At 53.6% G+C, this 57,671-nt stretch carries 50 protein-coding genes, 4 tRNA genes, 1 rRNA gene and 2 pseudogenes (1 of these 57 running past the window's edge); 13 read left to right on the forward strand and 44 right to left on the reverse strand.

The annotated features are described in order from the left end of the window. Positions 1 to 47 precede the first annotated feature (47 nt). The 5 genes from OGV38_RS17190 to pepQ all read right to left on the reverse strand — a co-directional run bounded on the left by OGV38_RS17190 (position 48) and on the right by pepQ (position 5,933). Positions 48 to 1,589: ribosomal RNA gene (locus OGV38_RS17190) — 16S ribosomal RNA — on the reverse strand. A gap of 351 nt (positions 1,590 to 1,940) precedes the next feature. Beyond that, a complete protein-coding gene (gene hemG / locus OGV38_RS17195) occupies positions 1,941 to 2,486 on the reverse strand; it encodes a menaquinone-dependent protoporphyrinogen IX dehydrogenase (protein WP_016155152.1) in 546 nt (181 codons plus the stop codon). 11 nt (positions 2,487 to 2,497) lie between these two features. Continuing rightward, complete coding sequence (gene trkH / locus OGV38_RS17200) at positions 2,498 to 3,949, reverse strand: Trk system potassium transporter TrkH (RefSeq protein WP_286474174.1); 1,452 nt, start codon at positions 3,947 to 3,949, stop codon at positions 2,498 to 2,500. 38 nt (positions 3,950 to 3,987) lie between these two features. Continuing rightward, a complete protein-coding gene (locus OGV38_RS17205; RefSeq protein WP_047499555.1) occupies positions 3,988 to 4,602 on the reverse strand; it encodes an IMPACT family protein in 615 nt (204 codons plus the stop codon). Further along, on the reverse strand, positions 4,602 to 5,933 hold the full coding sequence (gene pepQ / locus OGV38_RS17210; RefSeq protein ID WP_016155150.1) for a Xaa-Pro dipeptidase: 1,332 nt from the start codon (positions 5,931 to 5,933) through the stop codon (positions 4,602 to 4,604). Before pepQ ends, OGV38_RS17205 begins: the two co-directional genes overlap by 1 nt. A gap of 189 nt (positions 5,934 to 6,122) precedes the next feature. Between pepQ and fadB the strand changes: the two genes are divergently transcribed. Continuing rightward, complete coding sequence (fadB, locus tag OGV38_RS17215; protein WP_286474177.1) at positions 6,123 to 8,312, forward strand: fatty acid oxidation complex subunit alpha FadB; 2,190 nt, start codon at positions 6,123 to 6,125, stop codon at positions 8,310 to 8,312. A gap of 9 nt (positions 8,313 to 8,321) precedes the next feature. After that, entirely contained in the window at positions 8,322 to 9,485 is a 1,164-nt protein-coding gene (gene fadA, locus OGV38_RS17220) for an acetyl-CoA C-acyltransferase FadA (protein WP_016155148.1), read from the forward strand. Positions 9,486 to 9,698: 213 nt separating this feature from the next. Here fadA and OGV38_RS17225 read toward each other — a convergent pair whose 3' ends face one another. The 4 genes from OGV38_RS17225 to ubiD form a co-directional block, all read right to left on the reverse strand. Continuing rightward, positions 9,699 to 10,679 (reverse strand): LacI family DNA-binding transcriptional regulator, encoded by a 981-nt coding sequence (locus OGV38_RS17225; protein WP_016155147.1) that lies wholly within the window; start codon positions 10,677 to 10,679, stop codon positions 9,699 to 9,701. A 7-nt stretch (positions 10,680 to 10,686) separates the two neighbouring features. Beyond that, positions 10,687 to 11,601 (reverse strand): ROK family protein, encoded by a 915-nt coding sequence (locus OGV38_RS17230; protein ID WP_019078422.1) that lies wholly within the window; start codon positions 11,599 to 11,601, stop codon positions 10,687 to 10,689. Positions 11,602 to 11,834: 233 nt separating this feature from the next. Continuing rightward, positions 11,835 to 12,536: an NAD(P)H-flavin reductase gene (gene fre, locus OGV38_RS17235; protein ID WP_003828903.1), complete on the reverse strand. Its 702-nt coding sequence runs from the start codon at positions 12,534 to 12,536 to the stop codon at positions 11,835 to 11,837. Positions 12,537 to 12,576: 40 nt separating this feature from the next. Further along, entirely contained in the window at positions 12,577 to 14,070 is a 1,494-nt protein-coding gene (gene ubiD / locus OGV38_RS17240) for a 4-hydroxy-3-polyprenylbenzoate decarboxylase (protein WP_016155145.1), read from the reverse strand. Between the two features lie 204 nt (positions 14,071 to 14,274). On the opposite strand from ubiD, the gene rfaH reads away from it, so the two are divergent. Beyond that, positions 14,275 to 14,763: a transcription/translation regulatory transformer protein RfaH gene (gene rfaH, locus OGV38_RS17245; RefSeq protein WP_047358740.1), complete on the forward strand. Its 489-nt coding sequence runs from the start codon at positions 14,275 to 14,277 to the stop codon at positions 14,761 to 14,763. 5 nt (positions 14,764 to 14,768) lie between these two features. Here rfaH and tatD read toward each other — a convergent pair whose 3' ends face one another. From tatD to udp, 9 genes are all read right to left on the reverse strand, one after another. Beyond that, entirely contained in the window at positions 14,769 to 15,551 is a 783-nt protein-coding gene (tatD, locus tag OGV38_RS17250; protein ID WP_049269820.1) for a 3'-5' ssDNA/RNA exonuclease TatD, read from the reverse strand. 41 nt (positions 15,552 to 15,592) lie between these two features. Beyond that, a complete protein-coding gene (gene tatC, locus OGV38_RS17255; protein WP_016155142.1) occupies positions 15,593 to 16,384 on the reverse strand; it encodes a Sec-independent protein translocase subunit TatC in 792 nt (263 codons plus the stop codon). A gap of 2 nt (positions 16,385 to 16,386) precedes the next feature. Beyond that, entirely contained in the window at positions 16,387 to 16,935 is a 549-nt protein-coding gene (tatB, locus tag OGV38_RS17260) for a Sec-independent protein translocase protein TatB (protein WP_016155141.1), read from the reverse strand. 3 nt (positions 16,936 to 16,938) lie between these two features. Next, positions 16,939 to 17,193 carry a Sec-independent protein translocase subunit TatA gene (gene tatA, locus OGV38_RS17265; protein ID WP_003017888.1) on the reverse strand — a complete coding sequence of 85 codons (255 nt, stop codon included), beginning with the start codon at positions 17,191 to 17,193 and terminating at the stop codon, positions 16,939 to 16,941. A 78-nt stretch (positions 17,194 to 17,271) separates the two neighbouring features. Beyond that, positions 17,272 to 18,912, reverse strand: a complete 1,641-nt coding sequence (ubiB, locus tag OGV38_RS17270) for a ubiquinone biosynthesis regulatory protein kinase UbiB (protein ID WP_016155140.1) — start codon at positions 18,910 to 18,912, stop codon at positions 17,272 to 17,274. Beyond that, positions 18,909 to 19,514 carry a ubiquinone biosynthesis protein UbiJ gene (ubiJ, locus tag OGV38_RS17275; protein WP_286474180.1) on the reverse strand — a complete coding sequence of 202 codons (606 nt, stop codon included), beginning with the start codon at positions 19,512 to 19,514 and terminating at the stop codon, positions 18,909 to 18,911. Before ubiJ ends, ubiB begins: the two co-directional genes overlap by 4 nt. A gap of 13 nt (positions 19,515 to 19,527) precedes the next feature. After that, positions 19,528 to 20,283, reverse strand: a complete 756-nt coding sequence (gene ubiE, locus OGV38_RS17280; protein ID WP_003017897.1) for a bifunctional demethylmenaquinone methyltransferase/2-methoxy-6-polyprenyl-1,4-benzoquinol methylase UbiE — start codon at positions 20,281 to 20,283, stop codon at positions 19,528 to 19,530. 94 nt (positions 20,284 to 20,377) lie between these two features. Continuing rightward, a complete protein-coding gene (gene rmuC, locus OGV38_RS17285) occupies positions 20,378 to 21,808 on the reverse strand; it encodes a DNA recombination protein RmuC (protein ID WP_019078423.1) in 1,431 nt (476 codons plus the stop codon). A gap of 140 nt (positions 21,809 to 21,948) precedes the next feature. After that, positions 21,949 to 22,710: a uridine phosphorylase gene (gene udp, locus OGV38_RS17290; RefSeq protein ID WP_006686084.1), complete on the reverse strand. Its 762-nt coding sequence runs from the start codon at positions 22,708 to 22,710 to the stop codon at positions 21,949 to 21,951. A gap of 265 nt (positions 22,711 to 22,975) precedes the next feature. Between udp and OGV38_RS17295 the strand changes: the two genes are divergently transcribed. After that, positions 22,976 to 23,782, forward strand: coding sequence for a dienelactone hydrolase family protein (locus OGV38_RS17295; RefSeq protein WP_016155137.1), 807 nt, complete (start codon positions 22,976 to 22,978; stop codon positions 23,780 to 23,782). A gap of 102 nt (positions 23,783 to 23,884) precedes the next feature. Here the strand turns inward: OGV38_RS17295 and metE are convergent, their stop codons facing one another. Further along, positions 23,885 to 26,146, reverse strand: coding sequence for a 5-methyltetrahydropteroyltriglutamate--homocysteine S-methyltransferase (gene metE / locus OGV38_RS17300; protein WP_202194976.1), 2,262 nt, complete (start codon positions 26,144 to 26,146; stop codon positions 23,885 to 23,887). Between the two features lie 234 nt (positions 26,147 to 26,380). Here metE and metR point away from each other — a divergent pair, with 234 nt between their 5' ends. Beyond that, complete coding sequence (gene metR, locus OGV38_RS17305; protein WP_003017908.1) at positions 26,381 to 27,334, forward strand: HTH-type transcriptional regulator MetR; 954 nt, start codon at positions 26,381 to 26,383, stop codon at positions 27,332 to 27,334. On the opposite strand, the gene OGV38_RS17310 is transcribed toward metR, so the two are convergent. The 3 genes and pseudogenes from OGV38_RS17310 to pldB all read right to left on the reverse strand — a co-directional run bounded on the left by OGV38_RS17310 (position 27,222) and on the right by pldB (position 30,035). Continuing rightward, on the reverse strand, positions 27,222 to 28,121 hold the full coding sequence (locus OGV38_RS17310; protein ID WP_019078426.1) for a carboxylate/amino acid/amine transporter: 900 nt from the start codon (positions 28,119 to 28,121) through the stop codon (positions 27,222 to 27,224). The two genes, metR and OGV38_RS17310, sit on opposite strands and share 113 nt — an antisense overlap. Before the next feature lie 80 nt (positions 28,122 to 28,201). Continuing rightward, positions 28,202 to 29,002: a sugar/pyridoxal phosphate phosphatase YigL gene (gene yigL / locus OGV38_RS17315; RefSeq protein WP_008787091.1), complete on the reverse strand. Its 801-nt coding sequence runs from the start codon at positions 29,000 to 29,002 to the stop codon at positions 28,202 to 28,204. A 15-nt stretch (positions 29,003 to 29,017) separates the two neighbouring features. Continuing rightward, positions 29,018 to 30,035: pseudogene (gene pldB / locus OGV38_RS17320) on the reverse strand (lysophospholipase L2). Between the two features lie 110 nt (positions 30,036 to 30,145). Between pldB and rhtB the strand changes: the two are divergent. Continuing rightward, positions 30,146 to 30,766 (forward strand): homoserine/homoserine lactone efflux protein, encoded by a 621-nt coding sequence (gene rhtB, locus OGV38_RS17325; protein ID WP_286474188.1) that lies wholly within the window; start codon positions 30,146 to 30,148, stop codon positions 30,764 to 30,766. A 44-nt stretch (positions 30,767 to 30,810) separates the two neighbouring features. Here the strand turns inward: rhtB and rhtC are convergent, their stop codons facing one another. The 3 genes from rhtC to pldA form a co-directional block, all read right to left on the reverse strand. Continuing rightward, positions 30,811 to 31,431 (reverse strand): threonine export protein RhtC, encoded by a 621-nt coding sequence (gene rhtC, locus OGV38_RS17330; RefSeq protein ID WP_016155134.1) that lies wholly within the window; start codon positions 31,429 to 31,431, stop codon positions 30,811 to 30,813. Positions 31,432 to 31,495: 64 nt separating this feature from the next. Further along, positions 31,496 to 33,325: an ATP-dependent DNA helicase RecQ gene (gene recQ, locus OGV38_RS17335; protein WP_019078429.1), complete on the reverse strand. Its 1,830-nt coding sequence runs from the start codon at positions 33,323 to 33,325 to the stop codon at positions 31,496 to 31,498. Between the two features lie 88 nt (positions 33,326 to 33,413). Further along, positions 33,414 to 34,283 carry a phospholipase A gene (gene pldA / locus OGV38_RS17340; protein ID WP_016157849.1) on the reverse strand — a complete coding sequence of 290 codons (870 nt, stop codon included), beginning with the start codon at positions 34,281 to 34,283 and terminating at the stop codon, positions 33,414 to 33,416. Between the two features lie 165 nt (positions 34,284 to 34,448). On the opposite strand from pldA, the gene yigI reads away from it, so the two are divergent. Together yigI and rarD are read left to right on the forward strand one after the other, a co-directional pair. Further along, positions 34,449 to 34,916, forward strand: a complete 468-nt coding sequence (gene yigI, locus OGV38_RS17345) for an acyl-CoA thioesterase YigI (RefSeq protein WP_003017917.1) — start codon at positions 34,449 to 34,451, stop codon at positions 34,914 to 34,916. A gap of 51 nt (positions 34,917 to 34,967) precedes the next feature. Then, positions 34,968 to 35,861: an EamA family transporter RarD gene (gene rarD, locus OGV38_RS17350; protein WP_286474191.1), complete on the forward strand. Its 894-nt coding sequence runs from the start codon at positions 34,968 to 34,970 to the stop codon at positions 35,859 to 35,861. 41 nt (positions 35,862 to 35,902) lie between these two features. Here the strand turns inward: rarD and corA are convergent, their stop codons facing one another. From corA to lptM, 8 genes are all read right to left on the reverse strand, one after another. Then, entirely contained in the window at positions 35,903 to 36,853 is a 951-nt protein-coding gene (corA, locus tag OGV38_RS17355) for a magnesium/cobalt transporter CorA (RefSeq protein ID WP_003017920.1), read from the reverse strand. 154 nt (positions 36,854 to 37,007) lie between these two features. After that, positions 37,008 to 37,064 (reverse strand): YsgD/CorL family protein, encoded by a 57-nt coding sequence (gene ysgD / locus OGV38_RS17360; protein ID WP_212723238.1) that lies wholly within the window; start codon positions 37,062 to 37,064, stop codon positions 37,008 to 37,010. A 265-nt stretch (positions 37,065 to 37,329) separates the two neighbouring features. Beyond that, entirely contained in the window at positions 37,330 to 39,492 is a 2,163-nt protein-coding gene (gene uvrD / locus OGV38_RS17365) for a DNA helicase II (protein ID WP_016155130.1), read from the reverse strand. 88 nt (positions 39,493 to 39,580) lie between these two features. Then, a complete protein-coding gene (gene yigB / locus OGV38_RS17370; protein ID WP_016155129.1) occupies positions 39,581 to 40,297 on the reverse strand; it encodes a 5-amino-6-(5-phospho-D-ribitylamino)uracil phosphatase YigB in 717 nt (238 codons plus the stop codon). Next, positions 40,297 to 41,199, reverse strand: coding sequence for a tyrosine recombinase XerC (gene xerC / locus OGV38_RS17375; RefSeq protein WP_049040600.1), 903 nt, complete (start codon positions 41,197 to 41,199; stop codon positions 40,297 to 40,299). The genes yigB and xerC overlap by 1 nt, the downstream gene beginning before the upstream one ends. Continuing rightward, positions 41,196 to 41,903, reverse strand: coding sequence for a DUF484 domain-containing protein (locus tag OGV38_RS17380; RefSeq protein WP_286474193.1), 708 nt, complete (start codon positions 41,901 to 41,903; stop codon positions 41,196 to 41,198). The genes xerC and OGV38_RS17380 overlap by 4 nt, the downstream gene beginning before the upstream one ends. Next, positions 41,900 to 42,724: a diaminopimelate epimerase gene (dapF, locus tag OGV38_RS17385; protein WP_016155126.1), complete on the reverse strand. Its 825-nt coding sequence runs from the start codon at positions 42,722 to 42,724 to the stop codon at positions 41,900 to 41,902. The genes OGV38_RS17380 and dapF overlap by 4 nt, the downstream gene beginning before the upstream one ends. Before the next feature lie 48 nt (positions 42,725 to 42,772). Beyond that, on the reverse strand, positions 42,773 to 42,976 hold the full coding sequence (lptM, locus tag OGV38_RS17390; RefSeq protein ID WP_003017937.1) for an LPS translocon maturation chaperone LptM: 204 nt from the start codon (positions 42,974 to 42,976) through the stop codon (positions 42,773 to 42,775). Positions 42,977 to 43,114: 138 nt separating this feature from the next. On the opposite strand from lptM, the gene cyaY reads away from it, so the two are divergent. Then, positions 43,115 to 43,435, forward strand: coding sequence for an iron donor protein CyaY (gene cyaY, locus OGV38_RS17395; protein WP_286474195.1), 321 nt, complete (start codon positions 43,115 to 43,117; stop codon positions 43,433 to 43,435). Positions 43,436 to 43,475: 40 nt separating this feature from the next. On the opposite strand, the gene cyaA is transcribed toward cyaY, so the two are convergent. Next, complete coding sequence (gene cyaA, locus OGV38_RS17400) at positions 43,476 to 46,022, reverse strand: class I adenylate cyclase (protein WP_286474356.1); 2,547 nt, start codon at positions 46,020 to 46,022, stop codon at positions 43,476 to 43,478. Positions 46,023 to 46,417: 395 nt separating this feature from the next. Here cyaA and hemC point away from each other — a divergent pair, with 395 nt between their 5' ends. Genes hemC through hemY form a run of 4 tightly spaced genes read left to right on the forward strand, consistent with a single transcriptional unit; the run spans position 46,418 to position 50,495 of the window. Then, a complete protein-coding gene (gene hemC, locus OGV38_RS17405; protein ID WP_016157846.1) occupies positions 46,418 to 47,359 on the forward strand; it encodes a hydroxymethylbilane synthase in 942 nt (313 codons plus the stop codon). Further along, the gene (gene hemD / locus OGV38_RS17410) at positions 47,356 to 48,096 is read left to right on the forward strand and encodes a uroporphyrinogen-III synthase (RefSeq protein ID WP_016155122.1); all 741 of its coding nucleotides are present in this window, start codon (positions 47,356 to 47,358) and stop codon (positions 48,094 to 48,096) included. The genes hemC and hemD overlap by 4 nt, the downstream gene beginning before the upstream one ends. Positions 48,097 to 48,117: 21 nt before the next feature. After that, a complete protein-coding gene (gene hemX / locus OGV38_RS17415; protein ID WP_049040597.1) occupies positions 48,118 to 49,293 on the forward strand; it encodes a uroporphyrinogen-III C-methyltransferase in 1,176 nt (391 codons plus the stop codon). 2 nt (positions 49,294 to 49,295) lie between these two features. After that, positions 49,296 to 50,495, forward strand: a complete 1,200-nt coding sequence (gene hemY / locus OGV38_RS17420) for a protoheme IX biogenesis protein HemY (RefSeq protein WP_016155120.1) — start codon at positions 49,296 to 49,298, stop codon at positions 50,493 to 50,495. Positions 50,496 to 50,954: 459 nt separating this feature from the next. On the opposite strand, the gene OGV38_RS17425 is transcribed toward hemY, so the two are convergent. From OGV38_RS17425 to rffA, 10 genes and pseudogenes are all read right to left on the reverse strand, one after another. Next, positions 50,955 to 51,031: transfer RNA gene (locus tag OGV38_RS17425), tRNA-Pro, on the reverse strand. Positions 51,032 to 51,072: 41 nt separating this feature from the next. Further along, positions 51,073 to 51,158, reverse strand: a tRNA-Leu gene (locus tag OGV38_RS17430). Between the two features lie 20 nt (positions 51,159 to 51,178). Continuing rightward, positions 51,179 to 51,254: transfer RNA gene (locus OGV38_RS17435), tRNA-His, on the reverse strand. A gap of 56 nt (positions 51,255 to 51,310) precedes the next feature. Continuing rightward, positions 51,311 to 51,387: transfer RNA gene (locus OGV38_RS17440), tRNA-Arg, on the reverse strand. Between the two features lie 102 nt (positions 51,388 to 51,489). Beyond that, positions 51,490 to 52,875 (reverse strand): annotated as a pseudogene (gene thrP, locus OGV38_RS17445) (bifunctional threonine/serine APC transporter ThrP). Positions 52,876 to 53,153: 278 nt separating this feature from the next. Continuing rightward, complete coding sequence (wecG, locus tag OGV38_RS17450; RefSeq protein ID WP_019078441.1) at positions 53,154 to 53,894, reverse strand: lipopolysaccharide N-acetylmannosaminouronosyltransferase; 741 nt, start codon at positions 53,892 to 53,894, stop codon at positions 53,154 to 53,156. Beyond that, positions 53,894 to 55,249, reverse strand: a complete 1,356-nt coding sequence (gene wzyE, locus OGV38_RS17455; RefSeq protein ID WP_047358751.1) for an ECA oligosaccharide polymerase — start codon at positions 55,247 to 55,249, stop codon at positions 53,894 to 53,896. The genes wecG and wzyE overlap by 1 nt, the downstream gene beginning before the upstream one ends. Beyond that, positions 55,246 to 56,325, reverse strand: coding sequence for a TDP-N-acetylfucosamine:lipid II N-acetylfucosaminyltransferase (locus OGV38_RS17460; protein ID WP_185655121.1), 1,080 nt, complete (start codon positions 56,323 to 56,325; stop codon positions 55,246 to 55,248). Before OGV38_RS17460 ends, wzyE begins: the two co-directional genes overlap by 4 nt. After that, positions 56,322 to 57,572, reverse strand: coding sequence for a lipid III flippase WzxE (gene wzxE, locus OGV38_RS17465; RefSeq protein WP_103284406.1), 1,251 nt, complete (start codon positions 57,570 to 57,572; stop codon positions 56,322 to 56,324). Before wzxE ends, OGV38_RS17460 begins: the two co-directional genes overlap by 4 nt. Position 57,573: 1 nt before the next feature. Then, on the reverse strand, positions 57,574 to 57,671 hold the final stretch of the coding sequence (gene rffA, locus OGV38_RS17470) for a dTDP-4-amino-4,6-dideoxygalactose transaminase (RefSeq protein ID WP_016155114.1). The gene runs 1,033 nt beyond the window's last position; the window shows 98 of its 1,131 coding nt (coding positions 1,034–1,131); the start codon falls outside the window, past its right edge — the gene reads right to left on this strand; the stop codon is at positions 57,574 to 57,576.

Consider the following 57,671-nt stretch of genomic DNA (forward strand, 5'->3'; position numbering starts at 1 on the left):
TTCATCAGACAATCTGTGTGAGCACTACAAAGAACGTTTCTTTAAGGTAAGGAGGTGATCCAACCGCAGGTTCCCCTACGGTTACCTTGTTACGACTTCACCCCAGTCATGAATCACAAAGTGGTAAGCGCCCTCCCGAAGGTTAAGCTACCTACTTCTTTTGCAACCCACTCCCATGGTGTGACGGGCGGTGTGTACAAGGCCCGGGAACGTATTCACCGTGGCATTCTGATCCACGATTACTAGCGATTCCGACTTCATGGAGTCGAGTTGCAGACTCCAATCCGGACTACGACATACTTTATGAGGTCCGCTTGCTCTCGCGAGGTCGCTTCTCTTTGTATATGCCATTGTAGCACGTGTGTAGCCCTACTCGTAAGGGCCATGATGACTTGACGTCATCCCCACCTTCCTCCAGTTTATCACTGGCAGTCTCCTTTGAGTTCCCGACCGAATCGCTGGCAACAAAGGATAAGGGTTGCGCTCGTTGCGGGACTTAACCCAACATTTCACAACACGAGCTGACGACAGCCATGCAGCACCTGTCTCAGAGTTCCCGAAGGCACGTTCGCATCTCTGCAAACTTCTCTGGATGTCAAGAGTAGGTAAGGTTCTTCGCGTTGCATCGAATTAAACCACATGCTCCACCGCTTGTGCGGGCCCCCGTCAATTCATTTGAGTTTTAACCTTGCGGCCGTACTCCCCAGGCGGTCGACTTAACGCGTTAGCTCCGGAAGCCACGCCTCAAGGGCACAACCTCCAAGTCGACATCGTTTACGGCGTGGACTACCAGGGTATCTAATCCTGTTTGCTCCCCACGCTTTCGCACCTGAGCGTCAGTCTTTGTCCAGGGGGCCGCCTTCGCCACCGGTATTCCTCCAGATCTCTACGCATTTCACCGCTACACCTGGAATTCTACCCCCCTCTACAAGACTCTAGCCTGCCAGTTTCGGATGCAGTTCCCAGGTTGAGCCCGGGGATTTCACATCCGACTTGACAGACCGCCTGCGTGCGCTTTACGCCCAGTAATTCCGATTAACGCTTGCACCCTCCGTATTACCGCGGCTGCTGGCACGGAGTTAGCCGGTGCTTCTTCTGCGAGTAACGTCAATTGCTGCGGTTATTAACCACAACACCTTCCTCCTCGCTGAAAGTACTTTACAACCCGAAGGCCTTCTTCATACACGCGGCATGGCTGCATCAGGCTTGCGCCCATTGTGCAATATTCCCCACTGCTGCCTCCCGTAGGAGTCTGGACCGTGTCTCAGTTCCAGTGTGGCTGGTCATCCTCTCAGACCAGCTAGGGATCGTCGCCTAGGTGAGCCGTTACCCCACCTACTAGCTAATCCCATCTGGGCACATCCGATGGCAAGAGGCCCGAAGGTCCCCCTCTTTGGTCTTGCGACGTTATGCGGTATTAGCTACCGTTTCCAGTAGTTATCCCCCTCCATCGGGCAGTTTCCCAGACATTACTCACCCGTCCGCCACTCGTCACCCAAGGAGCAAGCTCCTCTGTGCTACCGTTCGACTTGCATGTGTTAGGCCTGCCGCCAGCGTTCAATCTGAGCCATGATCAAACTCTTCAATTTAAGTTTGATGCTCGTGAATTAAACTTCGTAATGAATTACGTGTTCACTCAGAGACTTGGTATTCATTTTTCGTCTTGCGACGTTAAGAATCCGTATCTTCGAGTGCCCACACAGATTGTCTGATAAATTGTTAAAGAGCAGTGCCGCTTCGCTTTTTCTCAGCGGCGCGGGGTGTGCATATTACGCCATCCCGCTACAGAGTCAAGCGTTTATTTTCGCTTTTCTCCGCTGACCCGGCGGTTTGTAATCCGTTGTTCCGTGTCAGTGGAGGCGCATTATAGGGAGTTATTTCAGGCTGACAAGGGGAAATTTAAAATAACTTTCCGAGTGCGTGTTTTTTATTCTTTGTGCTTATTTTGACAACGTTTTGTGGGTTAATTGGGCGATTTCCCGCGCGAAATCCGCGACCTGTTCCCAATCGGTATACACCACTTCTTTATTGGTATCTGTTTCACCGCCTGACATCTTCATTATCAGTTGGATCATTACGCGGTCATACCAGCGATAGCGTGGATACAGCAAAGCGCCAGCAATAACCGCACTGCGATCAGGCCGCCACGGCGAACTCATCAGGAACTTACGCGCATAGCTGTTAGTTTGCGGCGTGCGTTTCTCCGGTTTACGGGCAACCAGGTTTACGGAGTAGAAGGCACTCGGCATCGCGTTCAACCGCGTGGCATGCTTTTTCACAAACTCCTGAAAAGCTGCATGGTAATGACCATAGCGAATGGAGGCGCCAATCACCACGCTGTCATAATTTTGCCAGTCAGGCTCCGCGGTACGATGCAAATTAACGACATCCGCCCAAACGCCCAGCTCTTTGAGTTCAGAAGCCAGATACTCGGCGATTTCACGCGTTTGTCCGTCCCGGGAAGAAAAAAGAATCAGTGTTTTCACGTGTTACTCCATTATTCACGCCAGAAGGTAGGGGTAAAGAGTACCAGCAGGGTAAAGACCTCCAGACGACCAAACAGCATATTGGCAATCAGGATCCACTTCGCCACGGGGTTCATACTGGCAAAGTTGTCGGCAACAACCCCCAGCCCTGGCCCCAGGTTATTCAGCGTCGCCACAACAGAGGCAAACGCGGAGAAGTCATCAACACCGGTCGCAATAATCGCCAGCATACTGATAATAAAGACCAGTGCATAGGCAGAGAAGAACCCCCACACAGCTTCAAGGATTCGCTCCGGCAAAGCACGGTTACCCAGCTTGATACTGTAAACCGCATTCGGGTGGACCAGTCGTTTCAATTCGCGGTTACCCTGCTTAAACAGCAACAGGATTCGAATCACCTTCAAGCCACCGCCCGTCGACCCGGCACAGCCACCAATAAAAGCAGAACATAGCAACAGCACCGGCAGGAACAGCGGCCAGCGGGCAATACTGTCCGTAGTAAATCCGGCGGTCGTCGCCATCGATACCACCTGAAAAAAAGCCTGGTTGATGGTCGTGAGTGCCGAACCGTAGGTATTGTGTATCCACAGCACCAGCGTACAGACAGCCACCAGCGTCAGCTGCACCCCAATGAACATGCGGAATTCTGGATCGCGCCAGTAGACCTTCAGGCTGCGACCGCTGAGTAAAGAGAAGTGCAGACCATAGTTACAACCGGAGATCAGCAAGAAGATAGCAATAATGGTGTTAATCGTGGGACTGTCGAAATACCCCACGCTGGCATCGTGTGTGGAAAAGCCGCCGATGGCTATCGTAGCAAAGCTGTGCCCAATAGCGTCAAACGCGGGCATCCCGGCAAACCATAGCGCCAGCGCACACGCCACCGTCAGTAATACATAGATAAGCCACAGCGTTTTCGCCGTTTCGGCAATACGCGGACGCATTTTGTTATCTTTCAGCGGGCCCGGCATTTCTGCGCGGTAGAGCTGCATCCCACCGACGCCAAGAATAGGCAGAATAGCCACCGCCAGCACGATGATCCCCATCCCGCCGAACCATTGCAGCATCTGTCGATAAAAGAGGATAGCGTGTGGCAATGAATCCAGCCCCACCAGCGTTGTCGCCCCCGTGGTGGTTAATCCGGAGAAGGATTCAAAAAAAGCGTCGGTTATCGTGAGGTTAGGGCTTTCCGCAAAGATGAACGGTAGCGCACCCACGCTACCCAGCACGGTCCAGAACAAAACGACAATCAGAAACCCTTCGCGCGATTTCAGCTCGCCCTTCTCTTTACGGTTTGGCCACCACAGCATGGAGCCGATCGCCAGAGCAACGAAGAAAGTTTGGGTAAACGCACGCCCTGCCCCATCGCGGTAGATGAGCGCTACCAGTCCGGGGATAATCATTATCCCCGAGAATAAGATGACCAGTAGTCCAACGATTCGGGTGATGGCGCGAAAATGCATCTCTGCCGCTTCCTTAGTTCTTTAAAATGAGGTGGGGATTATTCTTCAATCGCTAACAATTGCAATGAACCACGACTAAAATCCGCCAGTTTTGCCGAAAATTCATCCACTTTGGCATAAGGAAGCGCCACCCTGAGCCGAACAAAAGCCTGGTAATCACTGGCAACAACTTTACCGTCAAACTGCCCCAGCAAAGCTTCAATGCCTGCCAGCTGACCGTACTCACACTGCAAAGTATATTCGGTTAATGGCGTCTTGCGCTGCGTCGTTAACTGACGCAACGCCTGATTCACGCCGCCACCGTAGGCTTTCACTAGCCCCCCCGTACCCAGAAGGATACCGCCGTAGTAGCGCACCACCACCGCGGTAATCTCACCGATGCCACTCCCCATCAGCTGCGCGAGCATCGGTTTGCCTGCCGTACCAGCCGGTTCGCCATCGTCTGAAAATCCCAGCTGCTGCGAGTCATTGGGCGCGCCCGCCACCCACGCCACACAATGGTGGCGGGCGTCCGGGTGTTCCATTTTGACTGACTCAACAAACGCTTTCGCCGCTTCTACGCCGTCCGTATGGGCGAGCAGCGTAATGAAGCGGCTTTTTTTGATCTCTTCAACGACACTTACCGGCGCCGCAGGGATTAACCAACTGTCCATTACGCCAGTTTTAAATCCCGTGTCATGTTTTCGATATTGTTCTCGTGGACCACCACGTTATCTTCAATACGAATACCGCCGAACGGTTTCAGGGCTTCAATTTTCTGCCAGTTGAAGTGTTTGCTGAACTGCCCTTCACGCCACGGCGCCAGCAGCGATTCAATGAAGTAGATGCCCGGTTCGATGGTCAGGACCATGCCCGGTTGCAGAACGCGGGTGCAACGCAGGTAAGGATACTTCGACGGCGCGGCCAGATGCGTACCGCTGTCATCTTGCATAAAGCCAGCGACATCGTGTACCTGCAGGCCCAGCGGGTGACCAATACCATGCGGCATAAACGGCCCGGTAAGATCGTTTTCCACCATCGCCTCTTCACTCATATCGGTGATGATTTGATGCTTACGCAGCAGCTTCGCGATGCGCTGATGGAACTGAATGTGATAATCCACGTAGCTGGTGCCCGCTTTCATAGTGGCAATCAGCGCCAGTTGCTCGTCATTCACATCCTTCACCAGATGCGCATAGTCGTTGTCGCTTTTCGCCGACCACGTACGCGTCAGGTCTGCTGCATAGCCGTTGTATTCCGCACCGGCGTCCAGCAGGAAACTGCGGATTTCAGACGGAGCCTGATGATCCAGCCTGGTGTAATGCAGAACCGAAGCATGCTCGTTAAGCGCCACGATGTTGCTGTACGGCACGTCGGTGTCGCGATGACCGGTAGCAGTCAGGTAAGCGAGGTTGATGTCAAACTCGCTCATCCCGGAACGGAACGCTTCTTCCGCGGCACGGTGTCCATTCACCGCCATTTTCTGTGCTTCGCGCATACAGGCCAGTTCGTAATCTGTTTTGTAAGCACGATAATAATGCAGGTAGTCAATAACCCCTTTCGGGTTGATATTACTGGCCGCGATGTCCAGCTGCAGCGCGCGTTCCGGAACCGGACCGATGTAACCGATATTGCCGCGAGCAGCAGGCAGTTGGCTACCGATACCATCAGCTTTTGGCAGCGCGATGATCTCAATTTCTTCCGTCCAGAAAGAGGTCGGCAGCGGCTCAACGTTGTGCCAGTAATCGACCGGCAGGTAGAACCACAATTTCGGCTTATTCACGCCATCCACCAGCAACCAGCAGTTAGGAACCTGCGTTACAGGCACCCAGGCTTTGAATTGCGGATTGACCTTAAACGGATAGGGATGATCGTCGAGAAAGACGTTAACAAGTTCTCCTGAGTGAATAAGTAACGCATCCAGCTTGAAGCGCTCCAGCGCGTCGCGCGTCCGTTCTTGTAGGGTAACGATATGATTTTTATAGAGTGCGGCCAGTGATTCCATTTTCTATCCTTCTATTTTTTTGACCTCAAGTGTCCGCATCTTAGCACATCGTTTTGTGAGTGCGTGATTTCTGCCGAGCGTGATCAAATCGTCATTTCTTTAATCATTCATTTGCATTTTATTAACATAAAACACACACTTCGATTCATCTGGTATGACCAGATCACCTTGCGGATTCAGGAGACTGACATGCTTTACAAAGGCGACACCCTGTACCTCGACTGGCTGGAAGATGGCATCGCCGAACTGGTATTCGATGCCCCAGGCTCAGTCAATAAACTCGACACGGCCACCGTTGCCAGCCTGGGCCATGTGCTTGACGTGCTGGAAAAACAACCGAATTTAAAAGGGCTGCTGCTGCGTTCTAACAAAGCAGCCTTTATTGTTGGTGCCGACATCACCGAATTCCTTTCACTGTTCCTCGTGCCTGAAGAGCAACTGAGCCAGTGGCTGCATTTTGCCAACAGCGTGTTTAATCGCCTGGAAGATCTGCCTGTTCCGACTCTCTCAGCGGTTAACGGCTATGCGCTGGGCGGCGGCTGTGAGTGTGTCCTGGCGACCGATTATCGTCTGGCTACGCCGGACCTGCGCATCGGCCTGCCGGAAACCAAGCTGGGCATTATGCCAGGCTTTGGCGGCTCCGTGCGTATGCCACGTATGCTGGGTGCGGACAGCGCGCTGGAAATTATTGCTGCGGGTAAAGATGTGGGTGCTGAGCAGGCGCTAAAAATCGGTCTGGTCGATGGCGTAGTGAAGCAAGACAAACTGCTTGATGGCGCGATCGCGGTATTACGTCAGGCGATTAACGGCGACCTCGACTGGAAAGCCAAACGTCAGCCGAAGCTGGAGCCGTTGAAACTCAGTAAAATTGAAGCGGCAATGAGCTTTACCATCGCCAAAGGTATGGTGGCGCAGACGGCAGGTAAGCATTATCCCGCACCGATTACCGCGGTAAAAACCATTGAAGCAGCGGCCCGTTTTGGTCGTGAAGAAGCGCTGAATCTGGAAAATAAAAGCTTTGTTCCACTCGCGCACACCAATGAAGCCCGCGCACTGGTTGGAATTTTCCTTAACGATCAGTTCGTGAAAGCCAAAGCCAAAAAGCTCACCAAAAATGTTGAAGCGCCAAAGCAAGCGGCTGTGCTGGGCGCAGGCATTATGGGCGGCGGCATCGCTTACCAGTCGGCCTGGAAAGGCGTGCCGGTTGTCATGAAAGAAATCAACGACAAATCATTAACGCTGGGTATGACCGAAGCGGCCAAGCTACTGAACAAACAGCTGGAGCGCGGCAAAATTGACGGTCTGAAAATGGCGGGCGTTATTTCCACCATTCACCCCACCCTCGACTATAGCGGTTTCGAACGCGTGGACGTGGTAGTTGAAGCGGTCGTAGAAAACCCAAAAGTGAAAAAAGCGGTACTGGCGGAAACCGAAGATCAGGTTCGCCCGGACACCGTACTGGCTTCGAATACTTCCACCATCCCAATCAACGAACTGGCCAGCGCGCTTAAGCGTCCGGAAAACTTCTGTGGGATGCACTTCTTTAACCCGGTGCACCGTATGCCGCTGGTTGAGATTATTCGCGGCGAGAAAAGCTCGGATGAAACCATCGCTAAGGTTGTCGCCTGGGCAAGCCAGATGGGCAAAACGCCGATTGTGGTTAATGACTGCCCTGGTTTCTTCGTTAACCGCGTGCTGTTTCCCTATTTTGCCGGTTTCAGTCAGCTGCTGCGCGACGGGGCGGATTTCCGCAAAGTCGACAAAGTGATGGAAAAACAGTTTGGTTGGCCGATGGGCCCGGCTTATCTGCTGGACGTGGTAGGTATTGATACCGCGCACCACGCGCAGGCGGTGATGTCCGCAGGCTTCCCTCAGCGTATGCAGAAAGATTATCGCGATGCGATAGACGCCCTGTTTGATGCTAACCGTTTCGGGCAGAAAAACGGTCTCGGATTCTGGCGTTATAAAGAAGACAACAAGGGCAAGCCGAAGAAAGAAGAAGATGCCACCGTTGACGATCTGCTGGCAGAGGTCAGCCAGCCGAAACGCGACTTCAGCGATGAAGAGATTATCGCCCGCATGATGATCCCTATGGTCAACGAAGTAGTGCGTTGCCTGGAAGAAGGCATTATCGCCAGCCCGGCAGAAGCCGATATGGCGCTGGTATACGGTCTGGGCTTCCCTCCGTTCCATGGCGGTGCGTTCCGCTGGCTGGATACGCTCGGCAGCGCGAAGTATCTCGATATGGCTCAGCAGTATCAGCACCTTGGTCCGCTGTATGAAGTTCCGGCCGGTCTGCGTGATAAAGCGCGCCATAACGAACCGTATTATCCCCAGGTTGAGCCAGCCCGCCCGGTTGGCTGCCTGAAAACGGCTTAAGGAGTCACAATGGAACAGGTTGTAATTGTTGATGCGATCCGTACCCCGATGGGCCGTTCGAAAGGGGGCGCGTTTCGGAACGTGCGGGCAGAAGATCTCTCTGCACATTTAATGCGTAGCCTGCTGGCGCGTAATCCGGCGCTGGAGCCAACCGCGCTTGATGACATTTACTGGGGCTGTGTGCAACAAACGCTGGAGCAGGGTTTCAATATCGCCCGTAATGCCGCGCTGCTAGCGGAAGTTCCGCACTCCGTTCCGGCCGTCACGGTCAATCGCCTGTGCGGTTCGTCCATGCAGGCGCTGCACGATGCGGCACGCATGATCATGACTGGTGATGCTCAGGCGTGCCTGATTGGCGGCGTTGAGCATATGGGCCATGTGCCAATGAGCCACGGCGTTGATTTCCACCCGGGTATGAGCCGCAACGTGGCGAAAGCCGCCGGGATGATGGGCCTGACCGCGGAAATGCTCTCCCGCATGCACGGCATCAGCCGTGAAATGCAGGACGCTTTCGCCGCACGTTCACACGCTCGCGCCTGGGCTGCAACACAGTCTGGCGCTTTTAAAAACGAAATCATCCCGACCGGCGGTCATGATGCCGACGGCGTGCTGAAGCAGTTTAACTACGATGAGGTTATCCGTCCGGAAACGACCGTTGAAGCGCTCTCCACCCTGCGCCCGGCGTTCGATCCGGTGAACGGAACGGTGACTGCCGGTACCTCTTCTGCGCTCTCCGACGGCGCAGCGGCGATGCTGGTAATGAGCGAAAGCCGCGCCCGTCAACTGGGTCTGACGCCGCGTGCCCGTATTCGTTCGATGGCTGTTGTCGGCTGCGATCCGTCAATCATGGGTTACGGCCCGGTTCCGGCCTCAAAGCTGGCGCTGAAAAAAGCGGGACTCTCCACCAGCGACATCGGCTTGTTTGAGATGAACGAAGCCTTTGCCGCTCAGATCCTGCCGTGTATTAAAGATCTGGGGCTAATGGAGCAGATCGATGAGAAGATCAACCTCAACGGCGGGGCGATCGCCTTGGGTCACCCGCTGGGCTGTTCTGGGGCGCGTATCAGCACCACCCTACTCAACCTGATGGAACGCAAAGACGTGCAGTTTGGTCTGGCGACGATGTGTATCGGGTTAGGTCAGGGTATCGCAACGGTATTTGAGCGAGTTTAATCAAAGCATGCCGGGGGCGCTTCGCTTGCCCGGCCTACGAAATGTTATCTCAAAGCCATTGGTGCCAGAACAAGGTGGCAAGCGAATGAATCCCGATGAGCTTACGTATAGTAAGTGATTCGGGTGAATGAGCGAAGCCAACACAGTTATGGTGCCAATGGCGAAGAGAGAAAGTTTAGTTGCCGTTCTTCCCGCCTGTCAGGGGCGGGTTTTTTATTTCCCTGAACTACCACGCACCACTAACTGCACCGGCAGCAGCAGATTCTCTTCCTGATTTTCTTCCAGCAGTAAACGCAGCGCTTCACGCCCCAGCTGTTTTTTATCAACCGCAATGGTAGTCAGCGGCGGATGTGACCAGGCCGCAGCATCGATATCATCAAACCCCACCAGCGCAAGATCTTCCGGGATACGTATACCCTGCTGCGCACACACCTGCTGAACAACCATCGCTGCCGCGTCGTTATAGGCAAAAATGGCATCGGGCGGCTCTGGCAGTCTGAGTAGCTCATTAACCGCATCCACCAGAGATTGCTCGGTATCCAGCAGCGGCGGCGCAACGACATCGTACTCTGGCGGCATTAGCAAACGGGCTTCATACAATGCCTGACGGTAGCCCTTTTCACGCTGACGGATGCTGTAGTGCGCGAGCGTACTGGCAAGAAAAGCAATGCGGCTGCGGCCTTGTGCAATCAGATGTTGCGTAGCCAGATAGCCGCCCAGAGTATTGTCAGGATTCACGCAAGGCAGTCCTGGCGCCCAGAGATCCACCAGCACCAGCGGCAATTTCATCTGTTGTAGCAGCCCAAGCAACTCAGGTTCAAAAAATCCCGCGCAGATCAGCGCATCAGGCTGGTGCAGCATTACCTGCTCACTTACTGCATCGCCTGGACCTATAGAGAGAAAGCTCAGCGCAACCCCCTTTTCGCGACACAGATCTTCTATCCCCAGCAGCAGTTGAGAATAAAACGGTAAAGCCCGGCTGATATTGTGCTGGCGATGCAGTAAAAACAGGACACGTTTGATTTTATCTGCGCGCAGGCGTGAAAAATCATAACCCTGCTGCTGCGCCACTGAAATAATGCGCTGCCGGGTCTCTTCACGCAGCCCCGGTTGCCCTTTTAGCGCGCGGGAAACAGCGCCAACCGAGACGCCACAAGCGTCGGCAATGTCTCTGATACGTACCGGTTTCGTCATTTCAGTCTCATGGATTTACTGTGGCTTGTTGCGCCCCCAGCCAGGCTGCGCCGCGTACGCCGCTGCTGTCGCCGTGGCGGGCCTGAACGATCGGTGTGCGACACTGTTTACCAAACACGTACTGCGCCACTCGCGCCTGTAAGCCTGAGTACAGTAAATCGATATTGGATACCCCGCCCCCCAGCACGATAACATCGGGATCGAGCATATTCACCACACTCGCCAACGCGCGAGCCAGTTGATCGCAATAGCGTTCCCACAACAAACAGGCGTCTGCATCACCTGATGCTACCCGTTGCATAATTTGTGGCACACCCATATGTTGCGCGGTGTGATTCATATACTGGCGCTCCAGGCCACTCCCCGAAATAAAGCTCTCAATACAGTTCAACTGTCCGCAATAGCATGTCACTTCAGCCCCGTCCCGAGATCCGTGGTAGCGCGGCAAGGCATTATGCCCCCACTCTCCGGCACAGGCGTTAGGGCCGGAGATCAACCGGTTCTCGATGCACAGACCACCGCCGCATCCGGTACCGAGGATCACGCCAAATACCACGCTATGCCCACGCCCACTACCGTCCATCGCTTCTGACAGGGTAAAGCAGTTGGCATCATTGGTAACGGGCACTGGCATTCCTAATGCACGCTCGAGATCTTGCGCAAAGGCCTGCTGATTCAGCACCAGAATGTTGGAATTCTTAATCAAACCTTCGCTATCCACCGCACCTGGCACCCCGACACCAACCGATAAAGGCTGATTAATGGCCTGCATAGCCCTGGCTATCATCTCCGTCACGGCCTGGAAAAAATCACCGTAACGCTGCTTTGGTGTCGCACATCGTTCTCGGTAAACAATTTCACCCGCGTTATCAATCACCACCGCTTCGATTTTAGTCCCGCCGATATCCAGTCCGAGCCTCATGGTTTTTCCTCATTTGCATCTCACAATGTGATGCGGTTTAGCTTGCCTATTTTGTTTACTAAACACATGGAGAGCTGTCACAAAAACTCAATTTATGTTTGAGTGACGGACATATTATGTTTACTAAAAAATAATTATGATGAGAAAGAGAGGCAATGACGCCGGGCCTGCGCCCTGCTAGTTGGAAGACAGATGATTGATGGATGCGCCGGAAGGGCTCCGGCGCACAGCGCTTAAATGAACGCGAAAGCGTCGCCAAACAGGCGATCTTCACGCGCACTGCGTTCATTACAGAACAGATCGCGCGCGATTTTGGCCATTTCAAAACGACCGGCAATGTAGATATCGTGCTCCGCCAGGGTACCGTAATCCTGCAATACCGCCGTTAACACGGTTCCCGTACGACCACGCCAGCCGTCTTCTGGCTGTTCCACCACTGGCTCAACGCGCAGATTCGGGTGATTAACAGACAACGCTTCCAGTTCGGAGAGATCATAGAGATGCTTCTCTTCACGCCCACCCCAGTAAATGGTGATATCGCGGTTTGGATTACGTGCCAGCGCAGTAAGCAGAATGGAACGCACGTAAGAGAACCCTGTACCACCGGCAATCAGGATCAGCGGGCGCTCGTCTTCATCACGCAGCCAGGCTTCGCCATGCGGAATGTCGACCTTGATTTCCCGGTCTTTCAGAATGCGGTCCATCACAGCCATGGCATAAAGATTTAGCTCAGAGGCGCCAACGTGCAGCTCAATGAATCCTTGCTCGTCCGGCGTGGATGCCATGGAGAACGGACGCTTATCCCTTTCGTCCATCACGACCATTAAATACTGGCCAGCACGAAAGGAAAACGCCGCGTCTGGCACTAAACGAACGCGATATACGGTATCAGTGATAGCTTCTACCGAGGTCACTTTACAGCTTAAGGTTGTCATGCGCTCTCTCTGTCGGATCAATAGGCAAAACGATCGCGCCTCAGGCGCTTTTGCCGTCATTAAAGATGGCCAGTTCATCCCAAATTGCGTCAATACGCGCAGTTACTTCAGGATCTTTTTTAATCGGGCGTCCCCATTCGCGTTGGGTTTCGCCCGGCCATTTATTTGTGGCATCCAGCCCCATTTTTGAACCCAGGCCGGAAACCGGCGAGGCAAAGTCCAGGTAATCAATTGGCGTATTCTCTACCAGTACCGTATCCCGAGCCGGGTCCATACGGGTAGTAATTGCCCAAATCACATCATTCCAGTCGCGTGCATTGACATCATCATCGCAGACAATAACAAATTTGGTGTACATAAACTGGCGTAAAAACGACCAAACACCCATCATGACGCGTTTGGCATGACCAGCGTACTGTTTTTTCATCGTCACCACGGCCAGACGATATGAACAGCCTTCCGGAGGCAGGTAAAAATCGACGATTTCCGGGAACTGCTTTTGCAGAATAGGAACGAAAACTTCGTTCAGCGCCACACCAAGCACCGCGGGCTCATCAGGCGGACGTCCGGTATAAGTAGAGTGATAAATCGCCTCTTCACGCTGGGTAATGTGCGTGACGGTAAAGACCGGAAAGCTATCTACTTCGTTGTAGTAGCCGGTATGATCGCCATACGGCCCTTCCGGGGCCAGCTCACCCGGTTCGATATACCCTTCCAGCACGATTTCAGCACTGGCGGGCACTTCCAGATCGTTGGAAATACATTTGACCACTTCGGTCTTGGTGCCACGTAACAGCCCGGCAAATGCGTACTCGGATAATGTATCAGGGACGGGCGTCACGGCCCCCAGAATGGTCGCAGGATCTGCCCCCAACGCCACCGAAACCGGGAAGCGTTCGCCAGGATGCGCCGCACACCACTCCTGGTAATCGAGTGCGCCGCCGCGGTGGGACAGCCAGCGCATAATGAGCTTGTTTTTGCCAATCAGCTGCTGGCGATAAATACCCAGATTCTGCCGCTCTTTATGCGGACCACGCGTTACGGTTAGCCCCCAGGTAATCAGCGGTGCGGCATCTTCCGGCCAACAGGTCATAATCGGAATACGGTTTAAATCGACGTCATCACCGGAGTAGATTTTTTGCTGACAAGGCGCACCGCGCAACCGCTTAGTCGGCATGTTCAGCACCTGCTTAAACTGCGGCAGCTTATCAAACAGATCGCGGAATCCTTTAGGTGGCTCCGGCTCTTTCAAAAACGCCAACAGTTTACCGACTTCCCGTAGTGCCGAGACATCTTCCTGCCCCATCCCCATCGCAACACGCTTCGGTGTGCCAAACAGGTTACACAGCACCGGCATGGAATAGCCTTTAGGATTCTCAAACAGTAACGCAGGCCCGCCAGCACGCAGAGTGCGATCGGCAATTTCAGTAATTTCCAGGTGGGGATCCACCTCAAGCGAAATGCGTTTGAGCTCGCCCTGCTGTTCAAGCAGCGTCAGGAAGTCGCGTAAATCGTGATATTTCATGGCGTCCATTGTGGCCTCTTCGTAAGCGCTTCATTATACGGCGTTCATCATTGTGATGCTGTATTTTTGTTAAATTAGCGTGAACTCTGGCGATACATATAAGCCCTGGGAGTATATACCCGTTGGGTTTCAGCCTGCTTTGAGGCGGGTATAATTAACTTAACTCATGGCTTTTGCTATGCTAGCGCTCAGAACAAGCGAATAAGAGTTATTATGCAATCCTGGTATTTACTGTACTGCAAACGTGGGCAACTTCAGCGAGCCCAGGAACACCTGGAAAGACAGGCGGTGAACTGCCTGACGCCTATGATCACCCTGGAAAAAATGGTGCGCGGTAAACGTACCACAGTCAGTGAACCACTATTCCCTAATTACATGTTTGTCGAGTTCGACCCGGAAGTGATCCACACCACCACGATCAACGCCACGCGTGGTGTCAGCCATTTCGTTCGTTTTGGAGCGACGCCTGCGACCGTCCCATCCCCCGTTATTCACCAGCTTTCTATCTACAAGCCTGAAGGTATTGTTGACCCGCAAACCCCTCAGCCAGGGGACAGCGTGATTATTACTGAAGGGGCGTTTGAGGGACTGAAAGCGATCTTCACCGAACCGGATGGCGAAGCGCGTTCCATGCTGCTGCTTAACCTCTTGAATAAAGAGATTAAGCAGAGCGTGAAAAATACCGGTTTTCGAAAGATATAAGCCGTTTAGAAGGTCACTTCGAACAGCGTTCTGACGTTGGCATCAATGGTTGCTGACAGCCATTGAGGATCTTCCCCACGCCAGTGAGCAATTCGCTCAAGAATATGCGGCAGGTGCGCCGGTTCATTGCGACGTGACGTCGGTTTAGGCGTTAAGTCGCGAGGGAGTAGATAAGGTGCATCGGTTTCTATCAGCAGTCTTTCCACCGGAATAAACGGCAGCAGCTCCCGCAGTTCCATCCCCCGGCGTTCATCACAGACCCACCCGGTGATACCAATATAAAGCCCTCGGTCCACGCAGTCCTGCATCTCCTGGCGCGAACCAGTGAAACAGTGCAGCACCGCGCCTGGGAGGCTGTCCAGCCACGGCTCCAGCAACGTCAGAAAACGCGCATGCGCATCCCGACAATGCATGAAAATCGGCATCTGCAGTTCAGCAGCAATGCGCAGTTGCGCTTCAAAAGCACGTTCCTGCTCCTGCGGCGTGGAGAAATTGCGATTGAAATCCAGGCCGCACTCACCAATAGCGACTACCTTCGACTGGTTTGCCAGCGTGATAATCTCGTCTTCCGTTGAGGATTGCCATTGGCTGCTGTCATGCGGGTGCACACCAGCCGTGGACCAGCAATGCGGATAATGCTGCGCCAGCTTTAACGCCTGCTGGCTTTCGTGAAGGTTTGTGCCGGTCAGAAGCATACCGTTTACGCCCGCAGCAAAGGCGCGCGCCACGACCTCATCCCGGTCTTTCGCAAATTGTGAACTGGTTAAATTAACGCCAATATCAAACATGCTTCCTCCCATATGACAACCGCCCTGACGGGCGGTTGAATTTATTCTTCAGTTTTCTCGGTGGCTTCGGCTTCTTTTGCTTCTTCAGCCTCGTTGTCCTCATCTCTCGTACGTCGCTTACCGACATAGAAACGAGAGAAGAAAACACCCACCTCGAACAGGCAGTACATCGGTATCGCCAACAACGTTTGCGAGAAGACATCTGGCGGGGTCAGTAGCATCCCAACAACAAAGGCTCCCACCACAACATAAGGACGTTTTTTGCGTAAATCATCTGGCGTCGTAATGCCCATCCAGCATAGCAGCACGATGGCGACAGGCACCTCAAAAGAGACACCGAAAGCCATAAATAGTGCCATTACAAAGCTGAGATAGCTGGCAATGTCCGTTGATACCTGCACGCCTTGCGGAGCCGTGTTGGCCAGAAAACCAAACGCCAACGGGAAGACAACAAAATAGGCGAATGCCATGCCGATGTAGAACAACAACGAACTGGAGACCAGCAGCGGAACAACCAGACGGCGTTCATGTTTATATAACGCTGGCGCAATAAATGCCCACACCTGGTAGAGGATCACTGGCGCTGACAGGATCAGCGATACCATGAAGGTCAACTTGATTGGGGTAAAGAACGGCGAAGCCACATCGGTGGCGATCATCGTTGCACCCTGCGGCATCTGTTTAATCAACGGCGCCGCGACCATATGGTAAATGTCGTTGGCAAAGTAAACCAACGCCAGAAAGATCACGATTACCGCAATGATGCAGTTCAGGAGTCGCTTACGCAGCTCAATAAGATGCGTGATGAGCGGTTGGGTATCTTCTACAGCCATGTTTACGGTTTATCACTCGACGAGGGGGAGGATTCGGCAACAGGTGCGACAGCTTTCTTTTCTGCATCCATTAACGTAGCGGAAGTGTTTTCCGTTGGCTCTGGCGTTTTAGCACCCGTGGATTCCGGTTTTTGCTCCGGCGAACTGGCCTGGTTTTCAGCGGCAGCAGGGGTGACCCCTTCTCGCTGCGCTTCAGCTTCTTTCACCACCGGATTATGGATAGTGTGCGCTTCATCGCTCTCTTTCTCAGGATCGTGCACACTGTAAGAACGCTTCATCGACTCTGCCGCTTCACGCAGCTCATCCATTGAGGCTTTCAACTCCGGGGTCAGATTTGTCAGGCTCGCTTTCTCTACTTTCTTCAGGCTGTCCTGAAACTCCTGAAGCTTAAGCTCCTGGGTCAGTTCATTCTGAACAGTAGTTGCCAGGGAACGCAAAGCACGAACCCAGCCAGCAACCGTTTTTACCGCTACAGGTAATCGTTGCGGCCCCAGGACGATGAGGCCGATCACGAACACCAATAACAGTTCGCTAAAACCGATATCAAACACGGATTATACCTGCTCTTTATCTTGGCTTTTGGCGTCTTCTTTTTTCACTTCGCCCTGCTTATCGGTAATGGATTTAGCAGTAAAATCAGCGTCCTGGCTGGTTTTATCTTGCTTTGGCTCATCATCACCCATTGCTTTTTTGAAGCCTTTAATCGACGCGCCAAGATCGGAACCGATGGAGCCGAGTTTCTTGGTGCCAAATAGCAGTACAACGATGACGGCAATGATCAACAACTGCCAAATACTGATACCACCCATACATGTTCCTCTGTCATAGATGATGAATTAATAAGGCCGTAGTATACGTTACACGACCTGCCTAGGGCGATGAAAAATTCAGCGCATTTTGCGCCAGCCGATCAACCAGGCTAAGACACCGCCGGCCATTAACCAGCCCGGCATAAGCCCCCACTCAGGACGGCTTACCAGCAGGAATGTTCCACTGAGCAACAATGTTGCACCAATGCCCAATAAATAACGGGATTGTCCCTGACGTACATGATTCGCGTGAAGCTCGCGGGCAATCTTATCAACACTGTGCTGTAAATATTTGCCCTGGCGCAAACTGTCATACACCAGTTCAGGTATTTCTGGCATTTTTTCGACCCAGAACGGTGCTTTTTCTTTAAATGCCCTAACAAGCGCCGGAATACCGACCTGATCTTTGATCCAGGATTCGAGGAAAGGCTTGGCCGTTTTCCACAAATCTAACTGCGGGTAGAGCTGTCGTCCGACACCTTCAACGTACAGCAGAGTCTTCTGTAGCAATACCAGTTGAGGCTGAACTTCCATATTGAATCGGCGCGCTGTGTTGAACAGATTTAACAGCACATGGCCAAAGGAAATCTCCGCCAGCGGTTTTTCGAAAATCGGCTCGCACACGGTACGAATGGCAAATTCAAACTCTTCTACGTTGGTATCCGGCGGAACCCAGCCAGAATCCACATGCAGTTCAGCAACTTTGCGGTAGTCGCGGTTAAAGAACGCGATGAAGTTTTCAGCCAGATAACGCTTATCTTCTTTGTTTAAAGAACCCACAATCCCACAATCAATACCAATGTATTTCGGGTTTTCAGGATGCTCATAACTCACGAAAATGTTCCCAGGGTGCATATCCGCATGGAAAAAGCTGTCGCGGAATACCTGAGTAAAGAAGACCTGAACACCGCGTTCAGCCAGCAGCTTCATATTGGTGCCGTTCTTCTCAAGCGAGGTGACATCTGAAACGGGAATACCGTAAATGCGCTCCATCACCATCATGTTCTGACTGCAATAGTCAGAGTACACTTCCGGGATGTACAGCATTGGGCTGTCTTCAAAATTACGTCGCAGCTGAATCGCGTTCGCCGACTCGCGCAGCAGATTCAGCTCATCAATCAACGTTTTTTCATATTCACGGACCACTTCTGTTGGTCGCAGGCGGCGGCCGTCTGGCATCAGGCGAGGTACCCAGCGGGCAAGGCGGTAGATCAGTTTCAAATCCGCTTTAATTACCGGCAGTATGTCCGGGCGGATAACTTTGATCACCACCTCTTTCCCATTCGATTTCAGTCGCGCGGTGTGAACCTGAGCAATAGACGCGGATGCCAGCGGTGTGATCTCAAAATCATCAAACCATTCTTCGACGGGCAGCCCCCCCATCGCCTCTTCGATTTGTTCTTTCGCTCTTTGCCCATCGAATGGGGCTACCCGATCCTGCAATAGCGCTAGCTGATCGGCGATGTGCGGCGGGAAAAGATCACGGCGGGTAGAGAGCATTTGCCCGAACTTAATCCACACCGGGCCGAGCTCCTGTAAAGCCAGTCTCAGCCGTTCTCCCAGCGGTTTGTCTTTATGTCGGTTGGGCATCCAGAACAGCGTGTAACGCCACAACCGGAGCGGCAGCGTGATACGCATTTTGGGGATGAGTTCATCAAGACCGTAGCTTAAAAAAGTGCGAATGATGAAATAAAGGCGCCGTACTTCACCTGGCGTCATTTGGCCTCCAGTTTTTCCAGCCGTTTGGCCAGAGATTCGACCGCACGCTCAACGGCTGCCGTTTCTTCTGCAAACCATGCAACCTCAAGCGGACCAGGAGCCATACGCCACTCTTCGGTGATCGCTTCGGCAACATAGCGCTGCTGGCGTTGAATGTTTTGGCACAGGAACTTCGCTCCACCACGCAAAAATTTGCTGACCCCTTCAGCGACGATATCGCCGGTATAGGGTGCTAACAGTTCTGCGGGATCAAACTCCGCCAGATCGGCCAACGCGACAAAATTCTGTACCACCTGGATATCGCCCTGAACCTCCAGCTCACCACTGCGGATAAGCGTGGTGAGTTGCTGCCGGTCGCGTAATTTCGGTAACACGCTGGCATGTGTGATTACGGTGCAATCGGCTTCGCCTTCCCATGCCCCCAGCACATCGACCTGGCACTCACTAAACACCAGCACTAACGGTGTTGAAAATCCTTTTAGCTCAACACGCAGCACTTTGCCCTGTAAACGCGTTCTGGCTGACTTGAGCGCAGGAGAACGATACAGAAAGGTGTTAAGCAAATTTTCAACGCCGGCGGTCACTAAGGGTTTTAAAGGCATCCCCAATCTCCTGTCAGAACTTGTAACCACGATGCAGCGCCACGACACCTGCCGTCAGGTTGTAGTAATCAACGCTTTCGAACCCGGCATCTTGCATCATTGCTTTTAAGGTGTCCTGATCGGGATGCATGCGGATGGACTCCGCCAAATAGCGATAACTGTCTGCATCGCTTGCCACCATAGAACCAATGCGCGGCAAAACGTGGAAAGAGTATGCGTCGTAGGCTTTGCTCAGCGGTTCGATAATCGGCTTGGAGAACTCCAGCACCAGTAGACGTCCGCCCGGCTTCAACACGCGATACATAGATCGTAATGCTTTGTCTTTATCCGTTACGTTGCGCAGACCGAAAGAGATGGTGATGCAGTCAAACGTGTTGTCTGGGAAAGGTAATGCTTCCGCATTCGCCTGAACGTACTCAACGTTACCCACGACGCCGATATTACGCAGCTTTTCGCGACCCATTTTGAGCATTGAGTCGTTGATATCCGCCAGCACAACTTTGCCAGTTTCGCCTACCATGCGAGAGAATTTCGCCGTCAGATCGCCCGTACCGCCCGCCAAATCGAGAACGGTTTGCCCGCGACGCACGCCACTGCAGTCAATGGTGAAGCGCTTCCACAAACGATGAATGCCAAATGACATTAAGTCATTCATAACGTCATATTTAGACGCCACAGAATGAAAAACGTGGGCCACCATGTCAGCTTTCTGCTCTTTAGCGACGGTCTGAAAGCCAAAGTGCGTCGTTTCTTGTGAATTATCCACCATCTCAGTGCCTGCTCATCCAAAAAATGTTCAAGAAGTGTAACAGATTGGGCCAATTTGCCCTACCCTTCTGCCCGGTTCAACTACCCCAAACGGACTAGTTTGATTGCTGGTTTACTGCTTCATCATCAGGGTAAGGTTCATCCTGCTGCGTTTCAGGGACCGAACGCAAGCGGTACTCTTCATCCTGCGTAGTGGCTTGTTCAGCCAGTTCAGGATTAATCTCGCGCTTAATTTCCACGCCTAAACTGCGAAACGCTTCTGCCTGCGACAGGACGTTTCCACGACCTGAAGAGAGTTTTTTCATCGCCTGTCGGTAGTTATCCTGAGCTTTATCCAGGCTTTGGCCAATTGCCGACATATCATCCACAAACAATCGCATCTTGTCATAAAGTTTGCTGGCCCGATCGGCAATCTGTTGCGCATTACGACTCTGATGCTCGTAGCGCCACAAGTTGGCAATCGTGCGCAATGCCACCAACAACGTGGTAGGGCTAACCAGCATAATGTTATTTTTAAGTGCTTCGGTAATCAGTTCAGGCTGTCTATCGAGCGCCAGTAAAAAAGCAGGCTCAACGGGGATAAACATCAGCACATAGTCAAGTGTGCGTAGCCCAGGAAGCTGCTGATAGTCTTTGCGCCCCAGCAGACGGATATGGTTTCGTACCGAGGCGATGTGCTCCTGCAACGCGCTCTCGCGGGTGTATTCATCTTCAGCATTAAAATAGCGTTCATAGGCGACCAGCGTCATTTTCGCGTCGATCACCACATCTTTGCCCTGCGGTAACCGGACGATGACATCTGGCTGCATCCGCGAACGGGCATCGTTCTCAATGCTGACCTGGGTTTCGTATTCATAGCCTTCGCGCAGACCGGAAGCCTCAAGCACCCGCGTGAGTACGACCTCGCCCCAGTTGCCCTGCGTTTTGTTATCGCCTTTTAATGCCCGCGTCAGGTTTACCGCTTCCTGCGCCATCTGCGCGTTCAGTTGCTGCAGATTACGAATTTCGTGCGCCAGAGTATGGCGTTCTTGCGCCTCTTTACCAAAGCTATCCTGAACCTGGCGTCGAAAACCGTCCAGTTGTTCGCGAAGCGGTGTAAGCAGACTGTTCAGGCTTTGGCGATTTTGCTCATCTACACGACGGTTGCTGTGCTCGAAAATACGGTTCGCCAGATTTTCAAACTGTTCGCTCAGACGCTGTTCGCTGTTGATCATCTGGCGGATTTTATCTTCCGCATGCTGCTGCGTCGCTTCCAGTCGGGTAGTGACTTCTCGAAGATCGGCTTCCAGAGAGGTGTTGATGCTGTGCAGGCTGCGCAATTCGTTATTGAGTAGTTCGCACTCATCGCGCCAGTGGGCTTCCTGTGAGAGCTGCTGGCGGGCGGCGCTTAGCGCAATATCCAGTTCGCGTCGTTCTTCGATGAGGTCGGCACGGATCCGATCGGCATGCGCTTTTGTTGCCAGCCATCCCACCAGCAGCCCTGCGGCTAACGCCAGCACGGCACTCATCATAATTGAAATATCCACAACGCCCCCTTACAGCAACGACTTACCCGCACAAAATAGAATTGTGCTGTATAAACGTCCAGTTTAAAAGGAATTTCCTGCGAGGCACTACGCAAAATAAAAAGGCCGAACGCGTCGGCCTTTTTGAATAGACGGGAGAATTACAGTAAACGACGCGCAGCTTCCACCACGATTTTCACCGCGTGGCTTTCTGTTTGTTTCATCGTTTCCGCATTAGGGATCTCTTGCTGAGTACGGTTCACGATAACCCCCGCGACCATACCAGCACGCAGACCCTGGCTTGCGCACATGGTGAGCAGCGTAGCAGATTCCATTTCGTAGTTCATGACGCCCATAGACTGCCACTCTTCCATTGAGCCTTTGAAACGGCTCACTACGCGACCAGAGAAGGTGTCATAACGCTCCTGGCCTGGATAGAAGGTATCAGAAGACGCGGTAACGCCTACGTGGGTGGTGGCGCCGATAGATTTCGCCGCTTCCACCAGCGCGGTGGTGCACTCGAAGTCCGCGACGGCCGGGAATTCCATTGGCGCGAAGTGCAGGCTTGCACCGTCCAGACGGACAGATGCTGTGGTGACCAGTACATCACCTACGTTGATATGCGGCTGGATAGCACCAGTCGTACCGATACGCAGGAAGGTACGAATGCCCAGCTGTGCCAGTTCTTCTACGGCAATAGAGGTTGACGGACCGCCGATACCGGTAGAGCAAACGATCACGGCTTTACCATCCAGCTCAGCACGCCAGGTAGTGAACTCGCGATGAGATGCCAGCTTAACCGGCTTATCCATCAGCGCGGCGATCTTTTCCACACGCTCCGGGTCGCCAGGGACGATAGCGAGCTGAGCCCCTTGTAAATCGTTCTTAGTGAGGCCGAGATGAAAAACATCAGACTTAGACATAAAAACTCCTCTGTGAATCGGTTTTGTCAGAAGAAGCAAAAACACACTTTACCGAAGGCATGAACATATTTTCGTGACAGTCATCACTATGATGTAAATCAATTGCATTCCATTACCATAAAATAGTGACTTGAATCACATAAATGATGCGATGTAAGGAAGCCCTGCACAAAAGATAGACCGTTTAAGGCAATGTGGTTCGTTGCATGTGTCTATAGTTAACAATGCGCTTTTTGGCTGAATATTTAAGGGTACGGAGAATACCATGACAACACGACAATCTGGCTTTGCACCTGCTGTATCTCCACCGACGTCTACCACGGTTCACACTCCGGATAACGCCATTATCGCCGGTGTAACGTCCATACCTTCACAAGGCGATGATATGCCAGCGTATCACGCACGACCAAAACAGTCCGATGGCCCGCTGCCTGTGGTCATTGTCGTGCAGGAGATTTTTGGCATTCATGAACACATTCGTGACGTTTGCCGCCGTCTGGCTCTGGAAGGGTATCTGGCTATCGCACCAGAGCTCTATTTTCGTGAAGGCGATCCCAATGACTTTGCTGATATCCCCACGTTGCTCAGCAGCCTTGTCGCCAAAGTGCCTGACTCTCAGGTATTGGCCGATCTGGATCACGTCGCCAGTTGGGCTTCTCGTAACGGAGGAGATGCCCACCAGTTGATGATCACCGGATTTTGCTGGGGTGGACGCATCACCTGGCTGTATGCAGCTCATAATCCGCAGTTAAAAGCGGCGGTAGCGTGGTATGGCAAACTGGTGGGCGATAAAACCCTCAACTCACCGAAACATCCTGTTGATATCGCGACCGATCTTAACGCCCCCGTTCTGGGACTTTATGGCGGCCAGGACACCAGTATTCCGCAAGATACCGTTGAAACAATGCGTCAGGCGCTGCGTGCCGCCAATGCAAAAGCGGAAATCGTGGTCTATCCCGATGCCGGACATGCGTTTAACGCCGATTATCGTCCGAGCTATCACGAAGAGTCCGCAAAAGATGGCTGGCTGAGAATGCTGGAGTGGTTCACACAATACGGCGGGAAGAAATAAACGTTAATTGCCCGGCGGCGACTACACCTTACCGGGCCTACAACTCTTGCTATTTCCTGTAAGCCGGGTAAGCGCTTGCGCTTCCCGGCCACCGGCAAGGAATTACGCCTGACGCAGGTTCTGCGCAGCTTTGACCATGTTCGCCAGCGCGGCGCGGGTTTCCGGCCAACCGCGCGTTTTCAGGCCGCAGTCCGGGTTGACCCACAGACGCTCGGCCGGAATACGCTGCTCGGCTTTCTTCAGCAGGGCTTCAATCCACTCCACGCTCGGGACGTTCGGCGAGTGAATATCGTATACGCCCGGCCCGATTTCGTTCGGATAGTCGAACTCTTCAAACGATTCCAGCAACTCCATATCAGAGCGTGAAGTCTCAATGGTGATCACGTCCGCGTCCAGCGCCGCAATGGAGTCCATAATGTCGTTGAACTCGCAGTAACACATGTGGGTGTGGATCTGGGTTTCATCCTTCGCCACCGCCGCGTTAATGCGGAAGGCTTCCACGCCCCACTCCAGATACGCCGCCCAGTCGCTGCGGCGCAGTGGCAGACCTTCGCGCAGTGCCGGTTCGTCAATCTGGATGATGCCAATACCCGCCGCTTCCAGATCCGCTACCTCATCACGCAGCGCCAGCGCAATCTGCTTAGCGATGGTTTCACGCGTCACGTCTTCACGCGGGAATGACCAGCAGAGAATGGTCACCGGACCGGTCAACATGCCTTTTACCGGTTTGTCGGTCAGCGACTGGGCATACTTCGCCCACTCCACGGTGATCGCTTCCGGGCGGCTGACATCGCCAATAACCACCGGTGGTTTCACGCAGCGAGAGCCGTAGCTCTGCACCCAACCATTCTGGGTAAAGACGAATCCGTCCAGGTGCTCGCCAAAATATTCCACCATGTCGTTACGTTCGGCTTCACCGTGCACCAGCACGTCGAGCCCCAGACGTTCCTGTTCAACAATCGCCTGTTTGATATGTTCCGCGATACCGGTGCGGTAGTTACCGGCATCCAGATTGCCCTTTTTGAAGTCCAGACGCAGGCCGCGAATTTCCGTGGTTTGCGGGAATGAACCGATAGTGGTAGTCGGCCATGCCGGCAGATTAAAGCGGGCACGCTGCGCTTCGGCGCGAACCGGGTAAGCGTTGGCACGTTGGCTGTCCTGGGCGGTGATCGCCGCCAGACGTTTTTCCACTGCGGCGTTGTGTACGCGGGTAGAGTGACGACGAGCCTGGATCGGTGCGCTCCACGCCACAATTGCCGCCGTATCACCGCTGTTCAACGCATCACGCAGCAGCGCCAGCTCGCCGCATTTTTGTAGGGCGAAGGCAAACCAGCTCTTCACTTCTGCATCAAGGCGGGTTTCCACGCTGAGATCGATTGGGCTGTGCAGCAAGGAGCAGGAAGAAGCTACCCACAGGTCACGTTTACCGACGATATCTTTAATTTGCGCGTATTTTTCGCTGAGATCGGCACGCCAGACGTTGCGACCGTTCACCAGCCCCGCTGACAGCAACCAGTCGGCAGGCAGACGCTTGTGCAGCTCGGCCACATCATCTTTACCGTGCACGAAGTCAACGTGCAGCCCCTGCACCGGCAGCGCGGTAATGGTATCCAGGTTTGGCGTTACGCCTTCGAAGTAGGTGGTCAGCAGCAGCTTTACCTGACCCGTCAGCGCGTCATACGCCGGTTTGAAGGCGTTCAGCCAAACCTGAGGCAGCTCCAGCACCAGAGCCGGTTCATCAATCTGCACCCACTCAATACCGCGTTTCGCCAGCTCAGCCAGCACCTGCTGGTAAACCGGCAGAATATCGTTCAACAGGCTCAGGCGGTCAAACTGTTCGCCCTTCACTTTCCCCAGCCACAGGTAAGTTACCGGTCCCAGCAGCACAGGTTTCACCTTGTGACCGAGCGCCAACGCTTCATCCACTTCATCTAACAGTTGGGTCCAGGTCAGTTTGAACTGCTGACCTTTGGTAAACTCTGGCACCATGTAGTGATAGTTGGTGTTAAACCATTTGGTCATTTCTGCCGCCGCCGCGGGCTCCCCGGTTGGTGCGCGGCCACGGCCAATGCGGAATAAGGTATCGATATCGACCGAGCCGTCTTTATTTTGATGACGAGCCGGAACGTTGCCGAGCAGCAGGCTGGTGGTCAGCACGTGATCGTACCAGGCAAAATCGCCCACCGGCAGCAGGTCAACGCCCGCCTGCTTCTGCTGATCCCAGTGACGGGCACGCAGCTCGCGGCCAACGGTTAGCAAATCTTCACAGGAAGAATTTCCCGCCCAGTAGCTTTCTTGCGCTTTTTTCAGCTCGCGACGCAGGCCAACGCGAGGGAAACCGAGGGTGTGATTAAGTATTGTCATTTTTCTTCCTCTAATTATATGTAAATCCTATTGATTTTTAATTTAGGGAGGGTGGCAAGTTTATTCATCCCAGGAGCTTACTGAAGTAAGTGACCGGGGTGGAAAAACACAGCCAACGCACCATAAATTTAAAAGACGAAGGATTTTAGCCATCCAGATGTTTACACATCCATAATTGACAGTTACTGTATATTCCTCAAGCGCAATTTGTTCATGCCGAAGTGAAGGACTTTCATGATCGAGATTAAACACCTGAAAACGCTCCAGGCGTTGCGGAATAGTGGTTCGCTGGCGGCCGCAGCGGCGACGTTGCATCAGACCCAATCCGCCCTCTCTCACCAGTTCAGCGATCTGGAACAGCGCCTTGGCTTTCGACTTTTTATCCGTAAAAGCCAGCCTCTGCGCTTTACGCCGCAAGGCGAAATTTTGCTGCAGTTAGCAAATCAGGTGTTGCCGCAAATTGGTCGTGCGCTGCAGGCCTGCAACGAACCGCAGCAAACCCGGCTGCGGATCGCTATTGAATGCCATAGCTGTATTCAATGGCTGACGCCCGCGCTGGAGAATTTTCGTGCCAACTGGCCGCAGGTGGAGATGGACTTTAAATCCGGCGTGACGTTCGATCCGCAACCAGCGCTACAACAGGATGAGCTGGATCTGGTGCTGACATCCGACATTCTGCCGCGTAGCGGACTGCACTACTCGCCGATGTTCGATTTTGAAGTCCGCCTGGTACTGGCGCCGGACCATCCGCTGGCCAGCAAGACGCAGATCACGCCGGAGGATTTAGCCAGTGAGACGCTGCTTATTTACCCGGTGCAACGGAGTCGACTGGATGTCTGGCGGCATTTCTTGCAGCCTGCGGGCGTTAGTCCGTCGCTGAAGAGCGTGGATAACACCCTGCTGCTGATTCAGATGGTTGCAGCCAGAATGGGTATTGCAGCTTTACCGCACTGGGTGGTGGAGAGTTTTGAACGCCAGGGCCTGGTGGTGACCAAAACCCTGGGTGATGGATTGTGGAGTCGGCTGTACGCCGCCGTGCGCGATGGCGAGCAGCGACAGCCAGTCACGGAAGCGTTTATTCGCTCAGCGCGGAATCACGCCTGCGATCACCTGCCGTTTGTACGGAGTGCGGAACGACCCACTTTCGATGTACCCACAGTGAAGCCACTATCACAGCCGCACCAATGATGAAGCTTGGCCAGTGAGGCTGTTGATGCCAGATAGCCAGGTTAACCAGCAGCCCGGCCGGCACATGCATATTGTTCATGATGCCCAGCGTCCCCGCATCCACCTGGGTCGCGCCGTAGTTCCACATAAAGTAACCAATGCCGGACGCTGCCACGCCAAGAAAGACCAGAATTCCCCACTGTAGCGTGGTTGCAGGCATTTTCTGCGCATTCCCCAGCATGAACCAGGCCACGACCGCCACCATAAAGGCCCCCATGTAAAACCAGGCAAAGGCGTTGTGCTGCGGCATTGGCCGCGTTTCCATCAGACGCTTGTAGCCCACCATGCCAATAGCAAAGCTGATATTGGACAACTGCACCAGCAGCAGGCCGGTCCAGAAGTGGCTGGTCACCTGATCGTAACGAATGATCCCCGCACCAATCACCGCCAGCAACGCACTGAAGGCGTAGCTCCAGCGCAGACAACGTCCGCTCATCAGGTCATAAATCAGCGTAATGTAGAGCGGCGTCAGCACGGTAAAGAGCAGCAGTTCTGAAACCGTCAGGTACAGATAGGCGTGAAAACTCAGCATATACATAATGCCAAGCTGCATGGCGCCCACCAGCATATACAGCGCGATGGTTTTTACGCTATGTCCACGGGTACGTAAAAACGGCAGGAACACCAGCGCCGCCAGCCCAACGCGCACCAGCACCGCAAAATAGCTATCGACATGACCGGCAAGGTACTCGCCAAACAGGCTAAAGGAAAAGGCCCACAGAATTGTGGTAATGATGAGTAACGCCACAATGGATGTCTCTTAACAAAAGGTACGCCCATTGTAGCGAAGTTTTAAGTTGACATCTGGTCAACTAACGAACAAAAACATTACTGCAAAAACAGCTCACGCAGATAATGCGGCACGGCATCGTCGGCATTGAGACCAATGACTTCCAGTTCCGGATGCAGATCCTTCAGGCGCTGGTGAGCATTGCCCATAATGCAGCCTTTACCCGCCATGGAGAGCATTTCCGCATCGTTCATCCCGTCGCCAAAAGCGATGCAATCTTTCAGGCTGTAGCCCATCGCTTTCGCTACCGCTTCAAGCGCATGACCTTTCGATACGCCGCCAGCCATGACTTCCAGGCAGGTAAGCGTAGAGAAACTGACGTTGACGCGGTCGCCCCAGCGGGCGTTAATCGCCTGCTCCAGCGGCAGCAGCCTTTCGTGAGAATCGGTGGTGAAAAACACCTTACTCACGCCTTCCGGCTCCAGTAGCGCAGGTTCAAACAGTGAATAGTTAAACACTGCTTCTTTGAAGAAGCGCATTTCGTCCGGGCGATGGCGGTTCATAAACCACTCATCATCACGATAAACGTTGGTCACGATGTCCGGGTTTGCATTCACTACGCCAAACAGGTCGCTGGCAATGTCGCGATCCAGGTTATGGGAAAACACCAGATTCCCGTCAGAATCATGCACACGCGCGCCGTTGGACGTGATCATGTAGGTTTTAATGCCGAGGTTATCGCGAATTTGCCCCACATCAACATGATGACGGCCAGTCGCAAACACAAAGTTAACGCCACGAGCGGTCAATAACTTCAGCGTCTCTTTGGCATAAGGGGACAGAGTATGGTCGGGAGAAAGCAGCGTACCGTCTAAATCAGACGCAACAACCTGATACATAAGAAAATTAAACCTCTAGGCAAAGCGGGTTCCGCTGGATGAGTTATGCTTGTCGAAAAATTCGACAATAGCGTTAAGCGCGACTGAGCGCATTGCGTCCTTTTCAAAAAGGATCTCATGGTACGCGCCTTTGATGACCAGCGGCTGCCCCCCCTTCTACGGGATGGCCCGCTGCGGCGCGGAGTTCACAAAAACGATCGTGCATGCGGTTATCTACCACACGCTCTTCTTCGGCCTGAATCAGCAGCGTCGGCGTCGCGTCGTCTCCTGCTCCAGCCAGAACCTGTTCGCCTGCCAGAATACCTTCACGTACCCAGTGGTAGGTGGGGCCGCCAACGCGCAGCCGCGGCTCATCCGCATAGAAGCGTAGATTGCGCCGATAGCGCTGTCGACTATGGGTTAACGCATTCATACCGAATGGCAGCGCCCGCCAGCGCCCGGTCCCCATCGCATAACCTTCGCGGATCCGCGGATGCCCTTCAGCCCAGTCCAGAATGTGGCGTACCATCCAGTCGGGAAAGCGCATCACAATACCAAACATCGGCGCGCAAAGCGCGATGGCATCACACTGATTCGGGTGGCGCTGCAAGAATAACGTGGCTATCGCTCCGCCCATTGAATGCGCCAGTATATAGCGCTTTCTCCACGGACCGGGTAGCACTTCCTGCTGCCAGAAGGCGGTTAAATCGTCGACATAGTCATTAAAGTTATCGACATGACCGCGATGCGGGTCCGAAAGCATACGCCCGGAACGCCCCTGGCCACGGTGATCGATAATGAGGACGTCAAAACCAGAATGAAACAGGTCATACGCCAGTTCAGCGTATTTCACGTAGCTTTCAATGCGTCCAGGACAGACGACGATGACGCGATCGTTTTTTTCTGCGTGAAAACGCACAAAATGGACGGGGATATCATCCACGCCCGTAAATTCCGCTTCTTCCCGCTGACGCCAGAAATCTGTCAGTGGCCCCATGGAAAAAGCAGCAAACGCGTTTTCTCTTGTTTCCCAGTCTTTTTGCTGCTGAAACATCGGGTATCCAGCCTCGCTGACCAAGTAAAATCGTTTTTTTCGCCGTCGCTGACACAACCTAACGGCAGTAGCGTATTGTGGCATAAAAATAGACAATCCGGGAGTTTCTCATGACCTTTGAATGGTGGTTCGCCTACCTGTTGACCTCTATTATTTTGAGCTTGTCTCCAGGCTCTGGCGCAATCAACACCATGACCACCACCATCAGTCACGGTTATCGCGGCGCCAGCGCGTCGATTGCTGGTTTGCAGACAGGACTTGGCATTCATATCGTTCTGGTTGGCGTAGGACTGGGAACGCTATTTTCACGTTCGGTTATCGCATTTGAGGTGCTGAAGTGGGCGGGGGCGGCCTATCTGATTTGGCTGGGTATTCAGCAATGGCGGGCGGCGGGTGCTATCGATCTGAACACCATGGCGAATACGCAATCGCGCAGCCGCCTGTTTAAACGCGCTGTCTTTGTTAATCTGACCAACCCCAAGAGCATTGTTTTCCTTGCCGCCCTGTTCCCGCAGTTTATCCTGCCACAGGAACCGCAGTTAATGCAGTATGTGGTGCTTGGCGTCACGACCATCGTGGTCGATATCATTGTGATGATCGGTTACGCGACGCTGGCCACGCGCATTGCTGGCTGGATTAAAGGGCCAAAGCAAATGAAAGCGTTAAACAAAGTGTTTGGCTCGCTGTTTATGCTGATAGGCGCCTTGTTAGCCTCGGCACGGCATGCCTGATGAAGGTGCCGGAGGCGCTTGCGCTTATCCGGCCCGGAAGAAACTTAACGCGAAATAATCAGGTGGATACCGAAGCCCGCAAACAGCGCACCGGCAAAACCATCAATCCACTTCGCCAGACGCTGATAGCCACGACGCATTTTCGGCAGTGCAAACAGGCTGGCGACTACGGTAAACCACGCCAACGTTTCCACGATGATCAGGGCAAAGATCCCCCAGCGTGCGCCCGTTCCCACGTTATCGCCAACGAACAATGAGAACACGGAGCCAAAATAGATAATGGCTTTAGGGTTCGCCAGGTTGGTCAGCAGCCCCTTCAAAAAGCTGCGTCCGCTCTGCGCCAGCTCAACTTGCGGAGTGGGAGTCGCAACATCCTGTTTTTTAAACGCGCCGCGTAGCATCTGATAACCCATCCAGCACAGATACAGCCCCCCGCCCACCATAATAATGGTGTGCAGCCAGGCCATTTTTTCGATAATCAGATGTAGGCCGAGCAGCGCTACGCCAGCCCAGACCATGACGCCACAGGTAATACCCAGCACGCCCATCATGGCTTCTTTGCGCGAACGGCTAACCGCTGTTTGAGAAACAAAGAAAAAGTCGGGACCAGGGCTCATCAGCGCAACGATATGCACCAACGCAACGGTGAAAAATAGCGTTAACATAAAAATGACTCGCGGGGGAAATAGTTCAGTGAGTCACCATCCTGGCACTTTTTTGCCTGGCTGACTACTCTTCGTCGTCACCATCAACGTGCGCGCGAATAAGCGCCATAAACTCTTTGCCAAAACGCTCAAGTTTACGCATCCCCACGCCATTAACGCTCAGCATTTCGCTCGGTGAAACTGGCATCTGCTCAGCCATTTCAATCAGCGTGGCATCGTTGAACACTACATACGGCGGGATATTCTCTTCATCAGCAATGGCTTTACGCAGCTTCCGCAATTTGGCGAACAGTTTGCGATCGTAGTTGCCACCGAAGGATTTCTGCATCGCTCGCGGTTTCAGCGCCACAATACGCGGTACCGCAAGCTGTAGCGCAACATCACCACGCAGTACCGGACGCGCGGCTTCGGTTAGCTGTAACGCGGAGTGATGAGCAATATTCTGCGTCACCAGCCCAAGATGAATAAGCTGGCGGATAACGCTTACCCAATGTTCGTGGCTTTGCTCACGACCAATGCCATAGACAGGCAGCTTGTCATGGGCCAGCTCGCGAATTCGCTGGTTATTCGCTCCGCGCAGAACCTCCACGACATAACCCATACCAAAGCGTTGATTAACACGGTAGATAGTCGACAGCGCTTTGCGCGCATCCATGAGTCCGTCGTACTGTTTTGGCGGGTCGAGACAGATGTCGCAGTTACCACACGGCTCCTGACGCCCCTCGCCAAAATAGTTCAACAGCACCAGACGACGACAGGTTTGCGCCTCGGCAAACGCCCCCATCGCATTGAGCTTATGCCGTTCGATATCCAGCAGTTGTCCGGCGGGTTTCTCTTCGAGGCAACGGCGCAGCCATGCCATATCAGCCGGATCGTAAAACAGCATTGCTTCCGCAGGCAGGCCGTCACGCCCGGCGCGGCCGGTTTCCTGGTAATAGGACTCGATGTTGCGCGGAATATCGAAATGCACCACGAAGCGTACGTTGGGTTTGTTGATTCCCATGCCAAACGCCACGGTCGCTACGACGATTTGCAGGTCATCACGCTGGAATTTCTCCTGCACTTCTGCACGTACAGCGTTTTCCAGCCCGGCATGATAAGCCCCGGCGCTAATGCCTCGGCTTTGCAGACGCGCGGCGGTGTCTTCTACTTTAGCGCGACTGTTACAGTAGATAATACCGGACTTACCGCGCTGCTCTTGCACGTAGCGCATCAGTTGATCGAGCGGCTTAAACTTCTCCATCAACATGTAGCGAATATTCGGGCGATCAAAGCTGCTGATCTGAATTAACGGGTCGTTGAGCCCCAGCAGACGCACAATATCCAGCCGGGTTGTCTCGTCCGCGGTCGCGGTCAGCGCGACAAACGGCAGAGTTGGGAAACGCTGACGCAACTGCCCCAGCGCGGCGTATTCCGGGCGGAAATCATGCCCCCACTGCGAAATACAGTGCGCTTCATCAACCGCCAGCAGCACCGGGTTCCAGTGCGCCAGATTTTCAAGGAAGTTATCCAGCATCAGGCGTTCGGGCGCAATGTACAGTAAGCGAATCTGCCCGCTACGACAGCCTGCCATCACCTCAAGCTGCTGCTCACGACTTTGGGTGGAGTTCAGACACGCGGCCGCCACGCCGTTGGCAAGCAGTTGATCGACCTGATCTTTCATCAGAGAAATCAGCGGAGAAACAACAACGGTGAGGCCGTTAAGCAATAATGCGGGAATTTGATAGCACAGGGATTTTCCGCCACCGGTCGGCATAACGACCAGGCAGTCGCGACCAGCGATCACGGTATCAATGATTTCTTCCTGACCAGGGCGAAACTGTTGGTAGCCAAAGGTTTCCTGCAAAACCTGTTTAGCGCCCATTTCCAGATTCAACACTTCCGCCTGCGCCACATTAACCCCATTAGCCTGAAATAAAAACAGGCGCTATTTTCAGCGCCTGAGAGAGAAACTGCAATGATTAAAATACTCTCAATACCTGTCAGAAGATATCGTTAAGCATTACACCCACGCCAACACGGGTCTGATTGAAGTTGTAGTCAATCAGTGATTCGCCGTAGCCGCTGTAGACCTGGGTATAAAGACGCACATGCTTGGTAATGGGATAACTGGCCCCCAGCTCTGCGCCGCCGTAGCCGGTATTCCAGTTGTACTGACCTTTCACACTGATCACCGCGTCACCCAGGTGATAACCCATTTTCAACTGATAGTAGCCCATATATTTGGTGATATCAGGGTTATCGTCAGTGCTGCCGATAACGTACCACGGCTTAACTTCCACCAGCCAGTTACCGTTTTCAGCCATCAGCCGGGTGTAAAGGCGGTTCCAGCTACGTGAGGTGGGGTCGGATCGACCATTGGAGTCATGGTTATAGCCCATTTCGACATCGCGGAGCGTCCAACCGGCAAAGCGATAGTCGGTGGCGAAACCGAGGAACAATTGCGGTTCATAGTTGGTTTCGCGAAACGGTGCAGACTCTTCACTGTTCGAAAGCTGCCACCAGGATTTCTGGGTATAGGAACCGCCGAGTACCGAGTTCGGGCCTAATATTCCGCGCCAGAGCGGAAACGCCAGGCTTAGCTGAAACTTAACCTCATCTTTGCGCGCATTTTCGGACCAGCTATAGCTGCTGATTGCCTCTTTATTCATGTCGCTGGTATTGGTGTAGATGAGATAGTTGGTCTCATAAGGATAAAGCGTGAAAGGGTTGTCATGCTCCTGCAGCATGTTGGCGATGATACTGCCGCGAACCGCCGGTGCATCATGAATCTCTTTCACTGTCGCTTCCTGCGCATACGCGGTCAACGGCAGCATGACTGCTGGTAGTAACCATCCCAGAATCGCCCGCATCGGTAATGTTCTCCTGAACCTAAATATTGATGAATTGTATAATTATCTGGCAAGTATTCTACATACTTAGCGAGTTCCTCGTTAGTTATCCCGTCCTAAAGTAGAAAACAACAAATAATAAGCATAATATCAACATTTCATTAACCATTGAGATGTAGGGATCGTATGTCTGCCGTACTTACTGCTGAGGAAGCGCTGAAGTTAGTGGGTGAAATGTTTGTCTATCATATGCCGTTTAACCGGGCGCTGGGTCTGGAGCTTGAACGCTATGAGAAAGAATTTGCTCAATTAGCCTTTAATAATCAACCGATGATGGTCGGCAACTGGGCGCAAAGCATTCTGCATGGCGGCGTGATCGCGTCGGCGCTGGACGTTGCCGCCGGGCTGGTGTGCGTTGGCAGTACGCTGACCCGCCATGAGACGATCAGCGAGGACGAACTGCGTCAGCGAATGTCACGCATGGGAACAATCGATTTGCGCGTTGATTACCTGCGCCCAGGGAGAGGAAATCGCTTTACCGCCACCAGTAGCCTGCTGCGGGCGGGAAATAAAGTCGCCGTTGCGCGCGTGGAACTGCATAACGAAGAACAGCTTTATATTGCCAGTGCAACCGCCACTTATATGGTGGGGTAAGTGCTCAAAAAAAGGTAAACTGCTGTTACATTTCTGAAATGAGTTTTCCCGATGGATGCTAAACAAACGCGGCAGGGCGTGTTACTCGCTCTTGCTGCTTATTTTATTTGGGGTATCGCTCCTGCCTACTTCAAGCTGATTTACTATGTCCCGGCGGATGAGATCCTGACGCACCGCGTCATCTGGTCATTTTTCTTTATGGTGGTACTGATGAGCATCAGCCGCCAGTGGTCGGGCATCAAAACGCTGCTACAAACGCCAAAGAAGATCTTCCTGCTGGCGCTCTCTGCAGTGCTCATCGGTGGAAACTGGCTGCTGTTCATTTGGGCGGTCAATAATCATCATATGCTGGAAGCCAGCCTGGGCTATTTTATTAACCCTCTGGTGAATATTGTGCTGGGAATGCTTTTCCTCGGCGAGCGCTTTCGTCGCATGCAGTGGCTGGCGGTACTGTTAGCCGCCTGCGGCGTACTGGTACAGCTGTGGACCTTCGGATCGCTGCCAATCATCGCGTTGGGCCTGGCGTTCAGCTTTGCTTTCTATGGTCTGGTACGCAAGAAGATTGCCGTCGAAGCACAAACCGGCATGCTGATCGAAACCCTGTGGCTTTTACCTGTTGCGGCTATCTATCTGTTTGGCATCGCGGACAGCCCAACCAGCCATATGGGGCAAAACCCCATGTCGCTCAATCTGCTGCTAATTTCTGCAGGTGTCGTGACCACCATTCCGCTGCTGTGCTTTACCGGCGCGGCGACCCGCCTGCGTCTGTCCACGCTGGGTTTCTTCCAGTATATCGGACCCACGCTAATGTTCCTGCTGGCCGTCACTTTCTACGGTGAAGTTCCGGGAGCGGATAAAATGGTCACGTTTGCGTTTATCTGGGTGGCGCTGGCAGTTTTCGTGATGGATGCGATTTATACGCAACGACGGGTACGTCGGAGCTGAAGAAGTGCCGGATAAGGCGTAACCGCCATCCGGCACAGCCATTACAGCCAGTTCTTGCGCTTAAAGTACAGATACGGTGCCAGACCCGCGAGCATCATAAAGACAATCGCCCCTGGGTAACCGAAGCTCCAGTGCAGTTCCGGCATGAACTCAAAGTTCATCCCGTAGCTGGAAGCCACCAGCGTCGGCGGCAGGAACACCACAGAGACCACCGAGAAGATCTTGATGATGCGGTTCTGCTCGATATTGATAAAGCCCATCGCCGCCTGCATCAGGAAGTTAACTTTCTGGAACAGTGATTCGTTGTGCGGCAGCAGGGATTCGATATCGCGCAGAATCTCGCGCGCCTGTTCCAGCTGACTCCCCGGCAAACGCGCTTTACGCACCAGGAAGTTCAGTGCGCGCTGGGTATCCATCAGACACAGGCGGACCTTCCAGCCGATATCTTCCAGTTCCGCCAGCGTCGAAAGCGCTTCGTCATATTCATCACCCTGACGCCCTTCCATGATCACACGGCTGAGTTTTTCCAGGTCGCTGTAGATGTTTTCGATCTCATCCGCCAACTGTTCAATTTTAGTTTCGAACAGGTCGAGCAGCAGCTCGTAGGCGTTGCCATCCACCATCGCCTGATTACGCGCACGCATGCGGTACAGGCGGAATGCCGGCAGCTCGCGCTCGCGCAGAGTAAACAGGCGACCTTCGCGAATGGTAAATGCGACGGTTGAGTTACCCGCGTGATCGTCGGCATCTTCATAGAAGAAGAAGGAGTGAATGTGCAGACCGTCTTCGTCTTCAAAAAATCGCGCAGATGCTTCGATGTCTTCCAGTTCAGGGCGCGTAGCCAGATTCTGGCCCAAGTCCTTTTGCACACGGTTTCGTTCTTCGTCATCCGGCTCGACTAAATCGACCCAAACCGAACTGGCCAGGTGCTCGATTTCGTCTGCCTCAAGGCGAGTTAAACGATTGTTTTCCAGTTGAAATGCGCTCAGCATGACCGGGACTCCCAATGCAAAAAATTATCGGACAGTTCGGAGGGCACACAGAAACAAATTGGGTTTCAGACCATTAAACAGCCTGACTCAGCGCGACGGGAAAAAACAGAAGGTCGCTGACAACCGCGAAGGCTATCAGCAAAAAGGGATAGCCTTAGGAGTTGATCCTGGATGACAGGATAATGAGCCAGTATCTACTGGGTGTGTCCAAGGCGAATGTCCTCTTAGCGTAATCGTGCGCGCATGTTACGCCAGCAAAATTTTGACGTCAACACGCAACAGATGGCGAAAAAGTAATAATTTCCCCTTATACAAAAAGGTTAGCAGAGGGGAATTATTTATCTATGATTTCAGAATATTAACCGACAGATAGCGGGATGGCGGCTTCGCCTTGTCCGGCCTGGAAATCAAAATGTTACCCGGTCTGTAGGCCGGATAAGACGCGCCAGCGTCGCCATCCGGCAAAGCCAAACCGATCAAACCGTTTCCAGTCTGGCGTAGGCCGCCACCAGCCATTTGATCCCTTGCCCCTGGAACGCGACCTGCAAACGACTGTGCTCACCGCTTCCTTCCAGATTGACGATGGTGCCCTCACCAAACTTAGCGTGGCGCACGCGCTGGCCGAGCTTGTAGCCGGTATCATTTTCCGCCATTGGCGTACCCATCCGCTGATGGCTCACCGGACGACTAACCGTGGCGCGCAGGCGAACCTCTTCAACGCACGCTTCCGGCAGTTCGCCGATAAAACGCGACGGGCGGTGGTAAACCTCTTTGCCGTACAGACGACGCGTTTCGGCGTAGGTCAGCGTCAGCTTTTGCATCGCCCGGGTCACGCCTACGTAAGCCAGGCGGCGCTCTTCTTCGAGGCGCCCACCTTCGTCCAGCGACATCTGGCTGGGGAACATGCCTTCTTCCATACCCACGATAAATACCTGGGGGAACTCCAGACCTTTCGCCGAGTGCAACGTCATCAGTTGTACCGCATCCTGCCAGGTATCCGCCTGCCCTTCGCCTGCTTCCAGCGCGGCGTGTGACAGGAACGCCTGTAGCGGCATTAAGTCTTCGTCTTCTTCGTTGTAGCTGAACTGGCGCGTTGCCGTCACCAGTTCGTCTAAGTTTTCGATACGCGTCTGCCCCTTCTCGCCTTTTTCCTGCTCGTACATCATGCGCAGGCCGGAGTCTTTAATCACCCGGTCAGTCTGCACGTGCAGCGGCATATCGGCGGTCTCCTGCGCCAGCGCATCGATCAGCTCCATAAAACGCTGTAAGGCGCTGGCGGCACGACCCGCGAGGGCTTTTTCCTGCAACAGCTCACGACAGGCCTGCCACAACGTAAGCTGGCGGTCACGGGAGGTCTGACGCACGACATCTAATGTACGATCGCCAATCCCGCGGGTTGGCGTATTCACCACGCGTTCAAATGCGGCGTCGTCATTACGGTTAGCGATCAGGCGCAGGTAGGAGAGCGCATCTTTGATTTCCTGGCGTTCGAAGAAGCGCATCCCACCATAGATACGGTACGGCATGCTGGCTTGTAACAACGCCTCTTCCAGCACGCGCGACTGGGCGTTACTGCGATACAGAATGGCGCACTGTTCCAGCGCACCGCCGTTGTCCTGCCAGGTTTTGATACGATTGACCACAAAACGCGCTTCATCGAGTTCGTTGAACGCGCAGTACAGTGAGATTGGTTCGCCGTCGATGCCATCGGTCCACAGCTTTTTACCCAAACGCCCGTTGTTGTTTTCAATCAGGGCGTTGGCCGCGCTGAGGATGTTGTTGGTCGAGCGGTAGTTCTGCTCCAGGCGAATGGTTTCTGCGCCTGGGAAATCCGTGAGGAAGCGCTGGATGTTTTCCACCTGCGCCCCGCGCCAACCGTAGATCGACTGGTCATCATCGCCAACGATCATCACTTTGCCGGTATCGCCCGCCAGCAGGCGGATCCAGGCGTACTGAATGTTGTTGGTATCCTGGAATTCGTCCACCAGGATATTGGTAAAGCGTTCGCGGTAGTGCTGCAGGATATGCGGCTTGTTGAGCCACAGTTCATGGGCGCGCAGCAACAGCTCGGCGAAATCCACCAGCCCCGCGCGGTCACACGCTTCCTGATAGGCCTGATACACCTTCTGCCAGGTTTGCTCAACCGGGTTGCCATAGCTCTGCAGATGGTGCGGGCGCAGCCCTTCGTCTTTCTGGCTATTGATAAACCACATCGCCTGACGCGGCGGCCACTGCTTCTCATCAAGATTCATCGCCTTGATCAAACGCTTGAGCAAACGCAATTGGTCTTCGCTGTCGAGGATCTGGAAATCCTGCGGCAGGTTCGCATCCATATGGTGCGCGCGCAGCAGACGGTGCGCCAAACCGTGGAATGTACCCACCCACATACCGCCCTGGCTGGTTCCCATGATCTGGCCAATACGGTGGCGCATTTCCGCCGCCGCTTTGTTGGTAAAGGTCACCGCCATAATGGAGTATGGCGAGTTGTTCTCTACCGTCAGTAACCAGGCGATACGGTGCACCAGCACGCGAGTTTTACCACTCCCCGCGCCGGCCAAAACCAGCATGTTGCTGCGTGGCGCGGCCACCGCTTCACGCTGTTTATCATTAAGGCTGTCGAGCAGGTAAGAAACGTCCATTGGCACCGCCGCGTAAAAGTAGGTAAGGCGGATAAGCGTAGCGCCATCCGCCAAAAAGCTGGGTATATATACAGAGTTCTGCTGGTGATTATATCAGCGAGGTCAGAGATGCCAACTGTGAAATTTCGATATGCGGCAGCAAACGGCTGTCTGCGGTTTGCATCAGGTCGGCATTTTCCGGTTTGATCCAGCAGGCCTGCATACCGCATCGGATGGCCCCCGCCACGTCTGTCGTCAGGTCATCGCCCACATGCAGAATCTCAGCCACAGGCATTTTCAGTTTATCTGCCGCCAGCGCGTACATGTCGCTGAACGGTTTTGATCGCCCGTCGGGACCGGCGCGCAGCACAAACTCAAAGTAATCGCCCAGGCCGAACAGTTCTGGCTGTGCGTTACCGTTGGTGATCGCCACCAGCGGCCATTTGCGGGCCAGCGCCTTCAGCGTGTCATGCGTCGCCTGCGGGACGTCAATGCGGCTACGCCATTTGGCGAAATTCATCATCGCCGCATTTGCACCCATTCTGGCTTCTGCTTCTGACAATCCCGCCTCCAGCATAGCGCGCTCTACGGCGCGGTGACGCCATTGGGTAACGTCGTGGTAGATTTCCGGCTCAGCGTCGCGAACGGCCTGACGTAAGCGCTGTAGGTCGCTATTTTGCAGCGAATTCAACGCCGGATGGTAATTCTGTACAAACGCGAGCGCTTCCTGCTCGGTGCGTGTGATAACGGGACGGTTATCGTAAAGGGTGTCATCAAGGTCAAAGGTGAGCGCAGAAATGCGCCCCAAAGGCCGGTAAAAACGCATTATTTCCCCCGTTTGGCGCGCGGATGCGCCGCATCGTACACTGAAGCCAGGTGTTGAAAATCAAGATGGGTATAGATTTGGGTAGTGGAGAGATTGGCATGCCCCAATAACTCCTGTACCCCGCGCAGATCGCCGCTCGACTCCAGCATATGCGTCGCAAAAGAGTGGCGCAATTTGTGGGGATGTACGTGGCTGTTCAGCCCCTGTTTGATCCCCCACTCCGCAAAGCGTTTTTGTACATTACGCGCAGAAATGCGTTTGCCCAGTTTTGACAGGAATAACGCATCGTCATCGCAGCCAAATAGCCCCCGCAGGTCCAGCCAGTGCTCAATCCACGCCACTGCATTGCGGCCAATTGGCAGGCGACGTTCTTTACTGCCCTTCCCCATCACCCATACTTCGCCGGTGTCGAGATCGAGATGTTTAATATCCAGCCCAACCAGTTCAGACAAACGCAGCCCTGCGCCGTACATCACTTCTAACATTGCCCGATCGCGCACGGCGAGGGGATCGTTGAGGTCGATATCCAGCAGACGATTAACGTCGTCGACATCGATATTTTTAGGTAGATGACGCGGTGCTTTCGGCGCGGAAACACTTTTTGCGGGATTGGCTTTCAGCTCGCCCTGATTAACCAGCCAGTCAAAGAAACTGCGCAATGCGGAGAGACGCAGCGCCAGGCTCGCCGGCCCCAGCCCTTTACGACGGCTGCGCACGGCAAAACTGCGTACCATCGAAGCGTCACATTGTTGCCAGCTTTGCAGACCGGTCTCTCCGGCTAACGCAATGATGGCATCAAGCTGACGCTGATAATTCAGCAATGTGATCGGGCTAAGCTGGCGCTCAACGCCCAGATAGCGTAAAAAGCGTGCCACATCCTGAGAAAGGGGTGAGTCGGTCATACGCGTTCAATCCAGCGCTCCAGCAGCTCCGGCAACATCAGCGAGATTTCCTGCAGTAATTGCGTACCTTGCCCCTGCTGGTAATGATTAACGTCGCGACTGCTGAACAGTATCACGCCCAGGGATCCATCTTGCCCCAACATCGACATCGCCACCGAGCCTATTGCTTTCGCTTCGGGCATCATGACCAGAAGTTCCGGGCCATTGAGCGGTCCAAGATAGTGATGTGACTGGCCCAGACGCTGAATACGCAGCGGTTCAAAAGCCTGACGGCTTAATGCCAGATGAGTGAATTTTGATGGCGCACCAAGTCGCCAACGATCCGGGAACAGACGAACCGTCGCCCCAGCCAGCCCTAACTCACGCGCCCAGCGATGAAATCGCATCAGCATGTCGTCAAGACTGCTGGCCGATACCAGCCGTGCTTGCAGATTTAACAGACGATAGAACAGGCTTTCATTGGCGTTGGCTTGTTCCATCAACAACGCCATATTCTCTTCCAGCACGTTAATATGATTACGTGCCCGCGCCATATGCCATTCCACTAAAGAGACCGTGCCCCGCACCGGGTGTGGAACACGCATCGCTTCAACTGCCTGGGCATTACGGATAAAAAACTCAGGATTACGTTGCAGGTAATCGACGACCGCCCGGTCGTCCAGCTCCATGAGCGTTTCCTGTAGTTCTTCCCCTGGTTGCTTCATAAGTGAATAAATCCGTCGTAGACATGTGCCGCCGGGCCAGTCATATACAGCGGATGACCCGGACCTTTCCAGGCGATATCAAGTCGACCGCCCGGTAATTCCACCCTCACTTCTTCTGCCAGCAGGCCCTGCTGGATACCAACCGCAACAGCGGCGCACGCACCGCTGCCGCAGGCCTGCGTTTCACCCGCGCCGCGCTCATAGACGCGCAGCCGGATATGCTCGCGCTTTACCACTTGCATAAATCCGATATTGGCGCGTTCAGGAAAGCGTTCGTGGCTTTCCAGAACCGGCCCCAACGTTTCTACCGTGGCCGTATCAACATCATCAACCTGAATTACGCAGTGTGGGTTCCCCATTGAAACCACGCCGCACAATACTGTCTGTTCAGCCACGCGCATAATATAGGTCTTCTCTGCTTTGTTGGCGCGAAACGGAACCTGCGCGGGTTCAAAATTGGGTTCACCCATATTCACCCGTACCAGCTCGTCGTCGGTTACGGTTAATACCATACGACCATTAGCGGTACTGACGCGAATATCACGCTTATTGGTCAGCCCTTTCAGGCGAACAAAGCGGGCAAAACAGCGGGCGCCATTGCCACACTGTGACACTTCACTACCGTCGGCATTAAAAATACGGTAGTGGAAATCCAGCTCCGGATCATACGGAGGTTCAACCACCAGCAGTTGATCAAATCCAACGCCGAGATGCCTGTCGGACAAGCGGCGGATCAGCTCTGGTGAGAAAAAGACATTCTGCGTTACCGCGTCGACGACCATAAAATCGTTGCCAAGGCCATGCATTTTAGAGAATTGCATCATTCACTCCGTTCACGCGGGTACAGAAATATACATCTATTCCTGACGTCAGTAATTCACCTGAGAAGGCCCGTCACTAATCCCACGATCGTTTTTCTCTGGCGTGGTGGATTGCGATTGCGGCTGAACGCTCTTGGTCGGAGGCGGCGCGGTTTTATCTGCTGGCGGGAAATAGAGCGGGCCTTTTAGCCCACAGCCCGTCAGGCTGAACAGAGTAAAAATGACAGCGAGTGGCTTTAACACGTTTTTCATTATCGATTGCCTGTAAAGTTCATGCTTTCTGTTTTCTATCATCGCAGGAGAAGGCGTAAAAGCAAGAGTTAGCCTGTAATCTGCAACGCGTTTTGTTTCAGGTTATACTGCCGTCATCACGAAAAACAGGATAAGAAAATGAACGACAGTGAATTTCATCGCCTTGCTGACACCCTGTGGATGACCATTGAAGAGCGTCTGGATGACTGGGACGGCGACAGCGATATCGATTGTGAGATCAACGGCGGCGTGCTGACCATCAGCTTCGAAAACGGCAGCAAAATTATTATTAACCGTCAGGAGCCGCTGCATCAGGTGTGGCTGGCGACCAAACAGGGCGGCTACCACTTTGACCTGAAAGGCGACGAGTGGATCTGCGATCGTAGCGGCGAAACGTTCTGGGATCTGCTAGAACAGGCGGCGACACAGCAGGCGGGTGAAGAGGTGGGCTTCCGTTAAGTTTTATTGCCGGATACGCTTCGCTTATCCGGCATCATGCTCACGAGAAATACTGCTGCAACAGCGGAGTGTCGTTTTCCTGACTGACGGGCGGCACGGCGCTAATCGGCTGGGTACGGAACGGGATCACCTGCGCGCGCCTATCGGTTTTCACAATCTGATAGAACTGCGGCAGGTTAAAGTTGATGAAGCTGGAGCCGTAGGTAAAGCGATCGTGCGACGACGAGTAGAAACGGCTGACATCGCGTACCAACTCCTCTTTGCTGCCTTCGCAGTGGTGATACACCTCAGCCCGATTACTCTCATCCAGAATGTAGATATTAAAGCCCTGCTCATCACCCGTTTCTTCGAAAAAGAACTGAATGATCCCTTCGCTGGCAAAACCGTCAACCACTGACGGGAGTTTCACATGATTGGTCTCAACCTGAACGGAAAGCCCGTGCAGTTTGTTATGTGAAATCGCGCCATAAAATTCAATCGCGTTTTCCAGCTTCTGTACCGAGACGTTCAGGCGCTCGAAGAACAGACCCCACGTCTGACCAGAAACGCGCAGCGCTTTGAAGCGTCCGGTTTCCTGACGGGTGCTGGAGAGGCGCAACTCGATGCACTCAGACACCAGTTGCTGCACGCGGGTGCGAATTAAACCGCGCAGATGCTGGCTATAGCAGAAAACCTCGACGCTATCCGGCGGCGCGGCATCCTGGTGCATTTTGCCCAGAATCGTTTTTAACGCTTCAATCATCGCCTGCTCACCGTTGAAGTGCAGCGTACGCACTTCATTCCACGAGTTGCGGTACAGCAGATCGACGCTACCCACCAGGCAATTTTGTTCTTCACCAAAGCTGAAGACGTCCAGCTTACGGAAATCAAAATGTACCACCTGATTGCGAAATGCTGCCGTCGGGTCATATTCAAGGTTAACGATAATCGCCAGGTGGCGAATCTCGCACGGGCTATAGAGCGCCTTCGGCGTTGGCGCTGGCAGTCGCAGCGGGAAGTGATGCGACACGTCGGCGACCATTTCTTGCAGCTTCGGCAAATCAACAATGCCGTTGCCCTTAATAAATAAATGCGTACGCGAGGTCAGCAGGCCGTTGAACCAGGCCCACGCCACCAGTTTATTGAGGTAGCGGTTATATTCCAGCGGCTGATGGCTGATGATCGAGTCCATGTTAGGCGCGCGGTTATAGAGATACCAACCCGAACGGTTGGCACGGCCCGGCGGCACATGGATAAAGGTCAGATTCGGTTCCGAGAGATCCGGAGATATCTGCGGGTTCACCAGCGTTACTTTACCTGGTAATGCTTCAAACGCGGCATACAGCTTACGGGTCAGCACGCCGATATCCTGCGGGCTGGCGCTCACGCTGAGGTTATTTCGGCGGGCAAAACGGATCAGGTTACGATAGCTCTGCATCATCGCATCGAGCAGTTCGTTATGCGCTTCGCGTACCTGGTCAATCTTCCAGTTAGCGCGGTTATCCAGCATGGTCAGACGGGCGTCATCCCAGCCCCACTCTTTCACTAACTGACTTAATACTTCACGACGCCAGCCCACGCAGGCGCGCTCGCGGCTCAGTTTCTCACACACTTTTAAGTAGAAACATCGACGCACTAAATCCAGACGAGTCGGGTCTTCGATCGCCGTGAGGTACTCGGTAACGCGCTCCAGCATCATGCAGTAAGGGTCTAGACCAAAAGAGACGATCTCGCCATCGTGCAGGCGCTGTTTAATATCTTTCGCCAACAGGCGTGGATTGGGGTATTCCCAGGAATAAGCTTCCAGCAGCAGCGTTTTCAATACCGCTTTGTACGGGGAGTCGATACTCTTGTACAGCTGCCAGAGGCTGGCGCCAAAGTACTCTTCGGCGGAGAGCGAACTGAGTCCGCCGAGATCCAGCCATTCGTTTGGCGTTAACACCCCCTGTGCGTAAAGCGTCATGACGTAATCGTCGTAATGCTCTTCTTCGTCGCCCGGCACCATATTCCACAGAATACGTTTACCCGCGAGACGCACAGCGGTGCGATAGAATTCATCAAGCAACAGGATATGCTGCGTCGAGCCACAGTCTTCACCACCCAAACTGCCGCTTTCATTGTGGCGGAAACGGTTTTCATCAATCAGGAAGAAGCTGACTTCCACGCCCAGCGAGGCGGCCCAGCTTTCCAGCAGGCTACATTTACGCTGCAGCAGCTGGCGCTCTTCGCTATCCAGCCAGGATTGATGGCAGACCCAAATATCAAGGTCAGAGGAACAGCTTTGCCCTACCGAAGAGGTGCTGCCCATTGAGTAAACGCCGGTGATAGGCAGTTCGCCCTTGGGAGGATCCTGCGGTGACATACCGCGGTACAGTTCCAGTTCGTTCAGGTAGTGGCGTTGGGTTTCATCAGGCGTGTAAAGGCATATGCCTTTGGGAACGTTACCATCAAGGTAACCCGGCATCAGCGGATGGTGGTAGTGCAATAATGTCGGCAGCAGACTGTATACCTGCTGGAAGGCAGGTCCCATGGCAGCAAGCGCGCGATCCACACGCAGTTGATTTATGGCATCCAGTCTCTGTTTCAGAGTCTCAATATAGAGGTACAAGACGTATCGCCTGATGTTGCTATCCGTCATGTTGTCGATTGCTGCGGCACAAGCGCTCACAATAATCGTCATCAATTCGGATAAACCGTATGTCAAAAATAACCGTTACCTGTTTTTTCGCCCATATTTTTTTATGCTGTACAGCCGAAAAAATGGTCTAAAACGTGATCAATTTAACACCTTGCTCATTGACCGTAAAGAAAGATGCGCTACATACAAGTGTAGCACCGTTCGTTACGTGTAAATTCCTTCATACGGTCGGGAGGTTTCTCGTCATTATTCACTGCCAGTGATGATGCAGCGCCTTTTCCTCTCACTCACGTTTGAGCGTAACGCTGACATCCCTTTGATAAGGATGTTAGGATGGTCAATGATTGATAATGACGGTAACAAGCATGTTAGACAATGTTTTGAGAATTGCCACACGCCAAAGCCCCCTTGCGCTCTGGCAGGCACATTATGTCAAAGACGCCTTAATGGCAAACCACCCCGGTCTGATCGTGGAACTGGTTCCGATGGTAACCCGTGGCGATGTGATCCTTGATACCCCGCTGGCGAAAGTCGGGGGGAAAGGGTTGTTTGTTAAAGAGCTGGAAGTCGCGCTGCTGGAAAAACGCGCCGATATCGCCGTGCATTCCATGAAGGATGTGCCGGTTGAGTTCCCTGACGGTCTTGGACTGGTCACCATTTGCGAGCGAGAGGATCCGCGTGATGCTTTCGTCTCAAATAAGTACAACACGCTGGATGAACTCCCGGCAGGCAGTATCGTCGGGACATCCAGTTTGCGTCGCCAGTGCCAGTTGGCAAAGCGTCGTCCGGATCTCGTCATCCGTTCACTGCGCGGTAACGTAGGTACGCGTCTGAGCAAACTGGATAACGGCGATTATGACGCCATTATTCTGGCGGTCGCCGGATTAAAACGTTTAGGCCTTGAGTCGCGAGTCCGCACCGCTCTGCCGCCGGAAGTCTCCCTACCCGCTGTCGGGCAAGGCGCAGTTGGCATAGAATGTCGACTGGATGATATGCGCACTCAGGCGCTGTTAGCGCCGCTCAACCATGAAGAGACGGCGCTGCGCGTCAAAGCCGAACGCGCCATGAATACCCGCCTGGAAGGGGGATGTCAGGTCCCTATCGGCAGTTATGCAGAACTCATTAACGGTGAGATTTGGCTGCGGGCGCTGGTCGGCGCGCCTGACGGTTCGCAGATGGTATGCGGAGAACGTCGCGGCGCCGCGCAGGAAGCTGAACAGATGGGCATCTCTCTGGCTGAAGAGCTGCTGGAGAACGGTGCGCGCACCATTCTGGCTGAAGTTTACAACGGAGAAGCCCCCGCATGAGTATTCTGGTCACCCGCCCGTCTCCCGCAGGGGAAGAGTTAGTGAGCCGTCTGCGCACACTGGGGCAGGTGGCCTGGAGCTTTCCGCTCATCGAGTTTTCGCCCGGTCGGGAACTGGCAACGCTTGCTTCCCGACTGTCGGCGCTGACGGAAAACGATCTGGTCTTCGCCCTCTCGCAGCACGCCGTCACCTTTGCAGATGCCGAGCTTCAGCAACAAGGGAAAAGCTGGCCCTCCCTTCCGCGTTATTTTGCCATTGGTCGCACAACGGCGCTGGCGCTGCATACCGTTAGCGGTTTCAATATTCACTACCCTCTGGATCGGGAAATTAGCGAAGTCTTGCTACAATTACCTGAATTACAAAATATTGCGGGAAAACGCGCGCTTATATTACGCGGCAATGGTGGCCGTGAGCTGATAGGTGAAACCCTGACAGCACGCGGAGCTGATGTCGATTTTTGTGAATGTTATCAACGCAGTGCAAAATATTACGATGGTGCAGAAGAAGCGATGCGCTGGCAATCTCGTGGTGTGACCACGGTGGTTGTCACCAGCGGAGAGATGCTACAACAGCTCTGGTCGCTCATTCCGCAGTGGTATCGTGAGCACTGGTTACTACGCTGTCGGCTGCTGGTCGTCAGTGAGCGTCTGGCGCACCTCGCCCGGGAACTGGGCTGGCAAGATATTAAGGTCGCTGATAACGCCGACAACGATGCGCTACTACGCGCATTACAATAACTCTCATAATGGGATGCCATAATGACGGAACAAGAAAAATCCTCCGCCGTGGTTGAAGAGACCAGGGAGGCCGTGGAAACCACGTCACAGCCAGTCAATACTGAAAAAAAGAGTAAGAACAGCACTGCGCTGATTCTGAGCGCTGTGGCGATTGCTATTGCGCTGGCTGCAGGCGTTGGGCTGTACGGTTGGGGGAAACAGCAGGCAACAACGCAGACAGCAACCAGCGATGCGCTGGCGAACCAGCTTACAGCGTTGCAAAAAGCGCAAGAAAGCCAAAAAGCTGAGCTGGAAGACATTATTAAACAGCAGGCAACGCAGCTGGATGAAGCCGCTCGCCAGCAAGCCGCGCTGGTCAAACAGCTTGACGAAGTCCAGCAAAAAGTCGCCACTATCTCCGGCAGCGATGCCGGGACGTGGCTGCTGGCGCAGGCTGATTTCTTGGTGAAACTGGCCGGTCGCAAATTATGGAGCGATCAGGACGTTACTACCGCTGCGGCGCTGCTGAAAAGCGCTGACGCCAGTCTGGCGGATATGAATGACCCAAGCCTGATTACCGCCCGTCGCGCGATTACCGACGATATCGCGAGCCTCTCTGCGGTGACTCAGGTCGACTATGACGGCATTATCCTGAAAGTGAATCAGCTCTCTAACCAGATTGATAACCTGCGTCTGGCCGACAACGACACCGACGATTCGCCGATGGATTCCGACAGCAGCGAGCTTTCCAGCTCGATCAGCGAATGGCGCGTCAATCTGCAAAAAAGCTGGCAGAACTTTATGGACAGCTTTATCACCGTTCGCCGTCGTGATGAAACCTCCGTCCCGCTGCTGGCACCGAACCAGGACGTTTACTTACGTGAAAATATCCGTTCTCGCCTGTTAGTGGCCGCCCAGGCCGTGCCGCGTCATCAGGAGGAAACATATCGCCAGGCGCTGGAAAACGTCTCCACCTGGGTGCGCGCCTACTACGACACCGACGATGCAGCCACCAAAGCTTTCCTTGAAGAGGTAGACCAACTGAGCCAACAAAGCATCAGCATGGACGTACCGGAAACGCTGCAGAGCCAGGCGCTTCTCGACAAGCTCATGCAGACCCGCGTACGTAATTTACTGGCACAGCCTGCCACAGCGCCGGTTGCAGCAGCTCCTGCGCCTTCAGCTGAAACTCCGGCAACTGCGCCGCAAGGAGAATAATGATGCTAAAAGTATTATTGCTCTTTGTGCTATTGATCGCCGGGATCGTTGTCGGTCCAATGATTGCCGGTCACCAGGGCTACGTACTGATCCAGACGGATAATTACAATATCGAAACCAGCGTGACGGGTCTGGTGATCATTCTGATCGTCGCAATGGTCGTCCTGTTTGCGATTGAATGGCTGCTGCGCCGAATTTTCCGCACTGGCGCGCATACCCGCGGATGGTTTGTCGGTCGGAAGCGTCGTCGCGCCCGTAAGCAGACCGAGCAGGCGCTGCTCAAGCTGGCAGAAGGCGATTATCAGCAGGTTGAAAAGCTGATGTCGAAAAACGCCGATCATGCAGAACAGCCGGTAGTGAATTACCTGCTGGCGGCAGAAGCTGCTCAACAGCGCGGTGACGAAGCTCGTGCCAACCAACACCTTGAGCGTGCTGCCGAACTGGCCGGAAATGATACGATCCCGGTAGAAATCACTCGCGTTCGCCTGCAGCTGGCACGTAATGAAAATCACGCCGCACGCCACAGCGTAGATAAACTGCTGGAAGTGACGCCACGTCATCCGGAAGTGCTGCGTCTGGCTGAACAGGCCTACATTCGTACCGGTGCATGGAGTTCGTTACTGGATATCATTCCATCCATGGCAAAAGCGCACGTGGGTGATGACGAGCACCGCGCGATGCTGGAACAGCAGGCATGGGTTGGTCTGATGGATCAGGTTCGCGCCGATCAGGGCAGCGAGGGGCTACGTGCATGGTGGAAAAACCAGAACCGTAAAACCCGTCACCAGGTTGCCCTGCAGGTAGCAATGGCTGAACATCTGATTGAGTGTGACGATCACGATACGGCGCAGCAGGTCATCATTGATGGTCTTAAACGCCAGTATGACGACCGCCTGGTGCTGCCGATCCCGCGTCTGAAAACCAACAACCCGGAACAGATAGAAAAAGTGTTGCGCCAGCAGATTAAAGCCGTCGGCGATCGCCCATTACTGTGGAGCACGCTGGGCCAGTCGCTAATGAAGCACGGCGAATGGCAGGAAGCCACGTTCGCCTTCCGTGCCGCTCTCAAACAGCGTCCAGATGCCTATGACTACGCCTGGCTTGCTGACGCGCTGGACAGACTGCATCAGCCGGAAGAAGCCGCCACCATGCGTCGTGATGGCCTGATGTTGACGCTGCAGAACAACAATCCCCCGCAGTAATTCCCTCTTGCCCGGTGACGCTTCGCTTACCGGGCCTACCGTTATTTCATATACACCAAATCATTCGAGATGCTTCGAGGCGACTTGAAGGATGAGGTGTATATGCATAAAAAAACGCCCGCTCTTTTGGAGCAGGCGTTAAACAGGTCTGTATGACAACATAAATGGGTGCTTCACTCAACGTTATGTCCATGGTGTTTGATGAGGCCAGAGCGACATCTGTCTGTGGACGATAAGCACCGTAAACGGCTCTGCATCATTCCTGAGTTTATGAGGCCAGATGGCGAACATAAGAGATGGAATGAGCATCTACCCGTATATTATTGCACAAGGCATGCCACGATTGCACTGCAAAAACAATGGAACCGGACTTTTTAAGACATCAGGAAATTCGGGGAAATAAAGGCTGAGAAGGGAAAATCAGAAAACAAAAAACCCCGCCGAAGCGGGGTTCAAAATTGGTCGGCGAGAGAGGATTCGAACCTCCGACCCACTGGTCCCAAACCAGTTGCGCTACCAAGCTGCGCTACTCGCCGTTTTACTGCTTTTTGAATTTTTAGTTCAATTCTTTAAGTCGTGGTGCGAGGGGGGGGACTCGAACCCCCACATCCTAAGGACACTAACACCTGAAGCTAGCGCGTCTACCAATTCCGCCACCTTCGCATTTCACAACTTTAAATTAATGGGGTGGCTAATGGGATTCGAACCCACGACAACTGGAATCACAATCCAGGGCTCTACCAACTGAGCTATAGCCACCACTGCAAATCTTTTACGCGGTATTAAAACCACCGCAGCTCCGGCACCTTACTAAATGGTGCGCCCGACAGGATTCGAACCTGAGACCTCTGCCTCCGGAGGGCAGCGCTCTATCCAGCTGAGCTACGGGCGCTTAGCGCCGTTGCGGGGCTGGATATTACGGAGGTCTCGGTCTGCTGTCTAGTGCTTTTTTAAAATAAATTATCGTTTGGTCATGGTTTGTGCGTTTTGTCGCTTATTCCTGCAATTTTTGGGCTGTGCCATGACGATTCAGGCCAAAAACCTTATAAATGAGCGTCACGGCCAGTAAGAAGAGAATGCCAACAAACAGCGACATTCAGGTATCTTCATTAAAGTACATGCCGATTAATACGCAAATCAGGAACGCCATCGTCAAATAGTTCGCCCACGGGAACAGAATCGAGCGGAAGGGATGACTGGCGATCGCCGCTTTATGCGCCTGACGGAAACGTATCTGGCTTATCAGGATCACAAACCACGGCACCATCCCCGGCAGCACGCTGGCGCTATAGACATAAACGAACACACGCTGCGGGTTGGGAATGATGTAGTTCAGGCACAAACCAACCAGCAGGATCGCGATAGAAATAGCCACGCCGGCAACCGGCACGCCCTGGCGCGAAACTTTTCCAACAGCGGCAGGTAGCTGGCGATTCTTTGCCAGCGCGTAAAGCATACGCCCACAGCTGTACATCCCACTGTTACAGCCCGACAGCGCCGCCGTCAGGACCACAAAGTTAATAATCCCTGCCGCGGCGGTAATACCAATCTTGGCAAAGGTGAGAACAAACGGGCTACCGTTACTGCCAATCTCATTCCACGGGAAAATAGTGACGATAACAAAAATCGCACCGACGTAGAAAATCAGAATACGCCACAGCACTTTCCCTACTGCACTACGCAGCGTGACCTGCGGATTCTTCGCTTCACCCGCAGTAATGCCGATCAGCTCCACGCCCTGGTAAGAAGCCACGACAATACACAATGCCGTCAGGAAGCCCTTCCAACCACCAGCAAAGAAGCCGCCGTGCTCAGTCAGGTTGCCAAAGCCGATCGCCTGACCGCCATTGCCAAAACCGAAGAAAATCACCCCTAATCCAATGACGATCATCACAATGATGGTGGTCACTTTAATCATGGCAAACCAGAACTCAATTTCACCATACAGGCGAACCGCGGCGAGATTTGCCAACGCAACCAGTCCGACAGCTATCAGTGCGGGTATCCATTGTGCCATTTCCGGGAACCAGAACTGGACGTACACCCCGATGGCGGTAATCTCTGATATCCCCACCACCATCCACATAAACCAGTATGACCAGGCGGTGAGATAACCAAAGAAGGGGCTCATATAACGATGGGCGTAAACAGCAAATGAACCGGCAACCGGCTCGAGGAATAACATCTCCCCCATAGAACGCATAATGAAAAAGACGAACAGCCCGGCGACAATGTATGCCAGCAGAACCGAAGGTCCCGCCCATTTCAGGGTACTGGCGGCCCCCATAAATAGCCCGACGCCAATAGTCCCCCCAAGGGCAATTAATTCGATGTGACGAGCCTCCAGCCCACGCTGTAGCTCAGGTTTGTTCTCGGCCATAAATCCTCTTGTTGTGTTTGCATACTGTCCGGTATTACCGGTTCTCGTTATGGGTACATCTTGTTATGCCATAACAGGCCATACGGCACCGACCGCTTAACGGTTGGCGTCAAAAACACCACGGCACTGCAATGATTGTTGCGAATGGTTTCCTAAAATCGCTTAAATGGCAATTAAAGCATTCAAAAAATAAATAGATTGTGTGAGAAAGCAGCGATTATGTTGTGAATAAGTAGCGTAATTAGCAGATCACGCTACTTATCAAAGGAGGGAGGGCGTCAGAGGTTGCCGGTATAGTGCCAGCGGAGATAGCGTAATAAGCGAAGTTGACGAGTGATACGGCTTGGCTGCGACAATAAGCGATACAGCCACTCCAGCCCCAGACTCTGCCAGATTCGCGGCGCACGCTTAACGTGACCGGTAAAGACGTCGTAGGTACCACCCACGCCCATATAAAGCGCTTCAGGGTGAGTCTTCCGGCAGTCACGCATAAAGATCTCTTGTTTCGGCGAGCCCATCGCCACCGTCACAATCTGCGCACCGCTGGCGTGGATACGTTCAAACAATGCCTGCCGCTGGTCCGGGGTAAAATAACCGTCCTGACTGCCTACAATGTTCACGCGCCACTGGGCACGCAGTTTGGCTTCCGTTTGCGCCAGAACTTCAGGCTTGCCACCAATCAGGAAAACAGGCGTTCCTTCCTGCCCAGCTCGCGCCATAAGCGCTTCCCAAAGATCAGCCCCTGCCACGCGTGAAACCTGCGCCTGCGGAAATTTTTTGCGCACTGAGCGCACCACGCTAATCCCATCCGCATATTTGAACTCAGCGGCGTTGATCAGATCCCGCACTTCAGGGTTATCTTCTGCCGTCAGCATCTTCTCAGCGTTGATTGCCACCAGCGTTCCTGACCTGAGATGTCCCTCGGCAAACAGGTAATTTAGCGCATGCTGCATATCGCGCCAGCCAATCAATTGTAGCCCGCGCAGCGAGTAGAGTGGCGCAGTTGTGTTATCTGTCATTACGATCCTTCAATCTGTGTCCGGGGCAGCGATTTGATTCGTTTATGGATGAGTCCCGCACTATCGAATAGCCAAAACAGCAGTTTTGCCACCAGCAGACACACGCCGAAAATCACGAGGAAAAAGACCACTCGCGAGACAAACGAATCCAGCCCTTCACGTGCCAACACGATCATATTGAAAATAGCGCCAAAACAGAAACTGTGCAGAATCGCCGCCTTGTAGCGATTGGTTTCGCAGTTGCCTAACTCATACAGCCAGTCAAACCACTTGATGATGAGTCCAACGACAATCGCGCCTAACGGGATAAACAGCGCCCCACCCATCACCACCAGTGAACCAATTAACGTCGGCGAAATCGCCAGACCTGAGTGGTTGTTCAACACTTCCCAGGTAAAGTAGTTCGCTGAGTTGAGGACAATACTCGGCCGCCCAGGCCAAAGCCAGGAAGGGATAAAGACGTAGAAGTCACGGACAATCGGCGCCAGCCCCTGAAACTCAATATTGTGGTAATTTTGCAGCAACAGCGCCAGATTCTCCCACGGCGAGAAGGTGTCGCGCGTGAGGTACAGGAAGGTATAGAACGCCTCGTCGCCGCTAACGTTCATCCCATAGCGCTTCAGCGCCAGCCAGAACATCCCGACGATACCCAGCACGCCCGCGGCGGCCAGCATCCACAGCGAAATCCAGCCGCGAATGATGCCGATAAACAAGAAGATGGCAAACGCAATGATGATATTGGCGCGCGTCCCGCCAACAATCATATAGGTCAGCAAACCAAACGCGACGGTACTCACCAGGAAGAATAACCACGCTTTGCTGTCCTGACGCAGGAAATAGACCACCAGCATTGCCGGAATGAAGAAGTAGAAGAAACGCTTCAGAGCGACCCCAGAGACTTCGCTGGAAAAAATTTGGCTGTAGGATTGCAGTCTGAACAGCAGGAATCCGTTGTGCATAAAGAAGACGCCCACGCTCACCAATGCAATCGCCATCAGGATAACCCAGGTCAAATGCGCTTCAACGCGATTGATGGTAAATAGCGGCCTGCGTGGCTTATCCTCGACTCGCTTGCGAAGGCGGGTTTTATACGTCACGTAGTAGACGGCATAGAAACAGGCGGCTGACAGCAAGGCCTGCAGTAGGATCTCCGGCGGAGCCACTGCCACATCAAAACGGAACACCAGTATGCTGGTCAACGGGAACCCGAAGAAGAACGTCAGCAAAAACAGCAGTGAGAAGAAAACATTGAAGTTAAAACGCACGCGGCGGAATTCAAACCAGGTCAGCGTGGCGATAAACAAGGTGGAGAGCAGCCATACCACCAGCAGACCACTAAATTGCATCAGGCTCATACGGTTTCTCCTGAAGCAATGCGCAGCGCGTTGTGCCACGGCTGCAGATAATTCGGGCTAAAGAAGGTGATTGAATTTTTATCTACCGATGCCAACTGGCGCTGCGCTTCGCGTACGACGCCTTCATTGAGCTCATCAGTGGTAAATAACACCGGGAGATTCTGTTCCACCATATCCTGCCAGAAGGGATTTTCACGGTTGAGCACGCACGGGATACCGGCCTGAATCAGTAAACACAGGGTACCGATCCCCTGCTGACGGGCAAAAATAAAGTAACCCAAATCACACTGACGTAATAATGTCAGATAGGCATCAAATTCCAGCTTTTCACTTAAAATTTGCAGATTCTCAGCGCTAAACAATGCCAGGCCGGCCTGACGAACCTCGTCGATATAAGCCACATTATTGGCGGGGTACCCCATCGGTACAATCACATTCACCGTGTCGCCGAACTGCTGATGGACGGCGCGGAGCGCGGCAATATGCTCATTGCTGCGATCGCCAGAGTTGCCAACCAGCACCGTCATCTTGCCGCTGCGCTGACACGCGTTGCTCATATTATTGAGCGAGGGATCCATTCGCGTTGGGAAATAGAGCAACTCGCCACGCACGCGCGGATGCTGTTCGGCGAAATAGCTCAAATCACCCCGCGTGGCAAATACGCAGCCCACGCGGTTCTGCGCCATACGGCGAATGGGGTAAAACAGGCGAAATTTCAGTCCACTGGAGACTTCATATAAATCCGCGCCCCAGATATGCCAGTAAAACTGCTCCGGTTTAATTCCCCCGCTCAGCAGCGCTAACCACAGGCTGGTGTTGAACTGACCGTGGAAGAAAAAACGCTGTTGGCGATCCGCTTTTGCTTTCGCGATAACCGCTTCAGCCAGCGCCTTTTTCCCACCATAGAAGCTTAGCGATAACGCCGGGCAGTTCTCACTGAATCCGGCATCCTGACCTGCAACCATAAACGTGCGCGCGTGCTCGCTCATCGCGGCCAGCGAGTCGTTGAAAAACCGCAGCACGGTTTGGTTATGGTGAGGGATATCCGATCCCAGAACGTGAATCAGTACAGTCATACCCGCCTACGCCAGAGTAAAAACACGCCACAACAAAGAGAGAAATAGACAATGTACGTTGCCATGTAAGCCTGTGCCGCGCCCAGCGCACCATGTGCAGGGATCAGCCAATGTGCAAACGCCGTCAATAACATGAACTGGCTAATTTCTGCCAAGATATAAAACCGCAGCGACGCTTTCGCGATCACCAGATAACCGAAAACATAGGCGCCGACTTTCAGCACATCACCGACCAGTTGCCAGGCGAACAGGTCGCGCATGGCGGTGAATTTAGCGGAGAAAAGCAGCCAGATAGCAAAATCGCGCAGTAGCCAGACGGTAAAGCTTGCGGCAGCAACCGCCGGCAGCACGAATTTCAACGACTTGATCACTTCGCGTGTAATGTCGCGCTTTTCAGTCAAACGCGACAACGTCGGCAGCAAGTAAACGCTGAATGAGGCGGTGATAAATTGCAGATAAGCATCGGAGATACTGCTCACCCCCTGCCAGATCCCCACATCATCCCAGCTGTACTGCGCCGCCAACAGGTTTCGCATCATCACGTATGCCACTGGCAGCGTTACGGAGGTAATCAGCGCCATCAGCGTAAACTTGCTTAACTGCCCTGCCAGACCGTTATCCCACGAGGGTTTCAGGTAATGCAGGGGGATAGTCCCACGCTTAATCAGCATTATAGCGGCAGGGATTACGACCAGCGCAGGTACCAGCGCCAGGCCCAGCAAGGCGCCTTCATACCCTCCCAGGCGATAACAGCCATAATAAGCCGCTACACCCACCAGGCTCCCCACAATCAACGACAGCGCGTTACCCGCCGCATCGCGGAAGCCCTTCATCAGCGCCAGCAGCAGGTTCGCCCAGGCAATGCCCATCTGCACCAGCGCAACCAGTCGAACCAGCCCCTGATAATAAGTATGACCAAATAATCCCTGACTGATAGGTGCGGCCGCCAGCAAAAAAATCACCGCCATCAGCGTAGAGAATCCCAGCACCATCGCGGAAGATGTACCGACCACCTTACGGAGCCGGGCCGGATCGTCATGATGCTGCGCAACGTATTTCGTGACGCCATTGAAAATGCCGGCCCCCGCCAACACGCCAAGCACAGTGACCATCTGGCGGAAGTTACCCGCCTGCCCCACGCCTGCCGGTCCAAACGACACCGCCAGCAACTTCACAACCAGCAAACCTGCACCAATTTTTACCAGCGTACTGGCCGCCGTCCATAAGGACGCTTTTGCAAGCGACATATCAGGCGAAGTAGTTGAGTAAGGTCGTAATGACTGTTCGCTGGTTCACCGGCGACAGATTGTAGAACAGCGGTAAACGCAGCAGGCGTTCGCTCTCTT

The organism is Citrobacter sp. Cb080 (genome assembly GCF_030334745.1).
GTDB lineage: Bacteria > Pseudomonadota > Gammaproteobacteria > Enterobacterales > Enterobacteriaceae > Citrobacter > Citrobacter braakii.

Coding starts and splice junctions, on each gene's coding strand:
- rarD (WP_286474191.1), top strand. CDS start 34,968: ATGGATGCTAAACAAACGCGGCAGGGCGTGTTACTCGCTCTTGCTGCT.
- pldA (WP_016157849.1), bottom strand. CDS start 34,283: ATGCGGGCGATTCTGGGATGGTTACTACCAGCAGTCATGCTGCCGTTG.
- corA (WP_003017920.1), bottom strand. CDS start 36,853: ATGCTGAGCGCATTTCAACTGGAAAACAATCGTTTAACTCGCCTTGAG.
- ubiJ (WP_286474180.1), bottom strand. CDS start 19,514: ATGCCTTTAAAACCCTTAGTGACCGCCGGCGTTGAAAATTTGCTTAAC.
- yigI (WP_003017917.1), top strand. CDS start 34,449: ATGTCTGCCGTACTTACTGCTGAGGAAGCGCTGAAGTTAGTGGGTGAA.
- fadA (WP_016155148.1), top strand. CDS start 8,322: ATGGAACAGGTTGTAATTGTTGATGCGATCCGTACCCCGATGGGCCGT.
- metR (WP_003017908.1), top strand. CDS start 26,381: ATGATCGAGATTAAACACCTGAAAACGCTCCAGGCGTTGCGGAATAGT.
- hemY (WP_016155120.1), top strand. CDS start 49,296: ATGCTAAAAGTATTATTGCTCTTTGTGCTATTGATCGCCGGGATCGTT.
- yigB (WP_016155129.1), bottom strand. CDS start 40,297: ATGCGTTTTTACCGGCCTTTGGGGCGCATTTCTGCGCTCACCTTTGAC.
- cyaY (WP_286474195.1), top strand. CDS start 43,115: ATGAACGACAGTGAATTTCATCGCCTTGCTGACACCCTGTGGATGACC.
- tatA (WP_003017888.1), bottom strand. CDS start 17,193: ATGGGTGGTATCAGTATTTGGCAGTTGTTGATCATTGCCGTCATCGTT.
- lptM (WP_003017937.1), bottom strand. CDS start 42,976: ATGAAAAACGTGTTAAAGCCACTCGCTGTCATTTTTACTCTGTTCAGC.
- wzxE (WP_103284406.1), bottom strand. CDS start 57,572: ATGTCGCTTGCAAAAGCGTCCTTATGGACGGCGGCCAGTACGCTGGTA.
- xerC (WP_049040600.1), bottom strand. CDS start 41,199: ATGACCGACTCACCCCTTTCTCAGGATGTGGCACGCTTTTTACGCTAT.
- OGV38_RS17460 (WP_185655121.1), bottom strand. CDS start 56,325: ATGACTGTACTGATTCACGTTCTGGGATCGGATATCCCTCACCATAAC.
- pepQ (WP_016155150.1), bottom strand. CDS start 5,933: ATGGAATCACTGGCCGCACTCTATAAAAATCATATCGTTACCCTACAA.
- ubiE (WP_003017897.1), bottom strand. CDS start 20,283: ATGGTGGATAATTCACAAGAAACGACGCACTTTGGCTTTCAGACCGTC.
- tatC (WP_016155142.1), bottom strand. CDS start 16,384: ATGGCTGTAGAAGATACCCAACCGCTCATCACGCATCTTATTGAGCTG.
- rhtC (WP_016155134.1), bottom strand. CDS start 31,431: ATGTTAACGCTATTTTTCACCGTTGCGTTGGTGCATATCGTTGCGCTG.
- yigL (WP_008787091.1), bottom strand. CDS start 29,002: ATGTATCAGGTTGTTGCGTCTGATTTAGACGGTACGCTGCTTTCTCCC.
- ubiD (WP_016155145.1), bottom strand. CDS start 14,070: ATGGACGCCATGAAATATCACGATTTACGCGACTTCCTGACGCTGCTT.
- trkH (WP_286474174.1), bottom strand. CDS start 3,949: ATGCATTTTCGCGCCATCACCCGAATCGTTGGACTACTGGTCATCTTA.
- uvrD (WP_016155130.1), bottom strand. CDS start 39,492: ATGGACGTTTCTTACCTGCTCGACAGCCTTAATGATAAACAGCGTGAA.
- udp (WP_006686084.1), bottom strand. CDS start 22,710: ATGTCTAAGTCTGATGTTTTTCATCTCGGCCTCACTAAGAACGATTTA.
- hemD (WP_016155122.1), top strand. CDS start 47,356: ATGAGTATTCTGGTCACCCGCCCGTCTCCCGCAGGGGAAGAGTTAGTG.
- OGV38_RS17225 (WP_016155147.1), bottom strand. CDS start 10,679: ATGACGAAACCGGTACGTATCAGAGACATTGCCGACGCTTGTGGCGTC.
- OGV38_RS17230 (WP_019078422.1), bottom strand. CDS start 11,601: ATGAGGCTCGGACTGGATATCGGCGGGACTAAAATCGAAGCGGTGGTG.
- ubiB (WP_016155140.1), bottom strand. CDS start 18,912: ATGACGCCAGGTGAAGTACGGCGCCTTTATTTCATCATTCGCACTTTT.
- OGV38_RS17380 (WP_286474193.1), bottom strand. CDS start 41,903: ATGAAGCAACCAGGGGAAGAACTACAGGAAACGCTCATGGAGCTGGAC.
- wecG (WP_019078441.1), bottom strand. CDS start 53,894: ATGACAGATAACACAACTGCGCCACTCTACTCGCTGCGCGGGCTACAA.
- fadB (WP_286474177.1), top strand. CDS start 6,123: ATGCTTTACAAAGGCGACACCCTGTACCTCGACTGGCTGGAAGATGGC.
- OGV38_RS17205 (WP_047499555.1), bottom strand. CDS start 4,602: ATGGACAGTTGGTTAATCCCTGCGGCGCCGGTAAGTGTCGTTGAAGAG.
- tatD (WP_049269820.1), bottom strand. CDS start 15,551: ATGTTTGATATTGGCGTTAATTTAACCAGTTCACAATTTGCGAAAGAC.
- rfaH (WP_047358740.1), top strand. CDS start 14,275: ATGCAATCCTGGTATTTACTGTACTGCAAACGTGGGCAACTTCAGCGA.
- wzyE (WP_047358751.1), bottom strand. CDS start 55,249: ATGAGCCTGATGCAATTTAGTGGTCTGCTGGTGGTATGGCTGCTCTCC.
- rhtB (WP_286474188.1), top strand. CDS start 30,146: ATGACCTTTGAATGGTGGTTCGCCTACCTGTTGACCTCTATTATTTTG.
- metE (WP_202194976.1), bottom strand. CDS start 26,146: ATGACAATACTTAATCACACCCTCGGTTTCCCTCGCGTTGGCCTGCGT.
- OGV38_RS17295 (WP_016155137.1), top strand. CDS start 22,976: ATGACAACACGACAATCTGGCTTTGCACCTGCTGTATCTCCACCGACG.
- fre (WP_003828903.1), bottom strand. CDS start 12,536: ATGACAACCTTAAGCTGTAAAGTGACCTCGGTAGAAGCTATCACTGAT.
- hemX (WP_049040597.1), top strand. CDS start 48,118: ATGACGGAACAAGAAAAATCCTCCGCCGTGGTTGAAGAGACCAGGGAG.
- hemC (WP_016157846.1), top strand. CDS start 46,418: ATGTTAGACAATGTTTTGAGAATTGCCACACGCCAAAGCCCCCTTGCG.
- dapF (WP_016155126.1), bottom strand. CDS start 42,724: ATGCAATTCTCTAAAATGCATGGCCTTGGCAACGATTTTATGGTCGTC.